This window comes from Janthinobacterium sp. NKUCC06_STL (assembly GCF_019345455.1).
Classification (GTDB): domain Bacteria; phylum Pseudomonadota; class Gammaproteobacteria; order Burkholderiales; family Burkholderiaceae_D; genus Janthinobacterium; species Janthinobacterium rivuli.
The window spans coordinates 1-53,691 of the sequence record NZ_JAHKQY010000016.1 but is presented as its reverse complement, the minus strand read 5'-3'; the positions used below and the strand labels follow the sequence as shown (position 1 = coordinate 53,691).

The window sequence follows — 53,691 nt, the reverse complement described above, 5'->3', positions numbered from 1 at the left end:
TTTAAGCTACATTTACGACCTGGCGCTAAAGCGCGGGGAGAGCTTGGTATGGCTCGATGTACTCAAGACCAATTCAAGTGCTCGGCGCTTCTACGCAAGCCTCGGTTTTCAAGAACGCGGTGAAATCCCCTTCAAAACGGACATGGCAGAAATTGGAATGATGGTAATGGTCTGCCAACTTTCCAATAACACGCTTCCTCATCACGCGTCCATTGCCTCGTAATTAGCCTCGTTCAAGTCTGCCTGCGTTGTTATCGGTCACGCCGACCAGACCAACCCGAACATAATGAGCGGCGGCGAGAAAAATAGTGAGCAGGACTACAGACATGGCCAGCGAGCCATAGTCAGCAAAGGCAAGATCATCAAAGTAACCACGCAGAAGCGCCACCTGGCCGGGAGCGATCTCGACCCACTGGCAAAGAAATCCCAACCATGAAAATTGCGCGCCTGCTTTCCTCCAGTTTCCTCGTGCTAGCTGTGGCCCTCGTCGTCTATGGTCTTTTCGGCTTCTCCCGTTTTGCGTGGTACACCGGCGTCTACTATGACGAGCGCATGATCCTGTTCGACCACGGCGTCTATCCTTTTGCGTGGGGTATCGCGTTGCTGCTGATGGGGCAAATCGCCCGCTTGCACCATCGTCGGCCAGCCATGCTGCTCGCCGCTGGTGCCGCCCTGCTGCTGCTTCTCTGGAAGCGTGTAACAGTGCCCGTTGCCATCGCCAATCAGCAACTTTTTCCGGATCCTGCTTTACTGGAGGGACTGATTGTTACCGCTGCCGTGGTGATCGTCCTGGCGCTGATAGACCGCCCCGTCGAGCAGGCCATCCGCAAGGCGCTTGCTCGTACCCGGTGACTCTTGAAGGTCACCGCCGCCGCCACTACTCGTCACACACCGCCCCACCAACCGCTCCTCCGATACTCAATCCCGTCGACAAATCAAAGCCAAAATCGCAGTGGTGGCCATCCTTTGGCCGATATCGGCACAGCAGCATGTCACGATGGCGAACGCGTATTTGTGCATCGGGACAGCCATTGGGCAAATCCGGTCCCATGGCGTCGAACATGTCTCTGGCAGCGGCTCCCGTCAATCGAAACGCGACTTTGGTATCGCCCGCAACCGGGGCGACGGCTTCGTCAAGATATCCGCCATAGATCGCGTACGAAGCTGAAAAATTCCTCTCTGCAAACTCCCATACGGCCCGAGCCTGGTGCGCCAACAGCAGGCACAGTAGCATGACGCCTAGCAGGCTGGCGCGCCTCAGCATATGGAGCCGCCGATGCTGCGCCCGGTCAGCAGATCAAAGCCAAAGTCGCAATGATGGCCATCACGGGGATGGTAGGAGCAGCTCACTTCCGCCCGCTGGCGCAATCGATATTCGCCATCCACGCCGCACGCGTTGCGCAAGTCGGGCCCCATCGCATCAAATAGCTGTTTCGCCGCCTTGCCGTCGATCCAGAACGCGATGCGCTTGTCTTTCCTGGTCGGCGGCTGTGGATCGCTCAGGCTTCCGCCATAAACCGCATAGCGGCCTTTGAATGACTGGTAAGAAAATAGCCATTTGGGGGCGGATTGGGCCATGGCCATAGCCAAAACAAGGAGAAGAAAAACAGCGAGGAGGCGTTTCATATCATCTGCCCCGCTACTTGATCGTGACATGAAAATGGTCGTCGTGCCGTATGAGGGGTCTTACCCGGGGAATAGTGGGATCATTAAAAAAAATAACGTGGACAAAGCTGAATTCAAAAAATATGCGGATTAACTGGGCCGTGGCATCGCGGTCGTACTGAGAGTCAAACCTTGTTACAGGGCTACCCATTTTGTCTTTGCGAAGCAATCGGACGTCGACGTCTTTTCCGCTTCGATGACTTTTATGTTCACTGTAGGGAGCGCCATCAGCCAGGCTGATATTTCCGAAACCAATTTTCCGGCTATCGATACCTTGCCATTGATGCTCAACCAAAAACAGGAGCGAAAGCAGCTTGGGATGCGCATATTGGCCGGCGCCATTCGGCGGCGTCCCGTAGGTGTAATATCCCGCGCCTTCAGGTCGTTGCGGAAGATAGAAATAGCCGCGTCCATCCTTTGGCTGCAATTCCAGCATGCGTACTCCTGAATGTAAAATCCCGGACTCAGCTCAAACCAATGGCACGATGCCCCCCTTGGCAGGACTCCTTGCACGTTCGCAAAGAAATCTGCGCTCGACAATTCTTACCGCTATGCATTTTCTGAGCATTGCGAAGGATCAAAGGTCCGTACGTTGGTGGACTTGTTGCCAGTTGAAGCGATGGCGTTGCGCCATTTCGAAGTTAAAAAACATCCCCCCTTAAATATTCCATCGCCCGCCGATACTTCTCCACCCGCTCCAGATCCTTCTGCGTCGGCCTATCTATCCTCGACAAATCGCTATTCTCGGCCAGATCCGCCAGCTTGACGGCCTTGCCGACCGGGTCCAAGGCCGCGCGGGCGATGAACGCTTCGTAGGACTCGCCGTCGATCTTGGTCACGGCGCGCACGCCGTCGATGACTTCCTGGGAAAATCCTTCGCGCGCCAGGTCGTCGAAGGTGATTTTTCCATCGCTGTCTTCCACCACGTCATGCAGTACGGCGACGATCTGCTGAGCACCGGGCGCGACGCGCAGCATGACGCGCAAGGGGTGCAGTATGTACGGCGCACCGCCCTTGTCCGTTTGGCCCGCATGGATGGCGGCGGCAATTTCAATCGCGCGCTCCAGGGTGCCGCGTCTTGCGTGTTCACTCATGTTCACTCCTTGTTCACTGCACCTTGATTGGTGACGCCGTTGCGCGCCAGCCGCGGCGCTGCAAATGGCAAACACTGCTGCACAGCAAGGCTGGCACCAGTAAATTGAGGACTGGTACGAGCATCAGCAAACACAACAGCAATCCCAGGGCAAAAATCGCCGGACGCTGTTCGCGGCGCAACACCGCTTGCTGTTCCGCGCCGAGCACCTTTTCAGCTGCCGCGCCGTAGACCATCTGGACATTCCAGGCCAGCAAGTACGAAATCAGCACGCACATGGCCCACACCGGAATCAGCAGGGAAAGCAGCAGCAACAGGCGCCGCCACCAGACAGGGCGCGCGGAGGATGCATCCAGGCCGGCCGGTGGCTGCCATGCGGCATAGCGGCGCGCCGCCACAGCCTTGGCGCGCTCCAGCAACAGCCAGCGCAACGGCAAGCGCGCCGTGCCGATGGCACCGACGATAAAAACCATCACATAGAAAAAGCCAGCCAGCGCCAGCAGCGCCAAGGCGATCTGGCCGATCGACAACAGAGCTTTGGCGGCACTGCCCAGGCCGCCGGCGATATTGCCCATCTGCGAAAGCGTGGCAGGCCCGTTGGCCAGTGTCCCGACGCCATCCATCACGCCCAGACCCAGCAAGCCGGTAACGGATATCAGCGCCAGCATGGCGCTCAGTTCGACAAAAAAACGGCCGAAGCAGCTATACAGTCCCAGCCACAGCACCACGACCGCCATGCACCACAGCGCGGAGCGCCACCACAGCCCCGCATGACGCGCGTCGCGCAGTCCCAGGCCGATACACGTGAAGGCTTCCCGCCAGGCCTGCAGCCAGGTCTGCAATATTTGTGTCACGCTCAAGCGTACTCCGCAGTGAAGGGGCGGATACGTCGATCCGTATGTTGCCGATTGTACATGGACAAGGCTGGCGCACGCGCCGCCGAGAGCAATGGACAAATCTAGCTCCAGCTCGCCATTGTTTGCGATACCGCAATTCCCGGTGGAAAGGAATACGAAACAATGCCAACTCCCCCACCGTTGCGCCTAGCGGAGTTGACCATGCTTGAAGTTCAGCCCAGGGATAAGCGCGGTTTTTTTATCCTGCCCCAGGCTCCGGAAGATGCCGGGTATTACGTCTATGGCACGCCGGGCAGAGGTGCCGGCCAATACGCGCACCCAAACATGATGATGGCACTTCTCTATGTGGAGCGTGAATGGCAAGCGTCAGATAAACGGAAATTTGGCATCGGCAACATAAGCCTGGCGAACGGAACCGCCTATGGGCAGCATTCAACCCACAAGTCCGGACTGGAGGTTGACATTCGTCCATTGCGCAAAGATGGCCTGCACATTCCAGTATATTGGTACAACAAAGAATACGATCAAGCCGCGACGGCAAAGCTCATCGCACTTTTTCGCGCCCATGCCAGTGTGCGCAGGGTGCTGTTTAACGATACCGGCATTCCTCTCGTGACGCCATTCAAGAATCACGACCATCACTTTCACCTGGAACTGAGTACCTGACATGAAGAAACTGTGGGCTATGGCGTTCGGCGCCCTCACCGTGTTTTCACTGGCTTATGCGGCTGGCAACAGCGACTGGGGCGAATACCAACCGTTCAAGGGTTCTTATCTGATCTATTCGAATACCTTGGGCGAGCAACAGCCGCCTACACCGCATGAGCGCAAGATTTCTTTCATGGTCACCGGGACCGTGGCAAAGGACATGTTTGACTCCATGGCTCCGGACTCGAAAGAGCGCTGCAGTTTGGAGAAAGGCTATCGGCAGCGCGACAAGGAAAATGTCTCGTGCACCCTGGATCACGACGGCTATGTATGCCACTTCGGCTTTAATCTGCGCAGTGGCAAAAGCATAGGTGGATCGATTTGCTAAATTGCCCGGGGTGACAGGAGCCAGGTCCGCCCTTGTACAACATCTCATCCTTGGCTGGCCGAGAACAAAGGATAAAAACGCTATTCAAGCACGCCAATCAGCTCAACAGCGTACACTGGCTCCTCTTCCATCAACGCATTGGTCCACCGTGAAACTATCGCGCTTTATTAGCGGCCATCTGGAGCCGATCCTGCAAGAGTGGGAACTCTTCGCCAGGTCGCTCCCCATTCCTGGCGCCGCCATCTCGAAAGCTGAATTGCGCGATCATGCGAAGCAGATGCTCGAAACCATCGTGCGCGACATGGACGTCATCGAGAACGCGGCGCAGCGAAAAAAGAAATCGACCACGGGCGTATCGGAAATCACGGGCAAGGAAACGGCCGCCGCCACGCATGGCTCCCTGCGCCAGCAGATCGGCTTCACGCTGCCGCAACTGACGGCGGAATTTCGCGCCATGCGGGCCAGCGTTCTGCGACTGTGGATGGCACAGGTGTCGGTGACGACGAAAACGGCAACGGACGACATCTTGCGCTTCAATGAAGCGATAGACCAGGCGCTGCAGGAGTCGGCCATACGCTACTCGCAGCAGAGCGACCGCACCCGCAATACCTTTCTCGCCATCCTCAGCCACGATCTGCGCAGTCCGCTGAGCACGATGACGATGGCCGGTGCGCTGCTGAGCAGGCCGAGCGCGACCTCCGCTTCCACAGTGCAGATCGGTGCGCGGGTCGCCCGCAGCGCGGCGACCATGACAACCATGGTGAACGATCTGCTGGAATTCGCCAGGACGCAGCTGGGCGGACACATGCCCATTTCGCCCGCCTTGGGCGACCTGGGGGAAATCTGCAAGACGGCCGTCGAGGATGCCTCGGCAGCTCACCCGCAATGCAAGTTCGAACTGAGTACCACGGGCGAGATGATCGGCGACTTCGATGCGGCCCGCCTGGCCCAGCTGTTTTCCAATTTGCTCAACAATGCCGCGCAATACCGGACCGATGACCAGCCGGTGACCATCACGGCCTGCGGCGATGCCGATACGGCCGTGGTGCAAGTGAAGAATTTCGGCCGCCAGATCCCGGAAGCGTCGCTGAAGAGCATTTTCGATCCACTGGTCCAGCTGGCCATTTCCGACGACCACAAGGCGCCCAATGCCACCAGTATCGGCCTGGGCCTGTTTATCGCGCGTGAAATCGCCAGCGCGCACGGCGGCACCATCGGCGCCGAGTCCAGCCTGGAAAGCGGCACGATATTTACCGTGCGCCTGCCCAGGGTGTCGCTGAACGACAGAGGGAACGGCGGCTAGGCGCTATCACGGCAGAGATATTCATCCTCTGCCGTGACAGGCCCGCCCTACCTGCGGCTGAGCGGCACATACTCGCCCGGCAAGCTGGCCACCTCCAGCGCATCGGCAAAGGCCAGCAGGAACTTCGCCGGGCCATGTTCCGACACCAGCAGCGATGCGCCCTTGTGGCGCAGCAGTTTCAGCACTTCCTGCTGGTGCGCCTGGTATTCCTGCGAATGGCCGTAGAAGGTCTGATACATCTCCAGCGTTTCCATGGCTTTCGCGGCCAGGATGAATTCGGGTTTGTCCATGATGCCTCCTCGTTGTCATTGCTGCCAAAAACACGAAAAAAACTTGCAAGATGTGCGGTCCATGCCCGTCGCACTGCCTTGCGGCAACCACATCCGTATTTCCATCATACGCCTCAAGCCGGCCATTGCGCCGTCCTGTCGTGCATCTTTTTCTATTCCGACCGTCCGGCGTCATCGCTACGGTGTACACGCTAGCGCCATGTGCCCGCGCATGGCATCATGCGCGTTGCCCATTCCTAATAACGACATATGGACCAATATCACTTCCTCGTAGGCGAATTCAAGAAAAATAGCCCCTTTATTCCCGCCACGACCAGCGCGCAGTTGTTCGCCTGGTTCGAGCACATCGGCGAATCCGTCGAGCGCTACGGCAACAAGCGCGGCAAGATCGTCAAGTACTCACAGCGCAATTACGAGAAGATGCTGTTCGCGCCAGAGACCAACGGCATCGGCCTGCTTTCGCCGCGTATCGTGCCGCCCGACGAAGCTGACGAGGCCGTCAACTGCGACGCGCAAGCCATGTATTCATCGGGCTCGGAGCTGGTTCTGTCCATCCGCGCCAGCAAGCTTGCGCTGGCGCCGCTGTTCGACGGTGCGCGGGCCATACCCGGCCTGTTTGACCATTGCGAATATGTGTACTGCTACGCTGAAACGCAGGGCTATGGCACCGGTTACGCACTCGGCTACCGGCAGGTCGACGAGGCCCATCCGATGACCTTTGGCACGCCTTGCCCCGCAAATAACTGGGCCGCCATCAAGCGGCGCGGGTTGCAAGATGCGTACCTGCGCGATGTCTATCCCATCAACGGTTTCACGCCAGCCAGGCTGGATGCGCTGCCGCCCGAGCGCCGGCAAGCACTGCGCGCTGCGATGCAAGCTCATGGCCGCTGCGAAGACCATGCCGGCTGGATCTTCTGGTACCTGCAGCCCGGAGAACTGGAAGCGGCCCGCGCCGCACTGAACGCACACGCCATGCTGGGCGCCTACATCAGCCACCGAAGCTCATGAGCACACATTTATCGCTGCACTGTTATCTGCAGGACGAGGCCGCCGAACGGCCCCTGCCCTGTTCCGACGTGACCATCCAGGCCGACCCGGCCACCTTGCGCGCCATTGCCCATTTTCTGCTGGCCAGCGCGGACACCTTTGATCAGGCGCAAGACCGGGCCGGCATGCACGCGCACCTGCAAGATGCATGGGCCGGCTGGCAGGACGATTTCCCCGACCTGGTCGTGGTGGCCGCCTGAGGTGAGGCGTAGCATGGCGCCCCGCCTGGCGCGCGTCGGGTAACATACGCCACCCTTGCCATATAGAGAACCTTGATGCCCGATTTTCGAACCGTCCTGCCGTCGCTGCGCGCCGCCGTGCTGGCCGCAGCGCTGGCCAGCCTGTCCGCCTGCGCCAGCCAGCCCGCGCACGAAGCACTGTTCCTCGCCACCACTTTCACGCCCGCGCATTCCTTTACCAAGGGCATCGAAGGCCCGGCCGTGGATGCGGATGGCAATATCTATGCCGTCAACTTTGCGCGCCAGCAGACCATCGGCAAGGTCAGCCCCGGCGGCGCTGGTGAGGTGTACCTGACCCTGCCCGGCACCAGCATCGCCAACGGCATCCGCTTCGGCAGCCGCGGCCAGATGTATTTGGCCGACTACATGGAGCACACGATTTACCTGGTCGACCCGGCCACGCGCGCGCTGACCATCCACGCGCGCGAGCCGCGCATGACGCAGCCGAACGACATCGCCATCACGGCCGACGACGTGCTGTATGCGAGCGATCCGAACTGGAAGGAAAACACGGGCCGCGTGTGGCGCATCGCGCAAGACGGCACGGTGACCCTGGCGCTCGACACCATGGGCACGGCCAACGGCATCGAGGTCAGTCCCGACGGCAAGATCTTGTATGTGAATGAAAGCGTGCAGCGCAATATCTGGATGTACGACATCGCCGCCGATGGCAGCCTGAGCGGCAAGCGATTACTGATCAAGTTCGACGATTTCGGCATGGACGGCATGCGCGTGGATATCGACGGCAATCTGTACGTGACGCGCTACGGCAAGGGCACGGTGGTGAAATTGTCGCCGCAAGGGCGCATCCTGCGCGAGATCAGTGTGCCCGGGGCCAAGCCCAGCAACATCACCTTCGGCGGCCCCGATGGCCGCACGGCCTACGTGACGGAAGTGGTGCAAGGGCGGCTGCTGCAATTTCGGGTCGATAGGCCGGGGCTGGAATGGCTGCGGGCGCAAGAGCGGCGCAAACCCGAATAGCAGTGGGGATGTCGGCTTACGCGCTTGCGCGCTAAGCCGACCTACGCACTGCCACGATGGCCCGGTAGGTCGGCTTAGCCGGAACGGCGTAAGCCGACAACGTGCTTGGTCGCGACCAGGTCAGCGCGGAATGACGCGCTCCGCCTTCAATTTCTCGAACAGATTGAAGAACGCATCCAGCGTATCCTGGTAATCGAGAAAACCCGCCTTGCGGCTCTTGCCCATGTCCGTCATCACTTCCATCGGCCGCCCCAGGTCGGCATCCGTATGCCACCAGGAAGCGAGACGGCTGACATCCGCCTCCACCAGGCCGTGCTGCTGCGCGATGGCGCGCCACTGCGCAGGCGCGTCCTGCATGCGGTCGGCCAGCGGCGCCATCGCCTCGGGCAAGTCCGCCGCCTCGACACCGAAGTAGGCGGCCAGGCGCGGCCACAGCCACTTCCAGCGGAACACGTCGCCATTGACGATATTGAAGTCCTCGTTGCGTGCGCAAGGGCTGCCGGCCGCCCACGCCAGGTGGCGCGCGATCTGGCCCGCGTCCGTCATGTCGGACAGGCCATGCCATTGCGCGCTTGAACCGGGAAACACAAAAGGCTGGCCGCCGGCCTTGCACAGGCTGGCGTACACGGCCAGGGTCAGGCCCATGTTCATGGCATTGCCCAGCGCGTAGCCGATGATGGTGTGCGGGCGGTGCACGCTCCACGTAAAGCCGTACCGCGCGGCCGCGTCAAACAACTTGTCTTCCTGCGCATAGTAAAAGTTCTCCACGTCCTGGCGGCCCTGCTCTTCGCGGAACGGCGTGACGGGCACGGCTCCCTTGCCATACGCATCGAACGGTCCCAGGTAATGCTTGAGGCCAGTCACCAGGGCCGCATGGCGCAAGTGGCCGGTGGGCCCCAGGGCGGCCAGCACATTGGCGACCATGGCGCCATTGACGCGGATGTTTTCCTGCTCGTTTGCCTGGCGCGCCCAGGCCGTGAAGAAGACGTGGCTGGCATCAATGCCCGCCAAGGCGGCGCTGACCGCCGCGCCATCCGTCGCATCGAGCGGCAAGCATGCGCAGCCGGCGGGCACTGGCGTGCGGCCGCGCGAGACGCCCGTCACCTGCCAGCCCTGCGCCAGCAAGTGCGTGGCCAGATTGCTGCCGATAACGCCGCTGGCGCCGATAATCAATGCGTGCTTGTTCATGCATACTCCCATGGCTGTGTAAGAAACCATGATATAGCGGACAGAAATTCTTATCCGCGATAGTATTTCATCTTATTCATGAAAAATATTCTGCAATCATGTCAGAACACTTGAAAGGCATCGCGCCTTTTCTTGCCACCGCCGACGCCGGCAGTTTCACCAAAGCGGCCGCACGGCTGCACCTGAGCAGCTCGGCCGTGAGCAAGAGCGTGGCGCGCCTGGAAGCGCGCCTGGGCGTGATCCTGTTCGAGCGCAGCACGCGGCGCTTGCAATTGAGCAGCGCGGGGCAGGCCTACTACGCCACCTGCAAGCGCGTGCTGCAGGAACTGGTCGATGCGGAAAACGTGCTGGCCGAGCAGGATGGCGAACTGGCAGGCAAGGTGCGCATCGGCGTGCCCGCGTCGTATGGCCGCATGCGCGTGATGCCGGCGCTGATTGAACTGTGCGAAAAGTATCCGCAGCTGCAGCCGTCGATCAGCTTCAGCGACCGCTTTGCCGACCTGTTCGAAGAGCGCATCGATATCGCCGTGCGCATCGGCGCGCCGGGCAGCTGGCCGCCGGGGCTGGGACAGATGCCCTTGGGCGAAGAGCGCCTGATCTTTTGCGCGGCGCCCGCCTACCTGGCGCGGCGCGGCACGCCGGTGGCCATCGCGGATCTCGATGGCCACGACTGCATCGCCTATGGCCGCGGCGACGGCACGGCGGCGCCATGGCTGTTTGCCGGCGAGGACGGGGTGGAACGGCGCGCGATCGATCCGCGCCTGACGGTGGGGGATGCCGAGGCGCAGACGGCCGCCGTGCTGGCGGGTCTGGGCATCGCGCAGCAGGCGACCTGGCTGGTGCAGGAGCACCTGGCCAGCGGCGCCATCGTCGAAGTACTGCCGGCCTGCGCCACGCCAGGCTTGCCGCTTTCACTGGCATGGCCGCTGGCGCGCCAGCTCACCGCCAAGACCGGCACGCTGCTCAAGGAATTGAAGCAGCGCCTGACGATCAGCTGATACGCAATATGAAACTCAATACAAAACGTTCTTCGCTTCAGGCAGTTCGACATTGGCCTTGGTGACGATCACAACGCCCGTGTTGACGAACGGTGCGACCTTCTTGCCTTCGATCAGGCTGACGAGGGTTTTCACGCCCAGCGCGCCCATCGAGTACGAACCCTGCACGGCGGTCGCATACAGGGTGCCGTCCTTGACGAAGTTTTTCAGGTCTTCATTGCCGTCAAATCCCACGGCGATCACCTTGCCGGCCTTGCCCGCCTGCGCGATGGCGCGGCCCATGCCCACGGCCGTCGGCTCATTGGCACCGAAGATGCCCTTCAAGTCCGGATTCGAAGCCAGCACGTCGGTCGTCTGGTTCAGCGCCGTGGCCATCTGCGACTGCGAGTAATACGTGCCGACGATCTGCAGCTGCGAGTTCTTTTCGATATAGCGCTTGAAGCCGCCCACCCTGCCCGTCTCGGATCCGGCGCCCGCCACATACGACATCACGGCGATCTTGCCCGTCTTGCCGACCTGCGAAATAAGTGCCTTGGCGCTTTGCTCGCCGGCCGCTTCATTGTCGGTCGACAGGAAGGACTGGTAATAGCGCTTGCCGCTGTCGGCCACCAGCGAATCGATCAGCACGACGGGAATCTTCGCTTCCCATGCCTTCTTCAGGGCCGGCACCAGCGCGTCCGGGTCCGACGCGGCCAGCACGATGCCGGCCACTTTGCGCGTGACGGCGTTTTCCACCATGCTGACCTGGTCGGCAATCGCCGATTCCGAAGCCGGTCCCTGGAAGGTCAGGCTGTAGCCCTTGGCGTCTGCCGCGCTGGCCGTGGCGCCCTTTTTCACGTTTTGCCAGTAGTTGGAATTGGTTGTCTTGACGATCACGGCGATCTCGCCCGGGGCGGCGAAGGCGGCGCTGGAGCTCAGGGCAAATGCTGCGGTCAACAGACCGAGTGACATGGCTTTGATGGTGTTCATTGTCGTCCTCATTTAATTATAGATTTATGGGTGTGACTACTTTCAGCTACTGCTTCAGGCGCGATTGCGCTTCTGATCGATCCAGACGGTCAGCAAGATGACCAGTCCGATAATGATTTGCTGGATAAAGCTCGATACCCCGTTCATGTTCAAGCCATTGCGCAGGATGCCGATGACGAAGGAACCAATGACGGTGCCGGAAATGGTGCCGATGCCGCCGATCAGCGAGGCGCCGCCGATCACGGCGCTGGCGATCGCATCGAGTTCGTACATCACGCCCTCGTTCGGCTGCGCCGTCACCAGGCGCGACATCAGCACGCAGCCCGTCAGGCCCGACAAGGCGCCGGACAAGGTGTACACGAGCAGGGTCACGCGGCCCACCTTCACGCCCGACAGGCGCGCCGCTTCCGCATTCGAGCCGACGGCATAGATATGCCGGCCAAAGGTGGTGCGGCTGAGCATGATGGACACGGCCACGGCGATCACCACCATCAGCACCACCGGATACGGAATGCCGGGAAAGACGACTTCGGGAAAGGTGCCGCCCGTGTCGCGCTCGATGCGCCACAGCACGCCGTTACCGAGTTCGCCGAACGACTCGCCCAGGCCGGAAATGGCGCGCGCACCCGTCACCTGCAGCGCCAGGCCGCGCGCGATCAGCATCATGCCCAGGGTGGCGATGAACGGAGGCAGCTTCAGTTGCGTGATGCAGAAACCGTTGACGGCGCCGCACATGGCGCCCACCACGACGCCGCCCAGCATGGCCACCGGCACGGGCACGCCGCTTTTCACCAGCAGCGCGGCGGCCACGCCGGCCAGCGCCAGCACGGAGCCGGAACTCAAGTCGATGCCGCCCGTGATGATGACGCAGGTGGCGGCGATGCCCAGGTAGGCGATCGACGTTACTTGCAAGGCCACGCTCATGCCGTTGCTGACGGAGAAAAAAGCGTTGCTGGTCAGGGAAAACACGAGCAGCAACAGCGACAGGCTGCCCAGCGCGGCGAATTTTTGGATCAGTTCTTTGTTCATTTTCTTGTGGCTTTCTGATGTTAATGCATTGCTGCCTGGCGGCCCGATGCGAGCTGCATGATCTCTTCCTGCGACGACTCGCGCGTGTTGACGATGCCGCTGATACGCCCTTCATGGAACACGGCCACACGGTCCGTCATGCCCATGATCTCGGGCAGCTCGGACGTGATCAGCACCACGCCGATGCCTTCCGACGCCAGCTTGTCGAGCAGCTGGTAGATGGCGAACTTGGCGCCCACGTCGATGCCGCGCGTGGGTTCGTCGAAGAAGATGATTTTCGATTCGCGGTACAGCCATTTGCTGATGACGATCTTTTGCTGGTTGCCGCCCGAGAGGTTGCGCGCGATCTGCTTCGAGGTCGGCGTCTTGATGCCCAGCGCCGCGATGTACTGTTGCGCCACCGCCTCTTCCCTGGCGAAATCGATGAAGCCGAAACGGTTCGCCAGCCCCGACACATTCGTCAGGGTCAGGTTGGCGGCCACCGACATGCGGATCGCCAGGCCGTGGCTCTTGCGGTCTTCCGACAGGTAGGCGATGCTGTGGCCGATGGCGTCGATGGGACTGTCGATGGTCACCGCCACGTCGCCCAGGTGGATCGCGCCGCTGGTGAGCGGATCGGCGCCAAAGATGGCGCGCGCCACTTCCGTGCGCCCCGCCCCCATCAGGCCGGAAAAGCCGAGGATCTCGCCGCGCCGCAAATCAAAGCTCAGCGGGCCGAAGACATCCTTGCGGTGCAAATCGGTCACGCGCAGCAGCACGTCATCCGTCGGCGTCGAGACGCGGTCGGGAAATTTTTCATCGAGGGTGCGGCCCACCATCTTGGCCACGATGGTGTCCAGGCTCGTGCTGGCAAAATCGTCGGTGCAGACGAATTTCCCGTCGCGCAGCACCGTCACCCTGTCGATGATGTGCTGCATCTCTTCGAGCCGGTGCGAGATGTAGACCACGCTCACGCCATTGCGCTTGAGTTCATTGATGATGTCGAACAGCTGGCCCGTCTCGCTTTCCGTCAGCGAGGACGTGGGCTCGTCCATGATCAGCACTTCCGTATTGAGCGACAGCGCCTTGGCGATTTCCACCATCTGCTGCTGCGCACAGGACAGGTTTTTCACCAGCTGGCGCGGGTCGATGCGCAGCTTCAACCGGTCCAGTAGCGCCTGCGCATCGGCACGCATTTTCTTGCGGTCGATGAAAATGCCGCGCACCGGTTCGCGCGCCAGAAAAATATTCTCCGCCACGCTCAGGTGCGGGATCAGGTTCAGTTCCTGGTGGATGATGGCGATGCCGGCCGCCTCCGCATCCACGCTGCAGGAAAAAGTGCACACCTTGCCCTTGTAGACCAGTTCTCCCTCGTCGGCCTGGTACACGCCGCTCATCACCTTCATCAGGGTGGACTTGCCAGCGCCGTTTTCGCCGCACAGCGCATGGGCCTCGCCCTTGCGCAGGCTGAAACTGACGTTATCTAACGCCAGCACGCCGGGAAAGCGCTTGCTGACCTTGTTCAGCGCCAGTATCTCTTCGGATTGATTCATGGTGTGTCTCCTCCACTCCACTGCCATAGGCCGGCGCGCCGATGTCTGAGCATCTTGGCGGCACGCCGGTCTGCTACTGGTTTAACCGTCGATCAGTTGCGGATTCCAGGCATGCACGGTCTGGCTCTGTTCACCGAGGCCGCTGATCCCCAGGCGCATGGTGTCGCCCGGCTTCAGGTACACGGCCGACGGCTTCTGCCCCATGCCCACGCCCGGCGGCGTGCCGGTGCTGATGATGTCGCCAGGGTACAAGGTCATGAAGCGGCTGATGTAGCTGACCAGGTTGGCCACGCCGAAGACCATGGTTCTGGTATTGCCGTCCTGGACGCGCTTGCCGTTCACTTCCAGCCACAGGCCCAGGTTTTGCGGGTCCGCCACTTCATCGCTTGTGACCAGCCAGGGACCGATCGGACCGAAGGAATCGCAGCCCTTGCCCTTGTCCCACTGGCCGCCGCGCTCCAGTTGGTATTCACGTTCGGACAAATCGTTCACCACGCAATAACCGGCCACGTGCGACAGCGCATCGGCTTCGCTCACATAGCGCGCGGTGGTGCCGATCACCACGCCCAGCTCCACTTCCCAGTCGCTTTTCTTCGAGTCCTGCGGCATCACCACGGCATCGTTGGCGCCGATGATGGCGCTGGTGGCTTTCATGAACAGCACCGGTTCAGCCGGCACGGCCATGCCTGATTCGGCCGCATGATCGGCATAGTTCAGGCCCACGCACAAAAACTTGCCCACGCCCTTCCACGGCGGCGCGATGCGGCCAGGATTCGCCACCACCGGCAGGCTGGCGATATCGAGGGCGGCCAGGGTTGCCAGGCCATCCTTGCCCAGGGTTGCGCCGGTAATGTCAGGTAGCACGCCGGACAGGTCGCGCACGGCGCCGTTGGCATCGATCAGTGCAGGTTTTTCAGCGCCCTTGGCGCCATAACGCATCAGTTTCATGTGTGTCTCTCGTCGTTGTAATTAGTTTGACCAGCCACCGTCGATCACATGGACCATGCCGGTGGTAAAAGCGGATTCATCGGAAGCCAGGTAGACGGCCAGCGCGGCGATTTCCTCTGCCCTGCCCACTCTGCCCATCGGCTGGCGGGCGACAAACGCCGCCTGCACTTCATCGATGCTCACGCCCGTCGCTGCCGCCTGGGCGGCAATGCGTTCCTTCAGCGACGGCGACTCGATGGTGCCGGGGCAGATCGCATTGCAGCGGATGCCGCGCGTGACGAAGTCCGCCGCCACCGATTTCGTCATGCCCACCACGGCCGCCTTCGAGGTGCCGTAGATAAAACGGTTCGGCGCGCCCTTCACGCTCGACGCCACCGACGACATATTGACGATGGAGCCGGCGCCCCGTGCCAGCATGCCGGGCAGCACGGCGCGCATCAGCCGGTACATGGAGCGCGCGTTGATGTCGAAGGAACGGTCCCACGCCGCATCGTCGCAGTCGAGGATGGTGCCGCCGTCGACGAAGCCGGCGCAGTTGAACAGGATATCGACGGGGCCGATCTCGTCGGGCAGCGCGGTGATGGCCGCGCCATCGGTCACGTCGAGCCGGCGGATGGCGCAGCCCGTCGCTTCCTTCAAGGCGTCGAGCTGGGCCTGGTTGATATCGGTGGCGATCACGGTGGCGCCTTCGCGCACGAACGCTTCAGCCGTGGCGCGGCCGATGCCCTGGCCGGCGGCGGTGAGCAGCGCGATTTTGCCTTGTAGTCTGGCGGTCATGTTGTCTCCTTTTATTTTTAACCCAACACCTGGCAATTCTGGGGTCGGACCCTCAGGGTCCGACCCCGGCCTTTTTTGGGGTCTACGTCATATGAAAAACCTGCTCCATCATCGCCCAGTGCTCGCCCTCGGCACGCGAGGCCAGCGGCTCCTGGCACGGGGCGCAAAAGGTCCACCAGCGCTGCGTTTCCGGGTCGGCGGCGATGGCCGCCATGTCGGCCTCAAAATCCTCGCCGTGGTATTCCCAGTAACCGAACAGCAGGTTTTCCGGCTGGCGCAGGAAGATCGAATAATTGCTGACATGCGCGGCCGCCAGCCTTGCCAGCACCTGCGGCCAGACGGCGGCGTGCAGGGTCTTGTATTCGGCGATACGTTCCGGCGCAATGCCGATGACCATGCCCATTCTTTGCATTGCGACTCCTTTTGTTGGCTTACGCCGTAGCGGCTAAGCCAACCTACAGTTGGCATCGCGGTAATTCGTAGGTTGGCTTAGACGGCCTTGGCCGACGTAAGCCAACAAGCGCACCACCAGCGTTCATTCAAAACCATAAAACCGGCACGCATTGCGTCCGAAAATATCGTCCTTGTCCTCTTGCCCCAGATGCGCCAGCAGTGCCTCGCTGGCGGCCAGCCACGCCGCATAGCCGCCGGCCAGGTCCACCACGGGCCAGTCGCTGCCCCAGATCACGCGCCGGGGGCCGAACACGTTCAGCACATGTACGGCATAGGGGCGCAGGTCGTCCACGTGCCAGCCGGGCCGCGCTTCCGTCACCAGCCCGGACAGCTTGCAATGCACGTTCGGCAGCGCGGCCAGCTGCGCCATGTCTTCGCGCCACGCACCGAAGGCGGCGTCGGCGATCGGCGGCTTGGCCGCATGGTCGATCACGATGGCCAGCCGCGGATAGTCGCGGGCACATTGCAGCAGCGCGGGCAGGTGGCGCGGCAGCACCAGCGCGTCCAGACGCAAGCCGTGTTCGACCATGGCAGCCAAGGCCGGCGCCAGCGCGGGATTGGCGATCCACTGGTTGTCATCGATATCCTGCAGCATGGGCCGCAAGCCTTTGAGCTTCGGCTGCGACGCCAGGCATGCAATCGCCGCCGCTGCGTCAGGCGCCAGCAAATCGGTCCAGCCCACGACGGCCCGAATAAAGCTGTTCTGTTCCGCCAGCGCCAGCAGCCAATAGGTATCGTCTTCGGACGGCAGCGACTGCACCAGCACCGTGCCGGCGATGCCGTGCGCAGCCAGCAGCGGCGCCATGTCGGCGGGAGCAAAATCGCGGTGGATGGCGGCCAAGGTTGGCGGCGGCCAGCTGCCGGCGCGCGCGGCCAGCTGCCAGAAGTGCTGGTGGGCGTCGATGCGCATCATGCGGCCACTCCCGCAGGCAGCGGCGCGCGCGCATCGAGCAAGTCCGCGTCCCGCAGCGCCAGCCACAGGGCGTCGGGCAGCGGCGTGGCGAACCAGTCCAGGTTTTGCCGCAGCTGCGCCAGGTCCTGTCCGCCCGGGATGCAGGAAGCGACGGCCGGATGAGCGAGCGGGAACTGCAGTGCCGCAGCCTGCAGCGGCACGCCGAATTCACGGCAGACGGCGTCCAGGCGCGCCACCCGCTTGAGTATGGCGGCCGGCGCATCGGCGTAATTGAACTTGCCGTTCCCGGCCAGCACGCCCGAGTTGAACGGGCCGCCGATCACGATGGCGTTGCCGCGTTCCACGCAGGCGTCCAGCAATGGCGACAGCGAGGCCTGTTCCAGCAAGGTGTAGCGGCCGGCCAGCAGGGTGCAATCGAGGTCGAATTCCGCCATCGCGCGCAGCACGATCTCGCACTCATTGACACCGAGGCCCACGGCTTTCACCTGGCCGCTGGCGCGCAATTCATCGAGGGCGCGAAAACCGCCACCGGCCGTCAGCTGGCGCCAGTATTGCTGATCGAGTTCGCCATGCGTGGCCTTGCCGATATCGTGCACGAACAGGATATCGATGCGCTCGAGCCCCAAGCGCTGCAGGCTGTCGTCGTGCGAACGCAGCACGCCGTCATACGTGTAGTCGTAATGGGGACGGAACGGCAGCGGCGCGGCAAAGCCGTCATCGCCGGGGCGCACCGAGGCGTCGGGCCGCATCAGCCGTCCCACCTTGGTGCTGATCACAAATTCATGGCGGGGCCGTTCGCGCAGCGCCGCACCGAGACGGCGTTCGGACTGGGTATACCCATAGAACGGCGCCGTGTCGAAGAAACGCACGCCCGCGTCCCAGGCGCCATCGAGCGTGGCGCGCGCCTGCGCGTCGCTGACGGGCTGGTACAAGCCGCCTATCGGGGCGCAGCCCATGCCGATGCAGGGCAGCGACAGGCCTCCGCGCGGCAAGGTATGCAATTGTGTGACATCCATGAATGCGGTCCTCAAGCGGCGCGCAAGGGGAAGCAGCCTGGCCCCACCGCGTCGAATTGTTTATAGGTCAGCACGAATTCCTGGTGGCCCAGGTCTTCCGAGCGGCTCAGTTCTCCGTTGGCCACGTTCAGCACGGCGGCGACGATCTCCGCGCCCACTTCTTCCAGGGTGGCTTCGCCCGTGAGGATCTTGCCCGCGTTGATATCCATGTCGTCGGCCAGGCGCTCGAAGGTTTGCGGATTGGCGCACACCTTGATGACGGGCGAGATCGCCGAGCCGACGACGGAGCCGCGTCCGGTCGTAAACAAGGTGATATGGGCGCCGCAGGAAATGAGTTCGACGATTTCCGCGTTGTCCGACACGTTCGGAAAACCAAAGCGCGGCTCGCCGTCCGGCACCACGTCAAGCAGGTACAGGCCGCCGCCGGCCGGCTGGTCGCCCGGTTTCAAAATTCCGACGATGGGCGAGGAACCGCTCTTGGCATAGGCGCCCAGCGACTTTTCTTCCTGCGTGGTGAGGCCGCCATCGGCGTTCCCCGGCGAGAAGCTGCCATGGCCCATGATGGTGTAGTAGCGGGCCGCCTTGGCCACGGTTTCGACGATGGCGTTGCCCAGGTCCGGACTCACGGCGCGCCGCTGCATGTGGTATTCGCAGCCCACCAGTTCGCCCGTCTCTTCGAAGATGCAGGGGCTGCCGGCCGCGATCAGGGTGTCGAACGCGACGCCGACGGCCGGGTTGGCGCTGATGCCGCTGGTGCTGTCGGAGCCGCCGCAGATGGTAGCGACGACCAGTTCATCGATCCCCATCGGCACGCGCTCCTGCCGCGCCAGGTGTTCCAGCGCCCAGCCGATCCACTCGACACCGCTGCTCACGCTGGGGCGCGTGCCGCTGTTTTCCTGGATCGTGATCGTGTGGACGGGGCGGTCGCTGTCGGCCACGGCGCTGGAGAGGCCATATTTGTTGAACCCTTCGCAGCCCAGGGAGACCAGCAGCACGGCGCCCACGTTCGGGTGCGTCAGCAGACGGCGCATCACCTGATCCGCGTATTCGTTGGGGAAGCAGCCCGTAAAGCCGATCAGGTGCACGGGCTGGCCGGGGAAGGCGTTGACCATCAGGCGCGCCACGTGATGCGCGCATTCGACCATATAGGCCACGACCACGATATTGCGGATGCCCTTGCGGCCATCGGCGCGCAGGTAGCCCGACAGGGCGGGTGTCGTCACGGGAGCGTTCATGCTTGGTCGTCCTTGTCCAGGAAGTGGTGGCCGTCCTGGCCCAGGGTAAACGTGGGGATGTAATCGCTTGCCAGGTTGTGCGTGTGGATATGCTCGCCGATGGCGACGGGGGCCGTGATGCTGCCGATCAGGGCGCCGTAGCGCAGCACCTTGTCGCCCATGGCCAGCGCGCGGCGCGCCACCTTGTGGCCAATCTGGATGTTTTGCGCCAGGGTGACGGGCACGCCGTCAATGGCGACGACGTCGCCGCAGGCCAGGGCTGTCCTGGCGATCAGGCAGTTATCCTCGGGCGACATCAAGAGCAGGCTGGCAGGCTGGGAAGCGAGGCTCATGGCGCACCCTCCCCGGCAAAGACGGCTAGGCGGCCGGCTGGCTCAGTTTTTCCCGCGTGCCGATCGAGGACAGCATGGTGCTGCGCGAGGAATCGAGGTGCGAGCGCATGGCATCGAGCGCCTTCGGCACGTCGTGCTCCGCCAGCGCGCGCAGGATCGCCAGGTGTTCCTGCACCGCGTATTTGTTGCGGCCCTTTTCCTCGCCCTTGTCCCACTGGTAGTGATAGTGAAACACGAACGAGACGATATCGTAGAAGCCCTGCGCGAAGCGATTGTTCAAGAGGCCGATCAAGAAGGTGTGGAACTCGCGGTCCAGCGCCGGAAACGCGTTGTGGCGCGTGTCTATCCTGGCCGCCAGCTTCTCGTGCTGTTTGATCAGCCGCGCCAGTTCCGCATACGCCGGATCGCCATGCGGCAGGTGCGCAAAATGCTCCACGGCCGCCATCTCGAACATGCGCCGCATGTCCGCCAGTTCGGTGGCGAAGGAGCGGTCGAACGCGCACAGGCGCCAGCCGCCGCGCGGTTTCTTTTCGATCAGGCCGAAGCGCGAAAAGCCGATCAAAAATTCGCGCACGCTGACGGTACTGGCGCCCGCCTCGCGCGCCAGCTCCGCTTCCGAAAATTCCGCGCCGGGCGGCATGTCGCGCTGGTACACGCGTTCCATCAGCACTTGCTGGATGCGCTCCGCTCCCGACTGCAATTCGGAGATATCGAAGTAGTCGCCCGGTATGGGTTTGCGCAGCAAGCGCCGGTCCGCCGGGCTGGCGATCAGCCGCCGCGTCGACAGATACGCGATCGCGCTGCGGATGGCCGTGCGGCTGCCCTGGCAGATGGTGGTCAGGAACTGCTCCGTCGGCAGCATCTCGCCCACTGCGACATTCTCGGCGAGAAATTGCAACAGCAGATTGGTACTGCGCTTGAAGACGGTGGCGGGTTTGGACATGGATGAATGAACGCGCTATGCCAGCGAAAGGGAAAGTGGATGAGTGGGCCATTTTAGTCGATATCGGATTGGATCGGCATGCCAGAAAAGAAACAACTGCGCTGAGCGGGGCGTTCATGGCTGCGCTCCCGGCGCCAGCATGGCGCTCAGGCGCGGCTGCGCCAGGGCGGGACACAGCTGCCGCGCCAGCGCCGCCACGGGCGCCATGCGGCGCGCGATTTTGCCGGCATGGTGCTGCGCGATGTCGGCCAGGCGGTGCGCGAGGAAGGGATTGCTGAAGCGTTCCCTGACCTGCGCCACATAGGCCAGCGCGGCGTCACCATGCCGCGCGCCCATGGCGGCAAACACGGGCAGCACTTCCTCGTGCCACAGGGCTTCCAGCGCGGCGCGCATGGCGCCATCGTCCATCGCCTCGCGCACCGTCATGCCAGCCGGGCTGCCCCGTTCCATCCACAGCTGCGCCAGATACGTGTGACCGAGGTTGAGCAGGAACAGCTTGCGCTGCTCATACTCGCGCAGGCTGCCCGTCACCACCAGTTGCGGGTGGCGGCACGGCAGCAGCATGCCTTCCTGCGCCTCGATGGCCCACAGCGCATAGGGTTCGGCCACCGCGCCTATCGGTTCGATCGGTTCGGAAACGATGCGGTCGACGAGGGAATTGATCCACAGGCAGCCCGTTTGCAGGTAGACGATGAACGCGGCATCGCAGCGCCACTGCCGCGCCAGGGTCACGATCACCTGGCGCAGTACATGACCGTTGTCGGCCACCAGTTCGCACGGAAAAATCGAGATGGGCGCGGCGCCGGCCAGGAAGCGGTCGTGCAGCAGCACCAGCAGCTTGGCGGGAAAGCTGGCGGGAACGGTTGCGCCATCGAGCATGCCGGCGTGGTCGGAATCAGCCAGCTGGTAGCCCGTGTCGCCCGTATTCGAGACGATCACGCGCGCGGCCACGGCCGCATCGCGCACTTGCCGCCAGTCGCTGCCGGCTTGCCACGCTTGCGTGACGGCGTCGGCGCGGCGTTCCTCGTCGACTTGCGCGCCGTCCTGCCAGCCGCGGATGCGCACCGGGTAGCCGCCGGCCTGGCGAAACGCCGCCACCCGCGCCGCACCCTGCGCGCTGCCGGTCGTTTGCACGATGGTGATATGGCCCAGCGCCTCGCCTGCCTTGGCCGCTTCGCTGACGAACAGGTCGGCGTGCGCCTGCAGGAAGCGGCTGGTGCCAAATTGCAGTATGGGATTGAGATTGCTCATCTCAGACCTCGACGATGGCCTTGATGACACCCGCTTCGGGCTGCATCCAGCGATCGAGCACGCCCGTAAATTCGTCGAGCGTGGTGCGGTGGGTATTGAGCAGCGCGGTGGGCACTTTCCCCGCCTTCATGGCCGCCACCACTTCCTCGAAATCGTCGACGGTGGCGTTGCGGCTACCCAGCAAGGTCGTTTCGCGCTTGTGGAATTCAGGGTCGGAAAAGGACAGGCGGTCGCGCACGATGGAGACCAGCACATAGGCCCCGCCGTGGGCGACGAAATCGAGGCCCCGCTCCATGGCGGCGATATTGCCGGTGGCGTCAAACACCACGTCGAAGAATTCGCCGCCGGTGGCGTCAGACAGCTGCTCCTTGTCGCCGTCGCCCAGTTGCACCGTGCGGGTAATACCGAGCGCGTCGCGGCAGAATTGCAAACGGTCGGCGCGGCCGTCGAGCACCGTCACGTCGGCGCCTTTCAAGGACGCGAACAACATCACGGCCATGCCGATCGGACCGGCGCCCACCACCAGCACGCGCTTGCCGGCATCGACCGCGCCGCGCTTGACGGCGTGCGCGCCGATGGCGAGAAATTCAATCATGGCCGCGTCGTCGAGCGAGATGCCTTCCGTCTTGAAGACGAAGCGCTCGGGCAGCGCCAGGTATTCCGTCATGCCGCCGTCGCGGTGCACGCCCAGCACTTCGATGCGGGTGCAGCAGTTGGTCTTGCCCTGGCGGCAGGCCACGCAAGTACCGCACGACAGATAAGGCATCACATAGACCTGGTCGCCCACGGCCAGGCGCGAGTCGGCTGGCGCACTGTCGATATGGCCGGACAATTCATGGCCCATCACGCGCGGATAGCTGAGAAAAGGCTGGGTGCCGCGGAAGATATGCATGTCGGTGCCGCAGATGCCGACGCGGCGTATGCGCAGCAGCACTTCACCCTCGCCGGGCACGGGCACGGGGCGCTGCTCCATGCGCAAACTGCCGGGCGTATCGCAAACGATACTTTTCATCATGGTCGTCTCTCTCGCCGCCCGGATCTTGCCGGTTGCATATTATATTTAACGTACAAACCAACTGTGAAAAAAATCCGTCTGTGCGGATTGTCTTTCCAGCCCTGCCAATGGCGCACTTTGCTGCGCCGCACAACGATTTTTTCGTCATTCCATGTGGCTCGAACGCGCTGATTCTGCTGCAGTCGTCGTTCGGTTTTATAAATATACCGTACAAAAAAATGAAGGTCAACGGATTCTTTTTATGGTTTTTTCGGCTCCTCTGCTACATTCCTGCTTGACCCTGACGTTACGTCAGGCGCCATCGTGGTTGGTACGCACGGAAGACAAGGAGAAGACGATGCTGTTGAAAATCGGTGAACTGGCCAGGCTCACGGGCCTGACCATCCGCACCCTGCACCACTACGACAGCATCGGCCTGCTCTCGCCTTCGGCGCGCACGCAAGCTGGCTACCGCCTGTACCAGCACGGCGACATGGACCGGCTGCACCGGATCATGGCGCTGCGCAAGTTCGGGTTGTCGCTGGCCGATATCGCCAACGCCCTCGCCGGGCCGGATCTGCCGCTCTCCTCCATCGTGGCGCGGCAAATCGCCATGCTGGAACGCCAGATCGCGCAGGCGTCCACCTTGCGCGAACGCCTGTGCAGCCTGCAAACGCAGCTGACGCAGGGGCAGGCGCCGGAACTGGCCGAGTGGCTCACCACTATGGAGTTGATGACCATGTACGACAAATACTTTAGCCCCGAAGAACTGCAACAGCTGCCGCTGCTGTCCGATGCGGCCGTGGAACAGGAATGGAAAGCACTGGTAACGAAAGTGCGCGCCGTCAAAGACGCGGGCGCGGGCCCAGGCGATGCGCCAGCGCAAGCGCTGGCCACGGAATGGATGGTCAAGCTGGTGCGCGACACGGGCGCCCATCCGGGCCTGTTCGCGCGCCTGAACGACATGCATGCGCAGGAGCCATCGATGCAGGCGACGACCAGCATCGACGCGGACCTGATGCAGTTCATCCTCGCCGCCTTCAATGCCTCGCGCATGGCGCTGTACCGGCCTTTCCTCGATGAGCGGGAATACGCGCACCTGGTGGCCAACTACGGCAAGCGTTCGGGCGAGTGGCCAGCTCTGATCGCCGCCGTGCGCGCCGCCATCGATGCGCGCACGCCGCCCACCGATGCGGCCGTGCTGCAGCTGGCAAGGCAGTGGCTGGAACTGTTCCGCTCCTACGCGGGCACGGACCCGGCCACGCAGCTGAAGTTCCGCCAGGCGCACCAGCAGGAACCGCGTTTGATGGAAGGCAGCTTCGTCGACGCGGCCATGCTGCAATACCTGGGTGCGGCGATGGCCGTCGTGGCGCAGGAGCGACCACACGCATAGTTGACGTGTGGCATCTCGTGGGCGCGGCCATGTAGAATCGGCCTTCGCCCACGAGAGGATTAACCGATGCGCCGCTTTCTGTTTGCTTGCCTGACCCTGCCCGCCCTGAACCTCGCCATGGCTGGCGATGCGCCCGTGCAAGGGGTATGGCAGGGCACCGTCGGCAAGGCCAATATCGTGGCTTGCTTCAACCAGCCCAGCACCACGCAAGGCTCTGACCGCAGCGGCAATTATTACTACACGCGCTACAAGACGCCGATCATGCTGTCCCGGCCCAACGGTAAAATCCTGTGGCAGGAACTCGACGCCAAGGGCAATACGACGGGCACGTGGAGCCTGGGCACGCCGCAAGGCGGCAAACTCACCGGCACGTGGACGGCCCCGAAAAGCGGCAAGAGCCTGCCCGTGGCCTTGACCCTGCTGGAAGCGGCGGGCGACCGCGAACACCCGTCGTGTGCCAGCGACGCCTACAATCTGGCGCTGGAAGACTTTCCCGCCACCAAGGTCAGCAAGCCCGTTACCTTCGAAGGCAAGCAATACCGCAACCTGCAAGTGGGCGACACCATCACGGTGGAGCTGATGGCGCCCGGCGACGGCGTGGCGAAAATCAATGCGCAGCTGCGCGCCGTGCTGGCGAAGAACAAGAAGGACCTGGAAGATTTCTATGCCACGCGCCGCGAATACCTGGGCCGCAACGGTTTCACGACGGAAGACGAAGTGTATGCGGATCCCACCTACTGGTCGCCGCGCTGGGTGACGGTGAAGTTCTACCGCTGGGCAGCCGGCTATGGCGCCAGCGGCATCTCCATCAAGTTCCGCACCTGGGATGTGAAAACGGGCCAGGAAACGGATGTGTGGAACTGGTTTGGCGCCAGCGCCAGCGATGGCGACGACAAGGCCGAGCTGCCGGACCGCCTGCGCCAGTCCCTCTTCAAGGGCGTGAAAATCGACGCCGAATGCAAGGGCACGGATTACGACGGCCGCGGCCGCTTCCACCTGTCATTGAAGCCGGAAGGCGTATCGTTCTGGCAAGACCCGAACGGCAGCGGCTGCGAAAACGACTTTTTACTGCCCTACAGCAAGGTCGGCCCCTTCCTCACCGTCAAGGGCCGTGCCGCGCTCAGCGATTTGCTGCCGAAGAACTAGCCACCCGCCTTGTCCACCGCCTCTGCCACCATCTCCGCCGTGGCGGCCGCCAGGGTCCAGCCCAGGTGGCCGTGGCCCGTGTTGTAGTACACGCCAGGCGCCTTGCCCGGTCCCACCTTCGGCAGCATGGCGGGCAGCATGGGACGCAAGCCGGCCCAGGGCACGACCTTGCGCGTATTCACGCCAGGAAAGCACTGCTCCACCCATCCCAATAGCGGGCGGATGCGGTCGGCGCGGATATCGTAATTGACGCCATTGAATTCGGCCGTACCCGCCACTCTTAACCGGTTGTCGCCCAGGCGGCTGCTGACCAGCTTGGTCGCATCGTCGAGCAGGCTGACGGACGGTGCGGCCGCGCGGCTGGCGGCATCGTCGAGCTGCACGGTAATCGAATAGCCTTTCACGGGATACACGTTGACATGGTCGCCCAGCATGGCCGCCATGGCGCGGCTGGCCGTGCCCGCGCAGACGACGACGGCGTCAAACACGGTGCTGTCCTCGCCTATGCTGACGCGCACCCTGCCGTGCTCGCGCGCCAGCGCCGTGACTTCCTCGCTATAGCGGCAGGCCACGCCCAGGCGCACGCAGGCGTCGGCAAGGCCGCTGGTGAATTTGTGGATGTCGCCCGTGGAGTCGCTGTCCGTGTAGTAGCCGCCGTAAAAGTCGCCCTGCAGCGCCGGCTCGATGGCGCGCATTTCCTGCGCCGTGACGGCGCGCCGCTGCAAGCCGCCTTGCGCCAGCAGGCGCGACACGCCGGCCGCCCGCTCGAAGCCTGCCTTGTCGCGGTAGACGTGCAGGATGCCGGCGCGGCGGTGATCGAAAGCTATGTTTTCCGCTTGCGCCCACGCAAACAAATGTTCGCGCGCGGCGATCGCCATGCGGGCCGTGGCGATGGTGTTGCGCTCGTAGGCGGGCATGGCGGCAAGAAACTCCGCAAACCAGCTCAGCTTGTGCCAGCTGGGCCAGGGATGCAGCAGCAGCGGCGCATCGCGGCGCGCCATCCATTTCAGGGCGTTCAAAATCGTTGCCTTGTGGTTCCACACTTCCGCGTGCGAGGCCGACAATTGCCCGCCGTTCGCATATGACGTTTCCATGGCGGCGTAGCGGTGGCGCTCGATCAGGGTCACGTCCACGCCCCGCTTGGCCAACGCATACGCCGTCGTCACGCCCGTAATCCCTCCGCCGATGACAGCCACCCGCCTCATTGCGGCGACACCTTGTGCACGACCGTGTCGCCCGCCTGCAACACGCGGCCGTCCAGCGCCAGCACGTCCATCCTGCGCACGGGCAAGCCTGAGCCACGCTGCAGCAAGGTCGAATGCGCCTCGCCCGCTTCGAACAATTGCGCCTCGCTCCACTGGCGCAAGCCGACGACGACGGGAAACAGCGCCAGCCCCTTTTGCGTCAGCACGTATTCCTGGTAGGCCGTGCCGTCCGAGGCGGGCGCGACCGTAAAAATGCCCTCTTCCACCAGGGTGTGCAGGCGGTCGGCCAGGATGTTCTTCGCCACGCCCAGGCTTTTCTGGAATTCGCCGAACCTGCGCATGCCGTCGAAGGCGTCGCGCACGATCAAGAGCGACCAGCGCTCGCCGATCACGTCGAGCGCGCGCGCCACGGGACAGGGGTCGGTTTTCAGGCTCTTGCGCTTGGCCATCGTCATGCTCCAGGATTGAGTGGTTGCATTTTAAAACTTCTCGGCGTAGACTCCAACTGGTTTTAATTTGAAACCACTTAATTTACCTCCCATGCGCGATACAACGACTCCCATCACGACAGCACTTCCCCCCACCCTCGTCTGGCTGTTTGCCACGGCCGCCGGCCTCAGCGTGGCCAATGTGTATTACGCCCAGCCCTTGCTCGCCACCCTGGCGCACGAATTCGGCATGACGGAGGCGGCCAGCGGCATGGTCATCACGGCCACGCAGATCGGCTGCGCGCTGGCCTTGCTGCTGCTGGTTCCCTTGGGCGACATGCTGAACCGGCGCCGGCTGACCCTGTTCCAGCTGGGCTTGCTGGCCATCACCCTGGTGGCGCTGGGCTGCGCCCGTTCCACGGCCGCCTTGCTAGGCGGCATGCTGCTGGTGGGCTTGCTGGGCACGGCCATGACGCAGGGTTTGATCGCCTATGCGGCCAGCGCGGCGGCCAGCCATGAACGGGGAAGAGTCGTCGGCATGGCGCAGGGCGGCGTGGTGATCGGCTTGCTGCTGGCGCGCACCCTGTCCGGCGTGGTGGCGGATCTGGCCGACTGGCGCGCCGTGTATTTTGTTTCGGCGGCCATCGCTTGCGCTTTGCTGTTGCTGCTGTGGCGCAAGCTGCCGCCGGCGCAGCCATCCAGTCAACGGCTGGCGTACGGCGCCCTGCTCGCCTCGATGCTGGACATGCTGCTGCACAACAAGGTGCTGCGCGTGCGCGGCATGCTGGCCCTGCTGATGTTTGCCGTCTTCAATATTTTCTGGAGCGCCCTGGTGCTGCCTTTGACGGCGCAAGGCTACAGCCATGCGGCCATCGGCGCGTTTGGCCTGGTCGGCGTGATCGGCGCGCTGGGCGCGGCGCGCGCCGGCACCATGGCGGACCAGGGCCGCGCGCAGTGGACGACGGGCGCGGCCCTGCTGCTGTTGCTGGCCGCGTGGCTGCCGCTCAGCTTTGCGGGCGCGGCCCTGTGGCCCTTAATCGTCGGCATCATCGCGCTGGACCTGGCTGGCCAGGCCATCCACGTGACGAACCAGAGCCTCATCTTCAAGGATGACAGCGACGCACACAGCCGCCTGGTGGCGTGCTACATGCTGTTTTATGCGGTGGGAAGCGGACTCGGTGCGATTGCCGCCACCAGCGTGTATGCGCTGGCGGGCTGGCATGGGGTATGCGCGCTGGGCGCGGCGGTCAGCTTGCTCGCCCTGCTGTTCTGGCGGCTGACCTTGCCTGCTGAAAAAGCTGAGTGATCAACGCTTAATTCAGCATGGCCGTGGCGGAACCATGGCGGTAGGTTTTCAAGGCATCGGGCTGGATCTGGATCAGCGAACCGCTGACTTTAATCAGGTGCAAGTCCGTCAGCTGGTGCAGCACGCGCGACAGGGTGGCGGGCGCCAGGTTCAGGAACGATGCCAGCAAACTTTTCTTCAGGTCCAGCTTGACCTCGTTCGAACGCTGCTGGTCCGAGGCCTGCAACAGATACTCGACCACGCGCTGGGTGGCGTTCTGCACGGAGCAGCGCTCCACGTTGCGGATAAAACCCATCAGATGGTGCGACAGGCTGTTCATCATCTGGCGCGCGATGCGCGGCGACTGGTCCAGCAGGCGCAGCAGCGCGTGCGGCGGGATGCGCAGCAGCAAGCAGTGCTCGAGCGCTTCGGCGCAGAATGGATACGGTTCATCGAGGAAAATCATGGCTTCGCCGAAGCTCTGGCCCGGACGGATCAGTTCCAGTACCTTGTCGGTCCCTTCCATGGAAAACACGCTCAGCTTGACGAGGCCGAAAACCACCACATAGGCGCCTTCCGCCACTTCGCCCTTGCGGAACAGCACTTTGCCTTTTTCCACTTCAACACGCACGACATCCTGGCGCAATTGCTCTAATTGCGAAGGGGAAATATGGCGGAACAGAGCCTGGCTCGATAGCAAGCCATCGACGTTGACCTTATGCATGACACTCTCTTATTAGATTAGCGAATGACTAAGAGTGTAATGGGCCGGCACGGTCAAGGCCATACGTCAAAGGAACTAGGGTTGTCTAGGCCGGAACGCCATGCAGATCAAACAATCGCGCATTGCTTGCGCACTATTTGCACTTTGTTTGATCTTTATTTGCTCAATTCGCGCTCGACCGCGTAGACGGCGATCTGCACGCGGCTGCTGAGCTTAAGCTTTTTGAGGATGTTTTGCACGTGGATTTTCACCGTGCTTTCGGCCACGTCGAGCTGGCGCGCGATTTCCTTGTTGCTCAGTCCTTGCGCCAGGCAGGCCATGGCTTCGCGTTCCCGCGGCGTCAGTTTGTCATAGTCTTCCTGGGGCGCGTTCTGCCCCGCGCGGAACTGCGACACGAGCTTGGCCGTCATGGCGTCGGCAATCACGGATTCGCCGGCGGCGGCGCGGCAAATGGCCTGCCCCAGCTGCTCGGCCTCGATATTTTTCAGCAGGTAGCCGCGCGCACCGGCGCGCAGGGCCGCACCGAGGTCGGCCGCGTTTTCCGACACGGTCAGCATCAGCACCACCATCTGCGGCAGGTCCTGCAGGATCAGCTGCAGTGCCTCGACGCCGGACACGCCGGGCATGTTCAAGTCCATCAGCACCACATCGGGCCGCAGTTCGGCCGTCAGGCGCACGCCGTCGAGCCCGTTCGATGCCTCGCCCACCACCTGGAATTGAGGATTGCGCTGCAATAGCAGCTTGACGCCGCTGCGCAGCAAGGTGTGGTCGTCGACCAGCAGGATTTTGATTGGTGCGTTCACGTGTTTGTTGCCTGATAAAGATGATTCATTTGTTACGCGGCCTGGCGCCGGGCTGCCGGCAAGGCCAGCGAGATCGTCGTGCCGCCGCCGGGCGTGCTGTCGATGGCAAATTGCGCACCGAGCCGCTCGGCTCTTTCCTGCATGATACGCAAGCCGATCTGCAATTCCGTTTTCTTGTCGCGCAGGTTGGCGGCGAAGCCTTCGCCATCGTCGCGCACCTGCAGCGCAAAATCGCGCCCGTTGTCCACGCGCAGCGCCACGTTGCTCGCTTGCGCATGCTTGCGGATATTCGACAGCGCTTCCTGCACGATGAACAATATCTGCAGTTGTTGCTCGGGAGCCAGCGGCGCGCCGTTGCCGCTCATCTCCAGGGTACCGACGACACCCGTCTGCAGCTCGAACTTGGCCAGCACTTCGCTGAGTTTGCTTTCGAGGTCGCTGCCATGCCAGCGCGTGCGGAAATTGACCAGCAATTCGCGCACGTCCTGGTAGCTTTGTTCGACGCCCATGCGCATCAGCGGCAATACTTCGGCCGCTTCGTCGAGCTGGCCGCGGCGCACGGAATCGTCGAGCATCTGCACTTGCAGGCTGATGAAGTTCAGGCTTTGCGCGATGCTGTCATGCAAGCCTTCGGCCAGCAGGCTGCGTTCGCGCGCCACGGCAAATTCCTTTTCACGCGCGATCAGGCGCTGGTTTTCAATGGCGATGCCCAGGCTCTGGCCCAGCGTTTCCAGCCAGCCCTGCTGCTGCGCCTGCACGGCTTGCGGGCGCGCAAAGTGCAGCGAAAAACTGCCGACGACCTGTTCGCGCGCAAGGATGGGAAAGACGGCGATGGCGATGAAACCTTCGTCCTGGCAACGATAGCGCTGCAGCGCATCGACCTGGCGGAAATCGCGGATCTGGATCACGCCCTGCGCCACGGCCGCGCCGCACAGGCAATCGTTGTTGCGGATGCAGTGCTCCTCTTCCACCATGGCGTCGGAAATGCCCTCGTGCACGATGATGTGCACGGTGTCCTGCTGCGGATCGAGGATGCGCACGGTGCCGCCTTCGGCCTGCGCGAACTGCATCACATGGCGCAGGAAGCCACGGCACAGCGCGTCGATGGCGTGCTGTCCCGCCAGCAAGGTGGAAATCTCGTGCAGGGTGGCCAGCTGGCGTTCCTGCGCGGCGCTCAGGCCCGATGCGGCTTGCGCCAGGCGGCGCTGGCGCCAGCGCGACGCTGGAAGTTGTTTGCGGGAAGGTTGACTGCGCGGCGCATGCATGAAGAACTCGAATCTGAAAAGTGGTGCGCCCGGCAAGCGCTGCGGCCTGCCGGGCTGATAAAGGTTACAAACGGGTTACAAACGGATCTCGGTACCGAGCAGTTTGACGAACTGCGCCAGCCAGGCCGGATGCGCAGGCCAGGCAGGCGCCGTGACGAACTGGCCATCCGTGACAGCGTCCGTGACGGCGATGTCGGCATACGTGCCGCCCGCCAGTGTCACTTCCGGCGCGCAGGCGGGATAGGCGGAAATGCGCTTGCCACGGATGACGTCGGCGGCGGCCAGCAATTGCGCGCCATGGCAGACGGCGGCGACGGGCTTGCCCGCCTCGGCGAAATGGCGCACGGCGGCGATGACGTTCTTGTTCAGACGCAGGTATTCGGGCGCGCGGCCGCCGGCGATCATCACGGCGTCATAGTCGGCCGGGTCGATCTCGTCGAAGCTGGCGTTCAGGGTGAACAGATGGCCCGGCTTTTCCGTGTAGGTCTGGTCGCCCTCGAAATCGTGGATAGCCGTCTTGATCGTCTCGCCGCTTTTCTTGCCGGGGCAGACGGCATGCACGGTATGGCCGAGCATCAGCAGGGCCTGGAACGGCACCATCGTTTCATAATCTTCTGCAAAATCGCCGGTCAAAAACAGAATTTTCTTCGCTGCCATTTAGTTCTCCTATGAAAGATTGATGCCGCAAGGCGTATCTTAGCGCGACTTGGCAACCATACTGGATATTTATCAAACTTTTGCGCCTTGATCGAGGATTTTACAGGCTGAGGCAGAATTATTTGCAGCCTCGCCGGTCAAATCAAGCACACCTCCTTGAAAGGCCGGGCCATGGACAGCAGCAGCGGCAATATCCTCATACGTATCTTCGACCACTTGCCCGATGCCGAGCGCGCCCGCAACCGGCTGCTGGCCGAAGGTTTTCCCGCTCACGCCGTGCAACTGGACGCGGGCGACGACGAGGCCGGCCCCGTGCAGGGCAATTTTACGGTCGGCAATCGCGACACCCTCACCAGCCGGCTGGAACGCGTGATCAATGCCCTGTTCGGCGGCGACAACCATATGTACCGGCGCAACTATGGCAAGACGGCGTTTCGCGGCATGGTGCGCCTGGTGGTGGCCACGCGCCATGCCGATGAGCAAGAACGCGCGCACGCCATCGTGCAAGCGTGCGGCGGCAACGATATCGAACAGCGCACGGCCCGCTGCGGCCAGGACAGGCACGGCGGCGTGGCGGCCCTGTCGCGCTAGCAGGGGTGCACAGCAAGGAGAACGAGATGGACGTCACATGGGTGCTCGTGGCCGACAGCAGCCGCGCGCGGCTGTTTGCGCTGGGACAGCAAAACCAGCTGGGCGAGCTGCAAGACTTTGTCAATCCGGCGGGCCGTGACAACGATAACGCCTTGAACAGCGACGCCAGCGGACGCTTCGGCAGCGGCATGCGCGCCGGTACGCAAGCGGGCACGCAGGCGCACACGGCCGAGCCACAGGTGACACCCGTCGAGCATGCGAACGAACAGTTTGCCCGGCAGATCGCGCAGGTGTTGCAGCAGAGCCTGCAGCAACGGCGCTACAGCAAGCTGTGCCTGGTCGCCGCGCCGAAGTTCCTGGGACAATTGCGTCTAAGGCTCGATGCCCAGGTGAAAAAACGGCTCAACCATGCCCTTGCCAGGGATGTCGCCAGCATGAACGTGCCGCAACTGGAAGCCTATCTGCAGCAAGCGCTGGACAGGAACGGCGGCGGCAGCTGAATGGCATGCGGCCCGGCGCCCTCCGCAAGCAGGCACAATCTGTGGCAAGATCTGCATTCTTTCTTTCAAAACCGGAACTTGCCATGATTTTTGAAATTGCCCACATCCAGATCAAATCAGCCACGCACGCTGCCTTCGAAGCGGCCGTGACGAAAGCCGTCCCCCTGTTCCAGCGCGCACGCGGCTGCGAATCGATGCGTCTGGAGCGCTCGATCGAAAACGGCGACGCCTACCGCCTGGTAGTCGGCTGGACCACCCTGGAAGACCATACCGTGCATTTCCGCGGCAGCGAGGACTTCCAGGCATGGCGCGGCCTGGTCGGTGAATTTTTCGCCGCACCGCCGCAGGTCGAGCACATGGATACGGTGGTGACGGGGTTCTAGACAGGCACCTACACTGCGGGGTGGTGGAAGACCTGCCGCAAATACGCGAGGAAAGTTTCATCCTTGCACAGGGTCTTGCCCGGCGAATCCGATAATTTCGCCACGGACTGGCCATTGCAGCGCACCAGTTTCATGACGATGTTGAGCGGCGTCAAACCGACGTCGTTGGTGAGATTGGTGCCGATGCCAAAGCCCGTCATGATGCGGTCGGCGAAGTGCTGGTACAGGGCGAAGGCCTTGTCCAGGTCCAGGCCGTCGGAAAACACGAGGCGCTTGGTATTGGCGTCGATGCGCAGGGCCGCGTAGTGCGCCAGCGCCTTCTCGCCCCACTCGACGGGGTCGCCCGAATCGTGGCGCAAGCCGTCGAACAGCTTGGCGAAATACAGGTCGAAATCGGCCAGGAACGCATCCATGCCCACCACGTCCGTCAGGGCGATGCCCAGGTCGCCCCGGTATTCCTGCACCCAGTCTTCCAGTGCCGCCTTTTGAAAATCGCGCAGGCGCACGCCGAAGGACTGGAACGATTGCATGTACTCATGCGCCATGGTGCCGATTGGCACGATACCCAGCTTTTTTGCCAGGTAGACATTCGACGTGCCCTTGAAATACTCGGGCACGTCGCGCGCCAGGCGCTGCACCACCTCGTCGTGCCAGGCGCCGGAAAAACGCCGGCGCACGCCGAAATCGGAAAATTCAAACGGATGCTTGCGCCGCGGCAGCTTGCCGAATTCCTTGACGGCTTCCACTTTCAAGCCCAGGCGGTGGCGCCCTTCGCGCATGGCGGCGTCGAGGTCGAAACGGCGGAAATACAGTTCGTTGATAATGTACAGCACGAAAATCTCGAAGCCCATCACATGCACTTGCGGCCCGGCCGCGTGCACGAGCAAGGTGTCGCCATCCGTGCTCACGTCGATGAACTTGCGCTGGAAGCGGAACACGGTCAAAAAGTCGACGAAGTCGCTCTTCATGAAGCGCAGGGTGCGCAGATAGGCCAGCTCGTCGTCGGCAAACGACATCGAGCACAGGTGGTCGAGCTGCTCTTCCAGCTCGCCCTTCAGTTCGGCCAGGGGAAAAGCGGTGGCGTTGCGGCAGACAAATTCGTATTCGGTATGGGTATTCGGATGACCGTGCAGCAAGGCTTGCCACATTGTAAATTTATACAGATCGGTTTCCAGCAAACTGCGCACTATCGGGGTCATGTGTGTTTTCTCCAACTTCCTGAAGCCAGAATAGTACGCCACTGCAAGCATTTCAGCAGGGTCCGCTTGCAGGACAGCATCAATTGCCTGCGTTGGCCAGCAGTTCAGACAAGACGTCGGCGGATGTCGCCAGCCGCGCGCCGCGCTCGTGCATGGCGGCAAGGAAGTCGCGCTGCTGCGCTGCAAAGCCCGTGACGGGACTCATGCAGTCCGTCAGCAAGACCAGGCGCGACAGGGCTGGCTTGCCTTGCTGCGCTTCCAGGTAGTCGGCGATGTGCTCGGTGCTGGCTTTCACGCAATGGCTGCCCGCTTCGCCGCAGATATAAATCTGCTGCGCCGGCAGCAGGGTGGCGAGGAAATCCAGGTTCAGCTGGGTGGCCGCATCCTGCGCATCGGGCACCTCCGCCATGACGGCCGAGTAATGCTCGGTCCACGGATTGGAACCCTTGCTCAGCTTGGCGACCACTTGCAGGTGATCCACTTCCCAGGCATTGTAGGCGGCGCGCACGGCCGCATGGATATTTTGCCCCCAGCTGCCGATCTCGCAATGCACGGGCCACACCATCAGCTGATAGCGCCCCGCTTGCTGCAAGGCATCGAGGTAGGCCAGCGCGCGCGGCAGGGCATCGCTGGCGGCGGGCAGGAACAATCGGTCGCGCACTTGCCGGGCAGTGATCTGCGTAAACGGCGGCACGGCGCCGCCATCGCCCGTGCGCCAGAAGGCCGGGTGGGCGATGTCGTAGCGGTGGTGGGCGTCGAGGGTTACGCTGATCTGCGTCAGGCCATTGCCCCCTTCGAGTATCAGCTGCGCCACGCGCAGCATGTCGGCGTGGGCGCCGGGCACGGCCAGCGCCGGTGCGGCACCTGGCGGCAGCCATTCGGCGGGCAAGTCGCAAAAATCGTTTTGCGGGTCGATGACGAGCAGGTGCAACTGGCGTTTCATGGCGGTCCTCGTGCGTGGCGGGAACTTGCATGATAATGGCAACATCGCCATCACGCCAATCCAGTATCCGCCATGCATCTTCCAGATCGTAATAACTTGCGTCCAAACAAATTACTCAACAGCAAATGGACGGCCGTGACACCGGCCAACAAGGAGAAGCACTTCCTCGTCATCAAGGTGTGCGCCGCGGCCACGCCGGATGAACCCGTCACGCACGTGGAGCTGGAAGCCGTGCATTCGGGCAGAGTGCAGATCCTGCCCTGGCGCGCGCTACAGGATGCGGCGCAATGGCATCAGGGGTGGAAGACATAACGGCGCTGGCGCCGCTCGACCAGCTGCAATGCCACCTCGGCCGCTTCGCTGACGGCTTCGGCTTCCGTCGCGAACGGATGGTCGGCCAGCACGCGGTGCTTTTTGACGATATTGTTCCTGTGCATGGGATTGTTCGAGGGGGTGTACAGGGACACATAGGCGCCCCACAGTTTGCAACCGCGTAAGGGTTCCGCCGTGTAATTTATTTCATACGTATCAACGTACTTTATCGGCACGATGTTTGCTCCAAAAATGACATCCCCGGGTAGCCTGTCTCAACGGCCCTACCCGGCGTAGGGTTGGAATACATGCAATCGCGCTTGCTCAGGATACTCACCTACTTATCTGCTTTTTATTACGCGGCACAGGGAAAAACTGGAACGCCTGCCTGGTTTCCAGGCATGGCGGCACGCCCACTGAAAGTATAGACGATGCGAAAAAATTATGAGAAGGCAACTCTGTACTGAACGCCGCAGGCGCCTGCCCTATTTCGCCGCCTCGGCGGCGGCATGCATGGACCAGACGACGCTGAGGATTTTCCATTGGCCATCGCGCTTGACCATCTGCCACGCTTCGACGCCATAGTTGGACAATTTATCGCCGACGAGAAATTCGTAGTCGAAGTTGACCCACGCCACATGGCGGTCCTGGGTGATCTTGACGTTGTAGAATTTTTCTTCCGTGCGCAGGGGTTCGCGTTTGATGTAGTTGGCGAAACCGACGTAGCCGGCCGCCGCGACGCCGTCGAAGTGGACGTCCGTCGTGTCGCGCATTTTCTGGATGAAAGCGTCATCGGCCGGCGAGGCGAACAGGATGTTCGTGTGCAGCAGCAGCGACGACAGCAGCTTGACGTCCTTGGCGATCAGCGCCGCCTGGAAGTCGGCGACGACTTTTTCGATGGCGCGGATATCCTCGGGCGTGGAGGCATGGCGGCCCACGTGGGGCGGCGCCACCGGTGCCGTCTGTGCCAGCGCAATGCCTGCTGAAAACAAAGAACATCCGAACAGTACTGCGCTGGCCAACTTGTGCATGAGGGACTTTCATGGCGAACGGCTCGCCGGGCTAGCACGGGGCGTGCCGCCGGCAAGCTTATGCCAACCATATTAGATTGGCAATCCCCCATTGGAACTAGAGCGTCACCAAACTCAGGCAGCCAGGGCCTCGATCGACGCGCGGCCCTTGGCGACGGCGCTGGCGACGGCGTCCTCGCCCATGGCCACGCCTTCGGCTTGCACGAACTCGATGTCGGTGATGCCGATGAAGCCCAGCGCCGTGCGCAGATAGGTACTCAGGTAGTCATACGCGGCGCCAGGGCCTTCGCTGTAGACGCCGCCGCTGGCCGTGAAAATCACGGCTTTCTTGCCCGTGGCCAGGCCAACGGGACCATTGGCCGTGTACTGGAAGGTGCGGCCCGCGCGCGCCACATGGTCGATCCACGCCTTCAGGGTCGACGGCACGGAAAAATTGTACATGGGCGCGGCCAGCACCAGCACGTCGGCGGCCAGCAATTCATCGACCAGGGTATCGGACAATTGCACGGCCGCTGCCGACTGCGCGCTGCGCTGCTCGGCCGGCGTGAAGAAGGCGCCCATCACCTCTTCCGTCAGGTGCGGCACCGGTTGCGCCGCCAGATCGCGCACGACGATGGTGTCGCCTTGCGCGGCCAGTTTGGCGACGAATTCGCCCGACAATTGACGCGACAGGGAACCGCTGTTGCGCACGCTGCTATTGATGTGTAGTACGTTTGCCATGATGCACTCCTTCAAGAACGATAGATGGGGGGTGCGGCGTTTGCTGCACTTGCACACATCATAGTTCGGGTCTACTATCGATGAAACCGTGTAAATATAAATGATTAGCATCGAATTTCTAGATATGGAGCCAGCATGAGAGAACCGGGCCAGCCTTCGCTCGACCAGTTGCGCGTGTTCGTCGCCGTCATCGACGCGGGCGGCTTCGCCCACGCGGCGCGCCAGCTGCACCGCACGCAGTCGGTGATCAGCTACACCATCGCCAACCTGGAAGAACAACTGAATGTGGTGCTGCTCGACCGTGGCAAGCGCAAGCCCACCCTGACGGACGCGGGCAAGGCCCTGCTGGCCGATGCGCGTGCCGTGGCCTTGAAGGTCGATGGCATGCGCGCGCGCGCCAAGGCGCTGGCCGGCGGGCTGGAAGCGGAAGTGTCGGTGGTGGTCGACGTGATGTTTCCCACCTGCGTGCTGGTGCGCGTGCTCGAAGCGTTCCAGGCGCAGTTCCCCACCGTCGCCCTGCGCTTGCGCATCGAAGCGATGGGCGCCGTGGCGCAGCTGGTGATGGATGGCAGCTGCCACATCGGCCTCGGTGGCTGGATGACGTCCACGGCCAGCGTCTTCGAACGCCTGGCCGTGGGCCACGTGCGCCTGATTCCCGTGGCCGCCCCCAGCCACGCGCTGGCGCAGCTGGCCGGGCCGATCGCGTCCAACGTGGCGCGCGAACACGTGCAGCTGGTGCTCAGCGACCGCAGCGTGCTGACGCAGGGCCAGGATTTCGGCGTGCTGGGATTGCGCAACTGGCGCCTGGGCGACCTCGGCTCCAAGCACGCGCTGCTGCGCGCCGGACTTGGCTGGGGCAATATGCCCGAGGCGATGGTGCGCGAGGACCTGGCCGAAGGCCGCCTGGTGCACCTGCCGCTGGCTGTCGACAATGGCGAGAATTACCCGATTTATCTGATCCAGCGCGCCGACACGCCGCCGGGGCAGGCGGGCAAGTGGCTCACTGAACGTTTTGCGGAGCAGTTGCCGTTGCTGGAACAAGTCTTCTAGATGCGCGCGCGGGGGGGTATCATGCGTGGGCAAGCCCCAAACAACTGCTGGGGTCAGACGGGGACGCCGAGTCCCTCAACACCGCCAACGCAAAGCTCAGTGCCAACGTGTCCGGGGGTCTGACCCCGATTTCAGACACAACCTTGAAGAGATTCACATGGCCGGCATCGACGACTTCGTCAACAAACAAAAACCGGGTGCGCGCTTCGTCATCACGGCGCAGATGCTGCGCATGACGCCGCAGCAATTTGATTCACTGGCGCAGGAATGGATGGAAGACGGCGGCCCCGGCTTCGACGTGGCCGGCATCCCGCACCGGGTCGTCGTCGACGGGCAGTTTTATATCGGCAGGCTCACCGTGCAGCGGCACGGCGAGCCTGAATAAAAACTACTCGACACCCAGCACGTGCAGGCGGCGGCGCAAACGCGCCACTTCTTCCGACAGATCGACCACCAGCGCGGCCAGTTCGGCGTTCGCGTCGAACACGGATTCGATTTCGTGCAGGCGGCGCGCGCGCACCAGGTCCAGGCTGGTGAAGCGCCAGGCCGTCAGCTGCCCCGCCGGCGGGCCGTCCTGCAGCAGCACGCCCGTCTGCACATGCTGCACCACCCAGTCCGGCTCCACGGCGCAGGCGCGCGCCAGTTCTTCCAGGCTCAGGGCACGGTCTTCCAGCAATTCGCCAATTACCTTGTTAGTCATGATTTACCCTCCCAGCTTCTGGCGCGGATTGAAAGCCATCTCGCGCGCCATGGTTGCATACAGTTCGCGCGCCTTGTCGTCGTTCGCCGGCGGCAGCACCACTTCCAGCAGCAGATACAGGTCGCCCGGCTGGGCGGCGGGAATACCGCGCCCCTTCAGGCGCAGCTTGCGCCCCGTCTGCGAATTGGGTGGCACGGTGACGGACACCGTGCCCGATGGCGTGGGCACGTCGATTGCGCCGCCCAGTGCCGCTTCCCATGGCGTGACAGGTACCGTCTCGAACACGTCGCGCCCCTCCACCTTGTAGCGCGCATCGGGCCGGAAGCGGATCTCCAGGTACAGATCGCCGGCGGGCGCGCCGCCGCTGCCGGGATTGCCCTGCCCCTTCATGCGCAGCTGCTGTCCTTCCGTGACGCCTTTCGGTATCGTCACTTCCAGGGTGCGTTCGCGCGTCACCACGTGGCCTTGCGCATCCGCTTCGGGCACGCGCATGACGATGTGGCGCTTGGCGCCCTGGAAGCTGTCCTGCAGATCGATGGTGATGGCGGCGTGGCTGTCCTCGCCCTGCATCTGGAAACTGCCGCCGGCACGGCGGCGCCCGCCCACGTGGGCGAACAGGTCGGCAAAGAAGTCGCTGTCGTCGGCGCCCGACGATTCGTAGCCCGCACCCCAGTCCGGCGGCGGGCGGAATGGCTGGCCCTGCGCGCCCTGGTTACGGCCCAGTTCATCGTAGGCGGCGCGCTTTTCCGCGTCGCCCAGCACGCCGTAAGCCTCGTTCAAGGCCTTGGTGCGCTTGTCGGCGTCCGGTTCCTTGCTCACGTCGGGATGGTATTTGCGTACCAGCTTGCGGTACGCCTTCTTGATCTCGGCCTCGGTCGCCGTCTTCTCGACGCCAAGCTCCTTGTAATAGTCCTTGTATTCCACCGTGCCTGCTCCCCATGGTTGAACTGCCTATAGGAAGAGTACACGAATTGGGCGCTGGACAGCGTGTGCACAATACAACGCTGCCCGGCCGCGGAATCAGCGCACGCGGCGCAGCGAGGAAATGCGGCGGTCGAGGCCACCGTGCAGGCGGCCGTAGCTGCCCGGTCCCATCACCACGCAGCGGCCGCGGAAGTTGGCGTCGACGCAGAATTCCCAACGGCCGTAATTGACGACGAGCGATTCGGCGCGGTCGTTGAAACCATAGCGGTTCAAGTCGTGCACCTCGCGGTCCAGGCGCACGGGCCGGCCGCGCATGCCGGCATCGGGGAACAGCAGCACGGCGCCATTCATGTCGGGACGGTGGCCGCCGCCGTGGCCGGGGTAGCCGGGATGAGGACGTTCCGGCTCCGGACGCGGCGGGCGTGGCGGGTAGGGACGGTGATCGCCGCCGCCATGGCCCGGGCGGCCTACTTCGCGCACGGAGGAAACGGCGTCGTTCATGCCCGGCATGGTGTCGTAGCGGCCCGGCCCCAGAGTGCGGCAATTGCCCCGGTAATTGGCGTCCTTGCATACTTCCCAGGTACCCGAGCGCACGATGATGCTCGAGGTCTTGTCGTTAAAGCCCATGCGCGACAACTCTGCCGCATCGGAACGCAGGGTGACGGGGCGGCCGCGGAAACCGGCATCCTGGAACAGGGTGATTTCGCCCGCCGATGCGGCAAGCGGGGCAAGGAAGGTGGCGGCGCACAGCAGCGCGGGGCGGAAAGATCGAACCATGACAACTCCAATACTGAGACATTTTCGCCAGTGTAGTCCAGGCGGCAGGCGGCGAGTGTAACAAAGGGCAAGCAAATGTCATCACACGGCTGGGAATGTAAAAAACCGCCTGGCGGGTATTCCCGGCAGGCGGCCTGTCAGCACGGCGCAGGGACGCGGTCAGCGTACGCGGCGCAGCGAGGAAATCTGGTTTTCCATGGCGTTCAGTCGGCCATACTCGCCCGGCCCGATCACTTCACAGCGGCCACGGAAGTTCGAATCGCTGCACACTTCCCACTGGCCCTCATTGACGATGATGGACGAGGCGCGGTCATTGAAATTGAAGCGCACCAAGTCCTCCGCGTTGCGCTCCAGCGCCAGCGGTTCGCCGCGCATGCCCGCCTCGGGGAACAGCAGCACGGCGCCGCGCTGCTGGTACTGCGGCTGCTGGTATTGCGGCTGTTGATATTGCGGGTACTGCTGCTCGTACTGCGGCCGCTGGTACTGGTTATCGTACTGCTGCTGGCGGCGCGCTTCGCGCTCGTCGACCATGCGCGCCGACGACACGCGCCCGTCAAGACCGCGCCCCAGGTCGTCGTGGCGGCCGGGGCCGAAAATGCGGCAAGTGCCCTGGTAGTTCGAGTCGCTGCACAGTTGCCAGTAGCCGTTATGGATGACGATGCTCGTGGTGCGGTCATTGAAACCGATGCCGACGAAATCGTCCGTATCGCGGTTCAGGCGCGCCGAGCCGCCATTCTGGCCCGCGCCCGAATACACTTCCAGGCTGCCGCCACGGCCATAGCCGCCATTGCCACGGTCCGGATCGCGCCCCGGGCGTCCCGGATTGTAGCCATCGCCGCGCCCCGTTTCGCGCACTGAACTGATGGCGTCGTTCATGCCAGGCATCGAGGCGTACTCGCCCGGCCCCAGGGTCTTGCACCTGCCGCGGAAGCCGGCATCGGTACAGACATCCCAGGTTCCTGAACGCACCACGATGCTCGACACCTTGTCGTTGAAGCCCTGGGGCGACAGGTTGTCCGCCGTTTCGCGCAGGGTCACGGCGCGGCCACGGAAATTGTCATCCTGGAACAGGGTGATCTCGCCCGCATGGGCGGCCGCATGGCCCCCCAGCGAGAGCAGCAAGGTCGCCGCGCATGCCAGCGTGTGTTTGAGAGGGCCCGTCATGATTAACTCCATTCTTCATTCTTTGGTGATGATTTGCCTGGCCAAAACGCCAGGATGCCATTGTAACAAGCGCCCTCCCCCACGGAAGGTCGCTCAAGACAAATGATCGACATGACAACTGATGCCAGTGTAACCATCCGCAGAAAAAAACGGTGTAACAAAGTATGGGAAAAGCACAATAAATTGTTACTAAAAGCAATAGCCGGCCCCGGCAGGGACCGGCTACGCTTGCCAGTCTGGCGTCAGCGCACTTCGCGCACCGACGAGATGCGGTTGCTCATGCGTTCCAGGCTCGCGTATTCACCGGGTTCCAGGGTGCGGCAACGGCCGCGGAAGCCCACGTCCTCGCACACTTCCCAATAGCCGGAGCGCACGCGCACGCTTTGCACCGTGTCGTTGAAATCGCGCTCGCGCAAGTCGGCTGAAGAGTTGCGCACGCTCAAGCTGCGGCCGGCGAAATCGTCGCGCGTGTAAAAGGTCAGTTCGCCACCCAGCGAGCGCCCCGGCAAATGGCCGTGCTCCCGGTCGCGTTCCCAGCGGCCGTCCCGATCTCGCCCACGGTCACGATCGCGGCCCGGATGCCCACCCCAGCCGTCGCGCACTTCGCGCAGCGAGGTGATCTTGTTGGCGCGTTCATCGAGCGATGGATACTCGCCCGCCTCGAGCAGGAAGCAATCACCGCGAAAATCGGCTTCTTCGCACGCTTCCCAGCGGCCCGAGCGCACGCGGATGCTTTGCGTCGTGTCGTTGAAACGGACGTCTTCCAGGTCGGCGACCGTATCGCGCACGGTCTGCGAGCGGCCGTGATAATCGTCGCGCGAATACAGAGTCAGTTCGCCGGCGCCGGCCAGTTCGGCCGTCATGGCGGCGCCCAGCAGCAGGGCGCAGTTCAGGGTGTGTCTCAGCATGGTCTTGCTCCATAGTCAGGATAGTACGGTGTGACTATTTGGTCATCTTGCCAAATAGAGCACGCAGTCTAGCCGCGACTGGCCCATTTAGCTGTAACAAATGATTACCGCGCCCGGCCCCTCGCGGGGCCACGGCGGACAAGCACGGCGAATGCCGGTAGAATCTTGTGTTTCGTCAAGCTTGCCGCCATGCCACACACCACCTCGTTCACCCTGCCTGCCATCCGCACTGAAGTCTCATCGCTGTGGAAGCTGGCCTGGCCCATCCTGATCGGCCAGCTGGCCACCGTCGGCATGGGCGCGGCCGATGTGGCGATGACGGGGCATACGAATCCCGAGGAACTGGCGGCGGTGTCGCTGGGCGCGGCCATCTGGTCCATCGTGCTCGTCACCGTGAGCGGCATCATGATGGCGATCAATACCCTGGTCGCGCATGAAATCGGCGCCGCGCGCCACGACAAGGTGCCGCACATCGTGCGCCAGTCGCTGTGGAAGGCGCTGCTCGTGGGCCTGGTGGCTTGCCTGCTGACGAACATGGCGGCGCTGGTCTTCGACCACCTGATGCTCGAACCCGCCGTGGCATCCAAGGCCAAGCTATTCGTGCACATCATCAGCTGCGCGCTGCCGCCGTTCGCCGCCTACCGCGCGCTGTACGGCTACAGCACCAGCATCAACCAGACCAAGCCCGTGATGGTCATCGCGCTGGCCGCGCTGGGCCTCAATATCCTCGTCAACTACCTGCTGATCTACGGCCACTGGGGCATGCCGAAGATGGGTGGCGTGGGCTGCGCCGTGGCCACCACCTGCTGCGTGTGGATGATGCTGCTGGCCATGCTGGCCTGGATCAGGATCGCGCCCGCCTACCGCGCCACGTATCCGTTCACGCACTGGGAAAGGCCGCAGCTGTCGTCCATCGGCCCCATGCTGCGCCTGGGCCTGCCCATCGGCGTGACCTACTTTGCCGAAGTGAGCGCCTTTGGCGTCATCAGCCTGCTGGTGGCGCGCTTCGGCGTGATCCAGGTGTCGGCGCACCAGATCGCCCTGAATTTCTCGTCCGTCGTCTTCATGGTGCCGCTCACCTTTGGCATCGCGCTCGTCACGCGCGTGGGCCATGCCGTGGGCGAAGCCAATTTGCGCAAGGCCCGCTTCATTTCATGGGTAGGCGTGGCCATGTCGCTGACGGCGGCCATCGTCTCGGCCACCGTCATCACCGTCTTCCGCCACCAGATCGCGCAAGCCTATACATCCGATCCGCAAGTGCAGGCCCTGTGCGCGCAGCTGCTGCTGTTCGCCGCCCTGTTCCAGCTGTCCGACGCGACGCAGGTCGCCACGTCCTGCGCGATTCGCGGCTACAAGGTGACGCGCCAGCCGATGCTGATCCAGCTGCTGGCCTTCTGGGGCTTCTCGCTGCCGATCGGCTACGTGCTGGGCCTCGCGCCGCAAGGCTTCATCTGGTCGCCGGCCGAGCCGATGGCCGCCGCCGGCTTCTGGATCGGCCTGGTGACGGGCCTGACGGTGGCGGCCGTGCTGCTGACGTGGTATCTGAACCGGCTGTCGCTGCAGCGCCTGCGTGCCGCCTGACCCTCCTGCAAGGAACAGCCATGCCACAACCGCGCCCCTTCAGGCAAGTCGATGTCTTCAGCAGCGTGCCCTTCCAGGGCAATCCGCTGGCGGTGGTGCTCGACGCCGACGGCCTGGATGACGCGCAGATGCAGGCGATTGCGCGCTGGACCGGCTTGTCGGAAACCACCTTCGTACTGGCGGCGCGCGATCCCGCCGCCGACTACCGCGTGCGTATCTTTTCGCCCGAGACGGAATTCCCGTTTGCCGGCCACCCGACCCTGGGCACGGCGCACGCCCTGCTCGATGCGGGCCTGCAGCCGAAAGGCGCGCACATCGTGCAGGAATGCGGCGTCGGCCTGGTGCAGATCGAGCTGCATGCGGGCGGCGTGCTGGCGTTCCAGGCGCCGCCCTGCACGGCGCGCGCGCTCGAACCCACTCTGCTGCCCCTGCTGCAAACAGCGCTGGCCGGCACGCCAGCCGCTGCCGGCACCGTCGTCGACATGGGGATCCGCTGGCTGTGCGTGCCGCTGGCAAGCGCCGCCGTATGCATGGCCGTACGCGCCGATATCGCCGCGCTGACGGCCTTGCTGGCCGCCTCCGGGACCGATGGCCTGGCGCTGTACGGCCCGCACGCAGCAGGCGGACCGGCCGACTACGAAGTGCGCGCGCTGCTCAGCGAACATGGCGCGCTGGTGGAAGACCCCGTCACGGGCAGCGCCAATGCCTGCATCGCACAGCTGCTGGCCGGTGGCGACTACAGCGTCCGCCAGGGCACCTGCCTGCAACGCGACGGCCGCGTGTCCATCCATTTCCGCGATGGCCAGGCATGGATAGGCGGCGCGTGCCTGACCGTGATCGCAGGGTCGATATTGGCCTGAACCGCATAAAGCGCCATGGAATGGGCGGCTATCGGATATTTCCAGCGAAGGAAATACGGCCAGCGCCCCCATATTCCGTGGCCGGGGCTATCGCATAAACATGCATGCTCTGGTATCGTCTTACGCTTAGGCAACGCTCAAGTTCGCCTATGCATGCAGTGCCCTTCATCCTTCCAACTACCGAGACATCCATGCGTTTTATTCTTTGTTTTCTGGCCGCGATGGCCAGCGTTCCCGCATCGGCTGAAAAGCTGACCCTGGAACGCATTCACGCCGATCCGGCGCTGGCCGGCCCCGGCGTGCGCAACCTGAAGGTCTCGCCCGATGGCGAGAGAGTCACGTTCCTGCGCGGCCGCGCGGACAACCAGTTCCAGCTCGACCTGTGGGAATTCAAGCTGAAGGACAAGAGCACGCACCGCCTGATCGACTCGAAGGCGCTGGTGCCGAATGAAACGATCTCGCCCGAAGAGCAGGCGCGCCGCGAACGCGAGCGCACGGCCAGCCTGAACGGCATTCTCAGCTACAGCTGGTCGCCGGACGGCAAGCAGCTGCTGGTGCCGCTGGCCGGCAATCTGTACCTGGTCGACGCGGCCCACCCGGACAAGGCGCGCCTGGTCGCCAAGGGCAATGTGCTCGATCCAAAAATCTCGCCGAAAGGCCGCTATGTGTCGTTCGTGCGCGACCAGAATATCTATGTGATCGACCTGAAGTCGGGCCAGGAACGCCAGCTGACGACCGATGGCAAGGGCACCATCCGCAACGGCGAAGCCGAATTCGTGGCGCAGGAAGAAATGGGCCAGCGCACCGGCTACTACTGGGCGCCCGACGATTCCGCCATCGCCTACAAGCGCTACGACGAGGCACCCGTGCCCGTCGTGCGCCGCTTTGAAATCTTCGCCGACCGCACCGACGTCGTCGAGCAGCGCTACCCTGCCGCCGGCGACCCGAACGTGCTGGTGCAGCTGCTGATCGTCTCGCCGGAAACGGGCGCGCAGCGCCAGGTGGACCTGGGCACGAACCCGGACATCTACCTGGTGCGCGCCGACTGGAGTGCGGACAGCAAGTCGCTCGTGTACCAGCGCCAGTCGCGCGACCAGAAGACCCTCGACCTGGTGGCCGTCGATGCAAGCACGCTGGCGCAACGCACCCTGCTGACGGAAACGTCGACAACCTGGGTCAGCATCCATGACGACCTGCGCTTCCTGTCGAACGGCACCTTCCTGTGGTCGTCCGAGCGCACGGGCCGCAACCATCTGTATTTGTACGACATGAGCGGCAAGCTGCTGCACCCGGTCACTTCCGGCGCATGGGGCATCGACAGCGTGCTGGCCGTGAACCAGAAGACCGGTAAAGTGTTCGTCGCGTCAAACCGCGACGCCGTGATCGACAAGCAAACCTACGCTCTGGCCCTCGATGGCAGCACGGCCGACAAGCCGCAGCGCGTGACGAAAGCCGACGGCTGGCACGACACGACGTTCTCGCGCAATGGCGAAGTCTTCGTCGACACGTATTCGGATCCGGCCACGCCGCCACAAGTGAGCATCCGCCGTCCGGATGGCGCCATGGTGGGCTGGCTGGAAGAAAACGCGCTGAACGCCAGCCACCCGTACGCCAAGTACAAGGCGGACCACCTGCCAACGGAGTACGGCACCTTGAAGGCCAACGATGGCCAGACGCTGTATTACTCCATCGTCAAGCCGTCGAACTTCGACGCAAGTAAGCGCTATCCCGTCTACCTGTCGACGTATGGCGGCCCGCACTCGCAGCACGTGGCGCGCCGCTGGGGCAACAACTTCGACCAGTACATGGCACAGCAGGGCTTCGTCGTCTTCCGCCTCGATAACCGCGGTTCGTCGCGCCGCGAGCGCGCGTTCACGGATGCCATCTATCATAATCTGGGCGCGGCCGAAGTGGCGGACCAGCTGGTCGGCATCGACTGGCTGGGCAAGCAAAGCTTCGTCGATGCGAAACGCATCGGCGTGTTCGGCTGGAGCTACGGCGGCTTCATGACCTTGCGTCTGCTGTCGGCCGCGTCCGACAAGATCGCCATGGGTGTTTCCGTGGCGCCCGTCACCGACTGGTCGCTGTACGACACCCACTACACGGAGCAATTCCTCGGCATGCCGAAGGAAAACGTCGATGGCTACAAGGCCAGCACCGTGTTCGCCCACCTCGACGGCCTGAAGTCGCCGCTGCTGCTGGTGCACGGCATGGCCGACGATAACGTTTTGTTCAGCAACAGCACGCGACTGATCGACGCGCTGGTGAACCGTGGCGTGCAATTCGACCTGATGACGTATCCGGGCGCCAAGCACGGCATCTCGTCGCGCGCGGGCCAGCGCCACGTGTACAAGAAAATCGAGATGTTCTTCAAGCAGAACCTGATGAAGCCAGCACAGTAAGATTGCGCTGCATCAAATAAAAAACCGCCGCCTGTCTCGCGACAGGCGGCGGTTTTTTTACATTCTTGCTGCCAGAATTATGGCTTGCGAGTCACAGTCTCAACCGCGTCCTTGACGTCGCCAACCTTCTTCTGCACTTTGCCTTCGACCTGGTTTGCCAGGCCCTTGGCTTGCTGTTCTTCGCTGCCGACCAGTTTGCCAGCTTGTTCCTGGATTTTACCGCCGACTTCCTTCAGTTTACCTTCGACTTGATCTTTGTTCATGATGGATCCTCACTGTAGTTGGTACATCTGTTGTCCTGCCCCGAAGGGCCGGTACTGCGGCTCACACGCCGTTGCAAACTGCTTGCTGCGTGTCGATGTGTCCATACTACGCTTGAGGTTGCAAAAACTATGTACGGTTCCTAACACATGCCAAAAATCAGCTAATGACGCGAAATCAGCCCGCTTTGCGCCAGACCGTCGCCAGCCACGGCTGCTGCTCGCGCGGCAAGCCGGGCGGACGGTAGTACTGCTCGACCAGGCTGAAACCGGCTGCCTGCAGGTAGGCGGCCCATGTCGCTTCGTCGTGGTAGCTGCCGTAGCGGGCGCCATTCCAGCCTTCCTGGTTCTGCCCGCGCGGGTTCGAGCTGAACAGCACGCCGCCGGGCTTCAGGCACGCGTACAGGGCGCGCAGCACGCCGGGCAAGGCGGCGCTGGGCACGTGGAACAGCACGGCATTGGCGAACACGCCGTCGAAGTGTACGGCGGGCAGGTCGAGCTCGACGAAATCCTGCTGCCACACGGTGCAACCGCTGTAGGCGCGCGCCATCTCGACGAAGCGGGCGCTGCCATCGACACCGGTCGCATGGTGGCCCATGGCCGTGAACGCTTTCAGATCGCGGCCCGGGCCGCAGCCGAGGTCGAGGATCGCCAGCGGCGCCGGCTTGCCGATGGCGGCCAGCAGCGCGCTGATGTTCTGGCTGACGTCGTGGTCGCGCGTGCCTTCGAAAAACTGCTCGGCGCTGGCGTCGTAATGGGCCAGGGTCTGTTCGGTGATGGCGTGGATGGGGTCTTGCTGCGGGTTCGGCTTCATGGCGGTCCTATCGATATGTTCCGCCATTTTACGGTGCCGGCGCGCTAGGCGTGCGGCACCGTCAATGACTACCAGACGCGCACGCGCTGCTCCGGCGCCAGGTACAGCTGCTGCCCCGGCTGGACGTCGAAGGCCGGATACCAGGCGTCGAGGTTGCGCACGGTGGCGGCACGGTATTGCGCCGGCGCATGGCCATCCGTGAGGATTTGCTGGCGCGCCGCCGCTTCGCGCGCCTTGCTGCGCCAGCTCACGCCATAGCCGATGAAGAAATCGCGGTCCGCCCCCGGCTGCACCGGCTTGCCCTGCTGCGACAGGGTGAACGCGTCATGCGCGGCCGCCACGCCGGCCAGGTCGGCCAGGTTTTCGCTCAGGGTCAGCTGGCCATTCACGGCCAGGTCGGGGAACGGTTTATAGGCCGCGAACTGCGCCACCAATTGCTTGGATGCTGTCTGGAAATGCGCCAGGTCGGCTGGCGTCCACCAGTCGCGCAGCTTGCCCTGGGCGTCGAACTGGGCGCCCTGGTCGTCAAAACTGTGGCTGATTTCGTGGCCGATGGTGGCGCCGATGCCGCCATAGTTGGCCGCATCGGATGCTTGCGGGTCGAAAAACGGCGGCTGCAGGATGGCGGCCGGGAAGTTCAGCGCATTTTGCAGCGGCAGGTTGACGGCATTGACCAGCTGGGCCGGCATGGCCCAGGCCTTGCGGTCGGGCGACTGGCCCAGCTTGGCCAGCTCCTGGCGATAGTGGAACTGTTCCGCGCGCTGCACATTGCCCAGCGCATCGCCACGCACCACGCGCAAGCCCGCATAGCTGTCCCAGCGCTCCGGATAGCCGACGCCCACGTACAGGGTCTTGAGTTTTTCCTGCGCCTGCGCCTTGGTGGCGGGCGCCATCCAGTCCAGCTTGTCGATGCGGCGCGAGAAGGCGGCGACGATATTCGTCACCATCTCCTGCACGCGGGCTTTCGATTCAGGCGGGAAATAGCGCTCCACGTACAGCTTGCCAACGGCGTCGCTCAGGGCCGCGTTGGTTGCCGCCAGTGCGCGCTTGCTGCGCGGCGACTGCTGCGGCGTGCCGCTCAGGGCGCTGCCATAGAAGGCGAAGCGCTGCTCGGCGGCTGCCTTTGGCAAAATCGTGCTGAAATGGTTGATGGCGTGGAAGGCCAGGAAATCCTTCCACGTGGCCAGCGGCACGCTACCCACCAGGGCCGCGCTGCCCGTCATGGCCGTCGGATGCCAGACGATGAAATCCGTCTGCTGGCCCAGACCGGCCGCCTGGAAGAAGGCTTTCCAGTCGAGTCCCGGCGCCTTGCTGGCGAAGTCGGCGGCGCGCCACGCGTTATTGCCCTTGGCGACATCGGCCGAATCCTCGCGGCTGGCGTGGCTGGCGGCAATTTGCTGCTCCAGCGCAAACACGCGCGCGGCGCGGGCTGGCGCATCGCTGTAGCCGGCCTGCTTGAGCATGGCCGCGATATGCGCCTGGTAGCCGGCGCGCAAGCCCTGCATGCGGGCGCTGTCGCCCTGGTAGAACGCGCGGTCAGGCAAGCCCAGTCCGCCCTGCAGCAGATACGCCACATTGCGCGTGGTGTCGTTCAAATCTTGCGCCACCCACAGGCCGAACAGGTTTTCCGTATAAAAATTGGTGGCGTTGAGCGGGTCGACATCGGCGCGCAAGCTTTCGCCCAGCGCGCGGGCCAGTCCCGCCTGGTCGCGTATGCCAGCGATTTTCTTCAGCAGCGGCTTGATCGGCGCCCAGCCTTTCGCTTCGATAGCCGATTCATCCATCCAGGAACGGTAAAAATCGCTGACCTGGCGCGCGGAGGCATCGGCCTGCGGCGCCGCCGACAAGCCTTCGACGAGGCCGATGATGCGCTCGTTGGTGGCGTTGGCGAGGATGGCGAACGAACCCCAGCTGCTGCGGTCGGCGGGAATCACCGTGCCGCGCAGCCAGTCGCCATTCACGTAATCGTAGAAATCGTCGCCGGGCAAGGCCGTGGGGGCAGCGGGAACAACGGCGCTGGCGGCCGCTGGCTGGCCATGCGCCTGGGCGGGCAAGCCGGCCAGCGAAACGCCGGCCAGGGCGAGGATGATGGCGGCCTGGACTGGCATCCGGGACCAGGAAAAACGCAAACCGTGCATGGCGATCCTTTCGATGGAATAGTCAAAATCATAGCCTGTTTCCCATGAAAAAAGCGCCCCGGAATTTTTTTGCATGCGGACAAAAAAAACGGCCTATAGTTTCACGACCCCGCGCCACGCGAATGCCAAGGAGATTGCCATGCAACTGGAAGCGCTGTTTCAGCAACCCCACGCCCTGCCTGCCGCCCCGAAGATCGTCGATGAACTGGTGCGCAGTTTCGACAACCCCGCCATCGCCACCGAAGACATCGCCCGCCAGCTGGGAGCGGACCCGGCCTTGAGCGCCAAGCTGCTGCGGCTGGCCAACTCGGCGTATTACCACGTCTCGCGCAGCATTGGCACGGTGGAAGACGCCGTGCTGATGCTCGGCTTTGTAACCGTGCGCACCCTCGTCATCAGTTCGGGCCTGGTCAGCGGCTACAAGACCGTACCGGGACTGAACCTGCCGCAATTCTGGCGCTACAGCCTGCACAGCGCCGTGTCGGCCCGCTGGATCGCCCGACAGACGGGCGACAACCAGGATCTGGCGTTCACCATCGGCATGATGCATGCGATCGGTCAACTGGTGATCCATGCGGCCATGCCCGAGCAAGCCATGCAGCTCGACAAGATCGCCCCCCCGCTCGACGCGCGCCGGCTCGACGCGGAGCGGGTTTCCCTGGGCTATGACTATGCGCAGGTGGGCGCCGAACTGGCGCGCCGCTGGAAGTTTCCCCCTGCTTTTGCCGAGGCCATCGCCGCGTTTCCCGATCCGCTGGCCAAGGCGCCGCTGAACCGCCTGGCCGCCATCATCCACCTGGCCGCCTGGCGCGCCCGCGTCGATGAAAACGCGTTGAGCAATGAAGAAATCATCGCCTGCTACCCCAGCAACGTGGCCGAAGCGCTCGGTTTGCCACCCTCGGTGCTGATCGACAAGATGCCGCCGCCCGCCGAACTGAGCGCGGGACTGGAAGAACTCGTCAAATAAATCCACGCTGGCAGGAATCTCCGGCCCCTGCATCCATGCGGGTTTGCGGGCGATTCCGGCGGCCGGCAAGCAATCAGCTAAATTATTTTCACTTTTTTTTCAAAAACACCCTCAAGTTCCGGATAAGCACGCCGTTAATCTAGACAAGCGGTAATCCATTCACTAGTTACGGGTGTGCTCATGACCTCCAACGACGTTCTCTCGATGTATGAAAATATTGCAGGAATGACCAGTAAAATGGTCGTGGCCGCACGTTCGAGCGACTGGAATGACTTGGATGCCCTGGAAAACCAGTGCGCCAGCGCCGCCAGCGCGACCATGACGGGCAAGGTGCCTGCCCTGGCCGGCGCTTCGCGCCTGCGCAAGATCGACTTGCTCAAGCAAATTCTGGCAAACGACCGCGAAATCCGCGCCATCACGGAACCGTGGATGACGCAGCTGCCGAGCGCCATGCAGGGCGCGCGCGCCCGCATGTAAGAAGCTGCAGCACCAGAAACGACAAAAGCACCTGCGGGTGCTTTTTTTACATCTACCGCCTGAGCAAGGAGCGCGGCAGTTGCGGCGCTCGGGAACAAGGAGGGGGAATTTGGAAGGCGAGCCCCAGGTATCTCCTGGCGTCGCCTCGCTGCCGGTTGCATCCGGCGTTCGCGAGCACATCGTCGGCATCGCGAACCGCTTCCAGACCCAGGCGTTTATGCAACGCTACACCTGTTTACCGCGCCACACTATCGTTGGTGACTGCGCCAGGCTGGGGCTGTTTTGTCGTAGAGCAAGTCCACTGAATTAATCATAACACCATCTTTAAGAAATAGGCAACGCGATTGGCAAGCATATCCATGTCTTTTTTCAATATCTTTTTTTATATCAAATTGTAGCGCAGCCTTGCAGCACGATTAACGCGAGAACGGCTCCGGTTCCGGCTCGGCTGCCGCCCCGTCCTCCACCGCCTCCGTCAGCACGGGCACATCCTTTTTCTTGCGGCGGAACGGTTTGCGCAGCAAGACCCAGTATTTCGACGGCGCGCCCGGCACTGCCGTCTGCTTGCGCTTGCGCACGACATACACGATGAGCGCCGTCAGCAACAGGAAGGCCACGGTGCCGATACCGAGCCACAGCAAGCCGTTGCCGCCCGCCTTCTTGTCAGCGGCTGGCGCCGCGTGCAGGGGCTTGGGCTTGGCATGCGGCGCCTGTGCCTCGGCCGGCACCGCAGCCGGCGCAACGGCGGCAGCGGGCTGAGCCAGCGCCTTTTGCAAGGCGCCGATCTTGCCCTCCAATTCGCCGAGCTTGTCATTCAGGGCCGCGTTTTTCTCATCCAGCGCCACGCACGCTTGCGCCTGCCCGGCATCCGCCTGCGGTGCGCAAGCGGCCACGGGCGCCGTGGCGCGGCGCAGCGGCGGCGCACGCAGCGTGGGCGCAGCCGGTGTGGGTGCGACCGGCGGCGGCACGAACACGCGCGCCGGGCGCACCAGACC

General features: G+C 63.2%; 62 protein-coding genes and 1 pseudogene (1 of these 63 only partly in view). 23 read left to right on the top strand and 40 right to left on the bottom strand.

What is annotated here, in order from left to right:
• Both KO539_RS29210 and KO539_RS29205 read left to right on the top strand, forming a co-directional pair.
• Positions 1-223, top strand: the end of a protein-coding gene (locus KO539_RS29210) for a GNAT family N-acetyltransferase (RefSeq protein ID WP_219313797.1). The gene continues 329 nt to the left of window position 1, outside the view; only the last 223 of its 552 coding nucleotides appear in the window; its start codon lies beyond the left edge, outside the window; its stop codon occupies positions 221-223.
• Positions 224-432: 209 nt separating this feature from the next.
• Entirely contained in the window at positions 433-852 is a 420-nt protein-coding gene (locus KO539_RS29205; RefSeq protein ID WP_219313795.1) for a hypothetical protein, read from the top strand.
• 25 nt (positions 853-877) lie between these two features.
• Here KO539_RS29205 and KO539_RS29200 read toward each other — a convergent pair whose 3' ends face one another.
• The 5 genes from KO539_RS29200 to KO539_RS29180 all read right to left on the bottom strand — a co-directional run bounded on the left by KO539_RS29200 (position 878) and on the right by KO539_RS29180 (position 3,618).
• Positions 878-1,264, bottom strand: a complete 387-nt coding sequence (locus KO539_RS29200) for a hypothetical protein (protein ID WP_219313793.1) — start codon at positions 1,262-1,264, stop codon at positions 878-880.
• Positions 1,258-1,626, bottom strand: coding sequence for a hypothetical protein (locus KO539_RS29195; protein ID WP_219313791.1), 369 nt, complete (start codon positions 1,624-1,626; stop codon positions 1,258-1,260). Before KO539_RS29195 ends, KO539_RS29200 begins: the two co-directional genes overlap by 7 nt.
• Positions 1,627-1,639: 13 nt before the next feature.
• On the bottom strand, positions 1,640-2,101 hold the full coding sequence (locus KO539_RS29190) for a penicillin-insensitive murein endopeptidase (protein ID WP_219313789.1): 462 nt from the start codon (positions 2,099-2,101) through the stop codon (positions 1,640-1,642).
• Between the two features lie 205 nt (positions 2,102-2,306).
• Positions 2,307-2,759, bottom strand: a complete 453-nt coding sequence (locus KO539_RS29185) for an HD domain-containing protein (RefSeq protein WP_219313787.1) — start codon at positions 2,757-2,759, stop codon at positions 2,307-2,309.
• 13 nt (positions 2,760-2,772) lie between these two features.
• The gene (locus KO539_RS29180; protein ID WP_219313785.1) at positions 2,773-3,618 is read right to left on the bottom strand and encodes a hypothetical protein; all 846 of its coding nucleotides are present in this window, start codon (positions 3,616-3,618) and stop codon (positions 2,773-2,775) included.
• 198 nt (positions 3,619-3,816) lie between these two features.
• Between KO539_RS29180 and KO539_RS29175 the strand changes: the two genes are divergently transcribed.
• The 3 genes from KO539_RS29175 to KO539_RS29165 all read left to right on the top strand — a co-directional run bounded on the left by KO539_RS29175 (position 3,817) and on the right by KO539_RS29165 (position 5,954).
• Entirely contained in the window at positions 3,817-4,281 is a 465-nt protein-coding gene (locus tag KO539_RS29175; RefSeq protein ID WP_219313783.1) for a penicillin-insensitive murein endopeptidase, read from the top strand.
• A 1-nt stretch (position 4,282) separates the two neighbouring features.
• The gene (locus tag KO539_RS29170; protein ID WP_225243375.1) at positions 4,283-4,651 is read left to right on the top strand and encodes a hypothetical protein; all 369 of its coding nucleotides are present in this window, start codon (positions 4,283-4,285) and stop codon (positions 4,649-4,651) included.
• Positions 4,652-4,799: 148 nt separating this feature from the next.
• Entirely contained in the window at positions 4,800-5,954 is a 1,155-nt protein-coding gene (locus KO539_RS29165; RefSeq protein WP_099400910.1) for a sensor histidine kinase KdpD, read from the top strand.
• A gap of 47 nt (positions 5,955-6,001) precedes the next feature.
• Here KO539_RS29165 and KO539_RS29160 read toward each other — a convergent pair whose 3' ends face one another.
• On the bottom strand, positions 6,002-6,244 hold the full coding sequence (locus tag KO539_RS29160; protein WP_219313781.1) for a hypothetical protein: 243 nt from the start codon (positions 6,242-6,244) through the stop codon (positions 6,002-6,004).
• 249 nt (positions 6,245-6,493) lie between these two features.
• On the opposite strand from KO539_RS29160, the gene KO539_RS29155 reads away from it, so the two are divergent.
• The 3 genes from KO539_RS29155 (at position 6,494) to KO539_RS29145 (ending at position 8,511) form a co-directional block, all read left to right on the top strand.
• Positions 6,494-7,252 carry a hypothetical protein gene (locus tag KO539_RS29155; RefSeq protein ID WP_219313779.1) on the top strand — a complete coding sequence of 253 codons (759 nt, stop codon included), beginning with the start codon at positions 6,494-6,496 and terminating at the stop codon, positions 7,250-7,252.
• Complete coding sequence (locus KO539_RS29150; protein ID WP_219313777.1) at positions 7,249-7,491, top strand: hypothetical protein; 243 nt, start codon at positions 7,249-7,251, stop codon at positions 7,489-7,491. Before KO539_RS29155 ends, KO539_RS29150 begins: the two co-directional genes overlap by 4 nt.
• Positions 7,492-7,566: 75 nt before the next feature.
• Positions 7,567-8,511 carry an SMP-30/gluconolactonase/LRE family protein gene (locus tag KO539_RS29145; protein WP_219313775.1) on the top strand — a complete coding sequence of 315 codons (945 nt, stop codon included), beginning with the start codon at positions 7,567-7,569 and terminating at the stop codon, positions 8,509-8,511.
• Positions 8,512-8,631: 120 nt separating this feature from the next.
• Here KO539_RS29145 and KO539_RS29140 read toward each other — a convergent pair whose 3' ends face one another.
• Entirely contained in the window at positions 8,632-9,699 is a 1,068-nt protein-coding gene (locus KO539_RS29140; RefSeq protein ID WP_219313774.1) for an SDR family oxidoreductase, read from the bottom strand.
• 98 nt (positions 9,700-9,797) lie between these two features.
• Here KO539_RS29140 and KO539_RS29135 point away from each other — a divergent pair, with 98 nt between their 5' ends.
• The gene (locus KO539_RS29135; protein ID WP_219313772.1) at positions 9,798-10,697 is read left to right on the top strand and encodes a LysR substrate-binding domain-containing protein; all 900 of its coding nucleotides are present in this window, start codon (positions 9,798-9,800) and stop codon (positions 10,695-10,697) included.
• Between the two features lie 15 nt (positions 10,698-10,712).
• On the opposite strand, the gene KO539_RS29130 is transcribed toward KO539_RS29135, so the two are convergent.
• The 13 genes from KO539_RS29130 to KO539_RS29070 form a co-directional block, all read right to left on the bottom strand.
• Complete coding sequence (locus KO539_RS29130; RefSeq protein ID WP_099400904.1) at positions 10,713-11,666, bottom strand: ABC transporter substrate-binding protein; 954 nt, start codon at positions 11,664-11,666, stop codon at positions 10,713-10,715.
• Positions 11,667-11,720: 54 nt separating this feature from the next.
• Positions 11,721-12,695, bottom strand: coding sequence for an ABC transporter permease (locus tag KO539_RS29125; RefSeq protein ID WP_034759656.1), 975 nt, complete (start codon positions 12,693-12,695; stop codon positions 11,721-11,723).
• 20 nt (positions 12,696-12,715) lie between these two features.
• The gene (locus KO539_RS29120; RefSeq protein ID WP_257626547.1) at positions 12,716-14,227 is read right to left on the bottom strand and encodes a sugar ABC transporter ATP-binding protein; all 1,512 of its coding nucleotides are present in this window, start codon (positions 14,225-14,227) and stop codon (positions 12,716-12,718) included.
• Between the two features lie 81 nt (positions 14,228-14,308).
• Positions 14,309-15,175: a fumarylacetoacetate hydrolase family protein gene (locus KO539_RS29115; protein ID WP_219313767.1), complete on the bottom strand. Its 867-nt coding sequence runs from the start codon at positions 15,173-15,175 to the stop codon at positions 14,309-14,311.
• 21 nt (positions 15,176-15,196) lie between these two features.
• Positions 15,197-15,952, bottom strand: coding sequence for an SDR family oxidoreductase (locus tag KO539_RS29110; protein WP_219313765.1), 756 nt, complete (start codon positions 15,950-15,952; stop codon positions 15,197-15,199).
• An 82-nt stretch (positions 15,953-16,034) separates the two neighbouring features.
• Positions 16,035-16,364: an L-rhamnose mutarotase gene (locus tag KO539_RS29105; protein ID WP_099400900.1), complete on the bottom strand. Its 330-nt coding sequence runs from the start codon at positions 16,362-16,364 to the stop codon at positions 16,035-16,037.
• 123 nt (positions 16,365-16,487) lie between these two features.
• A complete protein-coding gene (locus KO539_RS29100; protein ID WP_219313763.1) occupies positions 16,488-17,318 on the bottom strand; it encodes an amidohydrolase in 831 nt (276 codons plus the stop codon).
• The gene (locus KO539_RS29095; RefSeq protein ID WP_219313761.1) at positions 17,315-18,334 is read right to left on the bottom strand and encodes an aldo/keto reductase; all 1,020 of its coding nucleotides are present in this window, start codon (positions 18,332-18,334) and stop codon (positions 17,315-17,317) included. The genes KO539_RS29100 and KO539_RS29095 overlap by 4 nt, the downstream gene beginning before the upstream one ends.
• Positions 18,335-18,345: 11 nt before the next feature.
• Positions 18,346-19,569, bottom strand: coding sequence for a UxaA family hydrolase (locus KO539_RS29090; protein ID WP_176390509.1), 1,224 nt, complete (start codon positions 19,567-19,569; stop codon positions 18,346-18,348).
• Positions 19,566-19,901 carry a UxaA family hydrolase gene (locus KO539_RS29085; protein ID WP_099400897.1) on the bottom strand — a complete coding sequence of 112 codons (336 nt, stop codon included), beginning with the start codon at positions 19,899-19,901 and terminating at the stop codon, positions 19,566-19,568. The genes KO539_RS29090 and KO539_RS29085 overlap by 4 nt, the downstream gene beginning before the upstream one ends.
• Before the next feature lie 25 nt (positions 19,902-19,926).
• Positions 19,927-20,844: a GntR family transcriptional regulator gene (locus KO539_RS29080; RefSeq protein WP_219313759.1), complete on the bottom strand. Its 918-nt coding sequence runs from the start codon at positions 20,842-20,844 to the stop codon at positions 19,927-19,929.
• 114 nt (positions 20,845-20,958) lie between these two features.
• Complete coding sequence (locus KO539_RS29075; protein WP_219313757.1) at positions 20,959-22,095, bottom strand: mannitol dehydrogenase family protein; 1,137 nt, start codon at positions 22,093-22,095, stop codon at positions 20,959-20,961.
• Between the two features lies 1 nt (position 22,096).
• Positions 22,097-23,107, bottom strand: coding sequence for a zinc-binding alcohol dehydrogenase family protein (locus tag KO539_RS29070; protein WP_219313807.1), 1,011 nt, complete (start codon positions 23,105-23,107; stop codon positions 22,097-22,099).
• Between the two features lie 340 nt (positions 23,108-23,447).
• On the opposite strand from KO539_RS29070, the gene KO539_RS29065 reads away from it, so the two are divergent.
• A complete protein-coding gene (locus KO539_RS29065) occupies positions 23,448-24,482 on the top strand; it encodes a MerR family transcriptional regulator (protein WP_219313756.1) in 1,035 nt (344 codons plus the stop codon).
• 66 nt (positions 24,483-24,548) lie between these two features.
• Positions 24,549-25,628 (top strand): hypothetical protein, encoded by a 1,080-nt coding sequence (locus KO539_RS29060; RefSeq protein ID WP_099400893.1) that lies wholly within the window; start codon positions 24,549-24,551, stop codon positions 25,626-25,628.
• On the opposite strand, the gene KO539_RS29055 is transcribed toward KO539_RS29060, so the two are convergent.
• Positions 25,625-26,833, bottom strand: a complete 1,209-nt coding sequence (locus KO539_RS29055; RefSeq protein WP_219313754.1) for a D-amino acid dehydrogenase — start codon at positions 26,831-26,833, stop codon at positions 25,625-25,627. The two genes, KO539_RS29060 and KO539_RS29055, sit on opposite strands and share 4 nt — an antisense overlap.
• Positions 26,830-27,282: a helix-turn-helix domain-containing protein gene (locus KO539_RS29050; protein ID WP_219313752.1), complete on the bottom strand. Its 453-nt coding sequence runs from the start codon at positions 27,280-27,282 to the stop codon at positions 26,830-26,832. Before KO539_RS29050 ends, KO539_RS29055 begins: the two co-directional genes overlap by 4 nt.
• Positions 27,283-27,373: 91 nt before the next feature.
• On the opposite strand from KO539_RS29050, the gene KO539_RS29045 reads away from it, so the two are divergent.
• Positions 27,374-28,567, top strand: a complete 1,194-nt coding sequence (locus tag KO539_RS29045; protein ID WP_219313750.1) for an MFS transporter — start codon at positions 27,374-27,376, stop codon at positions 28,565-28,567.
• Positions 28,568-28,574: 7 nt separating this feature from the next.
• Here KO539_RS29045 and KO539_RS29040 read toward each other — a convergent pair whose 3' ends face one another.
• The 4 genes from KO539_RS29040 to KO539_RS29025 form a co-directional block, all read right to left on the bottom strand.
• Entirely contained in the window at positions 28,575-29,270 is a 696-nt protein-coding gene (locus tag KO539_RS29040; protein ID WP_034759676.1) for a Crp/Fnr family transcriptional regulator, read from the bottom strand.
• 155 nt (positions 29,271-29,425) lie between these two features.
• Positions 29,426-30,073: a response regulator gene (locus KO539_RS29035; protein ID WP_099400890.1), complete on the bottom strand. Its 648-nt coding sequence runs from the start codon at positions 30,071-30,073 to the stop codon at positions 29,426-29,428.
• A gap of 32 nt (positions 30,074-30,105) precedes the next feature.
• On the bottom strand, positions 30,106-31,338 hold the full coding sequence (locus KO539_RS29030; protein ID WP_099400889.1) for a GAF domain-containing protein: 1,233 nt from the start codon (positions 31,336-31,338) through the stop codon (positions 30,106-30,108).
• A 75-nt stretch (positions 31,339-31,413) separates the two neighbouring features.
• Complete coding sequence (locus KO539_RS29025) at positions 31,414-31,995, bottom strand: DJ-1/PfpI family protein (protein ID WP_035825518.1); 582 nt, start codon at positions 31,993-31,995, stop codon at positions 31,414-31,416.
• Positions 31,996-32,166: 171 nt separating this feature from the next.
• Between KO539_RS29025 and KO539_RS29020 the strand changes: the two genes are divergently transcribed.
• From KO539_RS29020 to KO539_RS29010, 3 genes are all read left to right on the top strand, one after another.
• On the top strand, positions 32,167-32,586 hold the full coding sequence (locus KO539_RS29020; protein ID WP_219313749.1) for a hypothetical protein: 420 nt from the start codon (positions 32,167-32,169) through the stop codon (positions 32,584-32,586).
• 26 nt (positions 32,587-32,612) lie between these two features.
• Positions 32,613-33,086 carry a host attachment protein gene (locus KO539_RS29015; protein WP_219313747.1) on the top strand — a complete coding sequence of 158 codons (474 nt, stop codon included), beginning with the start codon at positions 32,613-32,615 and terminating at the stop codon, positions 33,084-33,086.
• 83 nt (positions 33,087-33,169) lie between these two features.
• Positions 33,170-33,469 (top strand): antibiotic biosynthesis monooxygenase, encoded by a 300-nt coding sequence (locus KO539_RS29010; RefSeq protein ID WP_035825510.1) that lies wholly within the window; start codon positions 33,170-33,172, stop codon positions 33,467-33,469.
• Positions 33,470-33,477: 8 nt separating this feature from the next.
• Here KO539_RS29010 and pncB read toward each other — a convergent pair whose 3' ends face one another.
• Entirely contained in the window at positions 33,478-34,668 is a 1,191-nt protein-coding gene (gene pncB / locus KO539_RS29005) for a nicotinate phosphoribosyltransferase (protein ID WP_034759704.1), read from the bottom strand.
• A 79-nt stretch (positions 34,669-34,747) separates the two neighbouring features.
• Complete coding sequence (locus KO539_RS29000; RefSeq protein ID WP_219313744.1) at positions 34,748-35,611, bottom strand: cysteine hydrolase; 864 nt, start codon at positions 35,609-35,611, stop codon at positions 34,748-34,750.
• A 72-nt stretch (positions 35,612-35,683) separates the two neighbouring features.
• On the opposite strand from KO539_RS29000, the gene KO539_RS28995 reads away from it, so the two are divergent.
• Positions 35,684-35,923 carry a TIGR02450 family Trp-rich protein gene (locus KO539_RS28995; protein ID WP_219313742.1) on the top strand — a complete coding sequence of 80 codons (240 nt, stop codon included), beginning with the start codon at positions 35,684-35,686 and terminating at the stop codon, positions 35,921-35,923.
• Here the strand turns inward: KO539_RS28995 and KO539_RS30505 are convergent.
• The 3 genes from KO539_RS30505 to KO539_RS28980 form a co-directional block, all read right to left on the bottom strand.
• Entirely contained in the window at positions 35,905-36,048 is a 144-nt protein-coding gene (locus KO539_RS30505) for a hypothetical protein (protein WP_217916871.1), read from the bottom strand. The two genes, KO539_RS28995 and KO539_RS30505, sit on opposite strands and share 19 nt — an antisense overlap.
• Before the next feature lie 360 nt (positions 36,049-36,408).
• Entirely contained in the window at positions 36,409-36,915 is a 507-nt protein-coding gene (locus tag KO539_RS28985) for a hypothetical protein (RefSeq protein WP_219313740.1), read from the bottom strand.
• A 153-nt stretch (positions 36,916-37,068) separates the two neighbouring features.
• Positions 37,069-37,674, bottom strand: a complete 606-nt coding sequence (locus tag KO539_RS28980; protein WP_219313739.1) for an FMN-dependent NADH-azoreductase — start codon at positions 37,672-37,674, stop codon at positions 37,069-37,071.
• A gap of 135 nt (positions 37,675-37,809) precedes the next feature.
• On the opposite strand from KO539_RS28980, the gene KO539_RS28975 reads away from it, so the two are divergent.
• On the top strand, positions 37,810-38,724 hold the full coding sequence (locus KO539_RS28975) for a LysR family transcriptional regulator (protein ID WP_219313737.1): 915 nt from the start codon (positions 37,810-37,812) through the stop codon (positions 38,722-38,724).
• Positions 38,725-38,881: 157 nt separating this feature from the next.
• Positions 38,882-39,109 carry a hypothetical protein gene (locus KO539_RS28970; protein WP_035825496.1) on the top strand — a complete coding sequence of 76 codons (228 nt, stop codon included), beginning with the start codon at positions 38,882-38,884 and terminating at the stop codon, positions 39,107-39,109.
• Between the two features lie 3 nt (positions 39,110-39,112).
• Here KO539_RS28970 and KO539_RS28965 read toward each other — a convergent pair whose 3' ends face one another.
• The 5 genes from KO539_RS28965 to KO539_RS28945 form a co-directional block, all read right to left on the bottom strand.
• The gene (locus KO539_RS28965) at positions 39,113-39,424 is read right to left on the bottom strand and encodes a MerR family transcriptional regulator (RefSeq protein ID WP_034759737.1); all 312 of its coding nucleotides are present in this window, start codon (positions 39,422-39,424) and stop codon (positions 39,113-39,115) included.
• A 3-nt stretch (positions 39,425-39,427) separates the two neighbouring features.
• Positions 39,428-40,348 (bottom strand): DnaJ C-terminal domain-containing protein, encoded by a 921-nt coding sequence (locus KO539_RS28960; protein WP_219313735.1) that lies wholly within the window; start codon positions 40,346-40,348, stop codon positions 39,428-39,430.
• A gap of 96 nt (positions 40,349-40,444) precedes the next feature.
• Entirely contained in the window at positions 40,445-41,125 is a 681-nt protein-coding gene (locus KO539_RS28955; protein ID WP_219313733.1) for a beta/gamma crystallin-related protein, read from the bottom strand.
• 159 nt (positions 41,126-41,284) lie between these two features.
• Positions 41,285-42,289: a beta/gamma crystallin-related protein gene (locus KO539_RS28950; protein ID WP_219313731.1), complete on the bottom strand. Its 1,005-nt coding sequence runs from the start codon at positions 42,287-42,289 to the stop codon at positions 41,285-41,287.
• Positions 42,290-42,531: 242 nt separating this feature from the next.
• A complete protein-coding gene (locus KO539_RS28945) occupies positions 42,532-43,197 on the bottom strand; it encodes a beta/gamma crystallin family protein (protein WP_219313729.1) in 666 nt (221 codons plus the stop codon).
• Positions 43,198-43,386: 189 nt separating this feature from the next.
• On the opposite strand from KO539_RS28945, the gene KO539_RS28940 reads away from it, so the two are divergent.
• The 3 genes from KO539_RS28940 (at position 43,387) to KO539_RS28930 (ending at position 48,040) form a co-directional block, all read left to right on the top strand.
• Entirely contained in the window at positions 43,387-44,778 is a 1,392-nt protein-coding gene (locus KO539_RS28940; RefSeq protein WP_219313728.1) for an MATE family efflux transporter, read from the top strand.
• A gap of 20 nt (positions 44,779-44,798) precedes the next feature.
• On the top strand, positions 44,799-45,638 hold the full coding sequence (locus KO539_RS28935) for a PhzF family phenazine biosynthesis protein (protein ID WP_219313726.1): 840 nt from the start codon (positions 44,799-44,801) through the stop codon (positions 45,636-45,638).
• Between the two features lie 191 nt (positions 45,639-45,829).
• Positions 45,830-48,040 carry a S9 family peptidase gene (locus KO539_RS28930; protein ID WP_219313724.1) on the top strand — a complete coding sequence of 737 codons (2,211 nt, stop codon included), beginning with the start codon at positions 45,830-45,832 and terminating at the stop codon, positions 48,038-48,040.
• A gap of 77 nt (positions 48,041-48,117) precedes the next feature.
• Here the strand turns inward: KO539_RS28930 and KO539_RS28925 are convergent, their stop codons facing one another.
• From KO539_RS28925 to KO539_RS28915, 3 genes are all read right to left on the bottom strand, one after another.
• Complete coding sequence (locus tag KO539_RS28925) at positions 48,118-48,303, bottom strand: CsbD family protein (protein ID WP_035825486.1); 186 nt, start codon at positions 48,301-48,303, stop codon at positions 48,118-48,120.
• Between the two features lie 175 nt (positions 48,304-48,478).
• Complete coding sequence (locus KO539_RS28920) at positions 48,479-49,114, bottom strand: bifunctional 2-polyprenyl-6-hydroxyphenol methylase/3-demethylubiquinol 3-O-methyltransferase UbiG (RefSeq protein ID WP_219313722.1); 636 nt, start codon at positions 49,112-49,114, stop codon at positions 48,479-48,481.
• A 68-nt stretch (positions 49,115-49,182) separates the two neighbouring features.
• Positions 49,183-51,252 carry a M13 family metallopeptidase gene (locus KO539_RS28915; RefSeq protein ID WP_257626546.1) on the bottom strand — a complete coding sequence of 690 codons (2,070 nt, stop codon included), beginning with the start codon at positions 51,250-51,252 and terminating at the stop codon, positions 49,183-49,185.
• A 139-nt stretch (positions 51,253-51,391) separates the two neighbouring features.
• On the opposite strand from KO539_RS28915, the gene KO539_RS28910 reads away from it, so the two are divergent.
• Both KO539_RS28910 and KO539_RS28905 read left to right on the top strand, forming a co-directional pair.
• Positions 51,392-52,219 carry an HDOD domain-containing protein gene (locus KO539_RS28910; protein ID WP_219313803.1) on the top strand — a complete coding sequence of 276 codons (828 nt, stop codon included), beginning with the start codon at positions 51,392-51,394 and terminating at the stop codon, positions 52,217-52,219.
• Between the two features lie 225 nt (positions 52,220-52,444).
• Positions 52,445-52,696, top strand: a complete 252-nt coding sequence (locus tag KO539_RS28905) for a flagellar protein FliT (RefSeq protein ID WP_257626545.1) — start codon at positions 52,445-52,447, stop codon at positions 52,694-52,696.
• Positions 52,697-53,112: 416 nt separating this feature from the next.
• Here the strand turns inward: KO539_RS28905 and KO539_RS28900 are convergent.
• Positions 53,113-53,691: pseudogene (locus KO539_RS28900) on the bottom strand (hypothetical protein); the annotation flags it as partial.

Excerpts from the sequence above, each read along its gene's own strand:
- KO539_RS29185 (WP_219313787.1), bottom strand. The coding sequence starts at position 2,759 with ATGAGTGAACACGCAAGACGCGGCACCCTGGAGCGCGCGATTGAAATT.
- KO539_RS29200 (WP_219313793.1), bottom strand. The coding sequence starts at position 1,264 with ATGCTGAGGCGCGCCAGCCTGCTAGGCGTCATGCTACTGTGCCTGCTG.
- KO539_RS28975 (WP_219313737.1), top strand. The coding sequence starts at position 37,810 with ATGAGAGAACCGGGCCAGCCTTCGCTCGACCAGTTGCGCGTGTTCGTC.
- KO539_RS29160 (WP_219313781.1), bottom strand. The coding sequence starts at position 6,244 with ATGGACAAACCCGAATTCATCCTGGCCGCGAAAGCCATGGAAACGCTG.
- pncB (WP_034759704.1), bottom strand. The coding sequence starts at position 34,668 with ATGACCCCGATAGTGCGCAGTTTGCTGGAAACCGATCTGTATAAATTT.
- KO539_RS29140 (WP_219313774.1), bottom strand. The coding sequence starts at position 9,699 with ATGAACAAGCACGCATTGATTATCGGCGCCAGCGGCGTTATCGGCAGC.
- KO539_RS29085 (WP_099400897.1), bottom strand. The coding sequence starts at position 19,901 with ATGAGCCTCGCTTCCCAGCCTGCCAGCCTGCTCTTGATGTCGCCCGAG.
- KO539_RS28925 (WP_035825486.1), bottom strand. The coding sequence starts at position 48,303 with ATGAACAAAGATCAAGTCGAAGGTAAACTGAAGGAAGTCGGCGGTAAA.
- KO539_RS28940 (WP_219313728.1), top strand. The coding sequence starts at position 43,387 with ATGCCACACACCACCTCGTTCACCCTGCCTGCCATCCGCACTGAAGTC.
- KO539_RS29175 (WP_219313783.1), top strand. The coding sequence starts at position 3,817 with ATGCTTGAAGTTCAGCCCAGGGATAAGCGCGGTTTTTTTATCCTGCCC.
- KO539_RS28915 (WP_257626546.1), bottom strand. The coding sequence starts at position 51,252 with ATGCACGGTTTGCGTTTTTCCTGGTCCCGGATGCCAGTCCAGGCCGCC.
- KO539_RS29135 (WP_219313772.1), top strand. The coding sequence starts at position 9,798 with ATGTCAGAACACTTGAAAGGCATCGCGCCTTTTCTTGCCACCGCCGAC.
- KO539_RS29040 (WP_034759676.1), bottom strand. The coding sequence starts at position 29,270 with ATGCATAAGGTCAACGTCGATGGCTTGCTATCGAGCCAGGCTCTGTTC.
- KO539_RS29110 (WP_219313765.1), bottom strand. The coding sequence starts at position 15,952 with ATGACCGCCAGACTACAAGGCAAAATCGCGCTGCTCACCGCCGCCGGC.
- KO539_RS29050 (WP_219313752.1), bottom strand. The coding sequence starts at position 27,282 with ATGGCCAAGCGCAAGAGCCTGAAAACCGACCCCTGTCCCGTGGCGCGC.
- KO539_RS28995 (WP_219313742.1), top strand. The coding sequence starts at position 35,684 with ATGCATCTTCCAGATCGTAATAACTTGCGTCCAAACAAATTACTCAAC.
- KO539_RS29095 (WP_219313761.1), bottom strand. The coding sequence starts at position 18,334 with ATGGATGTCACACAATTGCATACCTTGCCGCGCGGAGGCCTGTCGCTG.
- KO539_RS29120 (WP_257626547.1), bottom strand. The coding sequence starts at position 14,227 with ATGAATCAATCCGAAGAGATACTGGCGCTGAACAAGGTCAGCAAGCGC.
- KO539_RS28930 (WP_219313724.1), top strand. The coding sequence starts at position 45,830 with ATGCGTTTTATTCTTTGTTTTCTGGCCGCGATGGCCAGCGTTCCCGCA.
- KO539_RS29020 (WP_219313749.1), top strand. The coding sequence starts at position 32,167 with ATGGACAGCAGCAGCGGCAATATCCTCATACGTATCTTCGACCACTTG.
- KO539_RS28935 (WP_219313726.1), top strand. The coding sequence starts at position 44,799 with ATGCCACAACCGCGCCCCTTCAGGCAAGTCGATGTCTTCAGCAGCGTG.
- KO539_RS29145 (WP_219313775.1), top strand. The coding sequence starts at position 7,567 with ATGCCCGATTTTCGAACCGTCCTGCCGTCGCTGCGCGCCGCCGTGCTG.
- KO539_RS29150 (WP_219313777.1), top strand. The coding sequence starts at position 7,249 with ATGAGCACACATTTATCGCTGCACTGTTATCTGCAGGACGAGGCCGCC.
- KO539_RS29090 (WP_176390509.1), bottom strand. The coding sequence starts at position 19,569 with ATGAACGCTCCCGTGACGACACCCGCCCTGTCGGGCTACCTGCGCGCC.
- KO539_RS29170 (WP_225243375.1), top strand. The coding sequence starts at position 4,283 with ATGAAGAAACTGTGGGCTATGGCGTTCGGCGCCCTCACCGTGTTTTCA.
- KO539_RS29070 (WP_219313807.1), bottom strand. The coding sequence starts at position 23,107 with ATGAAAAGTATCGTTTGCGATACGCCCGGCAGTTTGCGCATGGAGCAG.
- KO539_RS29030 (WP_099400889.1), bottom strand. The coding sequence starts at position 31,338 with ATGCATGCGCCGCGCAGTCAACCTTCCCGCAAACAACTTCCAGCGTCG.
- KO539_RS29100 (WP_219313763.1), bottom strand. The coding sequence starts at position 17,318 with ATGATGCGCATCGACGCCCACCAGCACTTCTGGCAGCTGGCCGCGCGC.
- KO539_RS29055 (WP_219313754.1), bottom strand. The coding sequence starts at position 26,833 with ATGAGGCGGGTGGCTGTCATCGGCGGAGGGATTACGGGCGTGACGACG.
- KO539_RS28980 (WP_219313739.1), bottom strand. The coding sequence starts at position 37,674 with ATGGCAAACGTACTACACATCAATAGCAGCGTGCGCAACAGCGGTTCC.
- KO539_RS28955 (WP_219313733.1), bottom strand. The coding sequence starts at position 41,125 with ATGGTTCGATCTTTCCGCCCCGCGCTGCTGTGCGCCGCCACCTTCCTT.
- KO539_RS28920 (WP_219313722.1), bottom strand. The coding sequence starts at position 49,114 with ATGAAGCCGAACCCGCAGCAAGACCCCATCCACGCCATCACCGAACAG.
- KO539_RS28945 (WP_219313729.1), bottom strand. The coding sequence starts at position 43,197 with ATGCTGAGACACACCCTGAACTGCGCCCTGCTGCTGGGCGCCGCCATG.
- KO539_RS29075 (WP_219313757.1), bottom strand. The coding sequence starts at position 22,095 with ATGAGCAATCTCAATCCCATACTGCAATTTGGCACCAGCCGCTTCCTG.
- KO539_RS29115 (WP_219313767.1), bottom strand. The coding sequence starts at position 15,175 with ATGAAACTGATGCGTTATGGCGCCAAGGGCGCTGAAAAACCTGCACTG.
- KO539_RS29025 (WP_035825518.1), bottom strand. The coding sequence starts at position 31,995 with ATGGCAGCGAAGAAAATTCTGTTTTTGACCGGCGATTTTGCAGAAGAT.
- KO539_RS29125 (WP_034759656.1), bottom strand. The coding sequence starts at position 12,695 with ATGAACAAAGAACTGATCCAAAAATTCGCCGCGCTGGGCAGCCTGTCG.
- KO539_RS28905 (WP_257626545.1), top strand. The coding sequence starts at position 52,445 with ATGACCAGTAAAATGGTCGTGGCCGCACGTTCGAGCGACTGGAATGAC.
- KO539_RS28965 (WP_034759737.1), bottom strand. The coding sequence starts at position 39,424 with ATGACTAACAAGGTAATTGGCGAATTGCTGGAAGACCGTGCCCTGAGC.
- KO539_RS28910 (WP_219313803.1), top strand. The coding sequence starts at position 51,392 with ATGCAACTGGAAGCGCTGTTTCAGCAACCCCACGCCCTGCCTGCCGCC.
- KO539_RS29065 (WP_219313756.1), top strand. The coding sequence starts at position 23,448 with ATGCTGTTGAAAATCGGTGAACTGGCCAGGCTCACGGGCCTGACCATC.
- KO539_RS28970 (WP_035825496.1), top strand. The coding sequence starts at position 38,882 with ATGGCCGGCATCGACGACTTCGTCAACAAACAAAAACCGGGTGCGCGC.
- KO539_RS29015 (WP_219313747.1), top strand. The coding sequence starts at position 32,613 with ATGGACGTCACATGGGTGCTCGTGGCCGACAGCAGCCGCGCGCGGCTG.
- KO539_RS29155 (WP_219313779.1), top strand. The coding sequence starts at position 6,494 with ATGGACCAATATCACTTCCTCGTAGGCGAATTCAAGAAAAATAGCCCC.
- KO539_RS28950 (WP_219313731.1), bottom strand. The coding sequence starts at position 42,289 with ATGACGGGCCCTCTCAAACACACGCTGGCATGCGCGGCGACCTTGCTG.
- KO539_RS29105 (WP_099400900.1), bottom strand. The coding sequence starts at position 16,364 with ATGCAAAGAATGGGCATGGTCATCGGCATTGCGCCGGAACGTATCGCC.
- KO539_RS29010 (WP_035825510.1), top strand. The coding sequence starts at position 33,170 with ATGATTTTTGAAATTGCCCACATCCAGATCAAATCAGCCACGCACGCT.
- KO539_RS30505 (WP_217916871.1), bottom strand. The coding sequence starts at position 36,048 with ATGCACAGGAACAATATCGTCAAAAAGCACCGCGTGCTGGCCGACCAT.
- KO539_RS29080 (WP_219313759.1), bottom strand. The coding sequence starts at position 20,844 with ATGTCCAAACCCGCCACCGTCTTCAAGCGCAGTACCAATCTGCTGTTG.
- KO539_RS29000 (WP_219313744.1), bottom strand. The coding sequence starts at position 35,611 with ATGAAACGCCAGTTGCACCTGCTCGTCATCGACCCGCAAAACGATTTT.
- KO539_RS29130 (WP_099400904.1), bottom strand. The coding sequence starts at position 11,666 with ATGAACACCATCAAAGCCATGTCACTCGGTCTGTTGACCGCAGCATTT.
- KO539_RS29205 (WP_219313795.1), top strand. The coding sequence starts at position 433 with ATGAAAATTGCGCGCCTGCTTTCCTCCAGTTTCCTCGTGCTAGCTGTG.
- KO539_RS29190 (WP_219313789.1), bottom strand. The coding sequence starts at position 2,101 with ATGCTGGAATTGCAGCCAAAGGATGGACGCGGCTATTTCTATCTTCCG.
- KO539_RS29060 (WP_099400893.1), top strand. The coding sequence starts at position 24,549 with ATGCGCCGCTTTCTGTTTGCTTGCCTGACCCTGCCCGCCCTGAACCTC.
- KO539_RS29195 (WP_219313791.1), bottom strand. The coding sequence starts at position 1,626 with ATGAAACGCCTCCTCGCTGTTTTTCTTCTCCTTGTTTTGGCTATGGCC.
- KO539_RS29045 (WP_219313750.1), top strand. The coding sequence starts at position 27,374 with ATGCGCGATACAACGACTCCCATCACGACAGCACTTCCCCCCACCCTC.